The sequence below is a fragment of the Sphingomonas sp. SKA58 genome, from assembly GCF_000153545.1.
GTDB lineage: Bacteria > Pseudomonadota > Alphaproteobacteria > Sphingomonadales > Sphingomonadaceae > Sphingobium > Sphingobium soli.
This window is the reverse complement of sequence record NZ_CH959306.1, coordinates 242,250-298,411: the sequence shown is the minus strand read 5'-3', so window position 1 is coordinate 298,411 and position 56,162 is coordinate 242,250. Positions and strand designations below refer to the sequence as shown.

Genomic DNA, 56,162 nt, shown 5'->3' with positions numbered 1-56,162 from the left:
CAAATGCCGTTCGAGCCAGCGCACCGACTGTGCCGTGCGGCCCTTCGCGGTCTTAACGCGAACCTTGCCTGCGCCCGCGCCTCTCACATCGCCCTCCCGTCGCGATCCATCAGGCCGCGCAAAATGCCTTCGCGGATGCCGCGATCGGCTACGCCCAAGCGCTCCGCCGGCCAGATGTCGAGGATGGACTCCAATATCGCGCATCCCGCGACAACCAGATCGGCGCGCTCGGTGCCGATGCAAGGAAGCTGCTGCCGCTCCGCCAGGGCCATGCCGGAAAGCCGATCCGAAATCGCGCGCATCGCATCGCACGGCACGATCAGCCCGTCGATCACCTGCCGGTCGTAACGCGGCAGATTGAGGTGCAGGCTGGCGAGCGTCGTCACCGTTCCCGATGTGCCAAGCAGGCGGATGCCCTGCGCGTTGCGCGGCAAACGGCGCGCCAACGGCAGGAAGGCTTCAGACACGCGGGCGCTCATGCGGCCATAAGCGGCCAGCCGCTCGGCAGGATCATCATGATCGAACGCCTCGCTTTCGGTCAGCGAAACAACACCCCAGGGCGCGCTGACCCAATCGACTATGTGCGGCGCGCCGTCACCATGCGCATCAACCAGTACCAGTTCGGTGGAGCCTCCACCAATGTCGAAGATCAGCGCTGGCCCATCGCCCGGCTCCAGCAGTGCGTGACAGCCCAGCACCGCCAGCCGCGCTTCTTCCTGTGCGCTGATGATGTCGAGCGCGATGCCGGTTTCGCGATAGACTCGCTGGATGAATTCCGATCCGTTGGAAGCGCGCCGACAGGCTTCGGTGGCTACCGACCGGGCGAGCGTCACATGGCGGCGGCGCAGCTTGTCGGCGCAGACCGACAAGGCCGCGATCGCGCGGTCGATCGCTGCGTCGCTGATCCGACCCGACGACGCCAGCCCCTCGCCCAGCCGGACGATTCGGGAAAAGGCATCGACGACGATGAACCCGTCGGCCGAAGGCTTGGCAATCAACAGCCGGCAATTATTGGTGCCCAGATCAATGGCGGCATAGGATCGCCGGTCACGCGCGCCCGCGGACGAAAAGCCCCGCTGCTTTGCCGGGGGAGGAATGGCCGCAGCCTTGCTCCCATTGCCCGATCCGGAGCGGGCATGCTTGCCCACATAACCGCCGGACGGGCCGGAACTCTGCGGCGATGGGCGGCTCTGCTGCACCATGCCGTACTCGCTTCTTCTGCATCGCCAACCCCGCATGGGGCCGGAACTTGCCTTCATGCTTAAGCAGATAGTGCGCGATACGCAAGGCGCGACCATGGCAAGGGAACGGACCTGCAACGATCAACGAAAACCGCACTTCACCAAGACTGACCGTCCTTAATGCCAGAAAAAGCAAAGGGGCGATCAAAGCAGCCGGCGCGATCGCAAGTCGATCGAGAGGATAGTGACTATTTTACGACAGGCGTGAACTTTCTTTTCGCAGCCAATTGTCTTCGCCAATTCCGTTGGTTAGCCTCGATCTCGGTCTATGGGGAGTTTATCATGCGCATTCGTAAGAATGGGGCGGAAATGCTGGCGCGCGCCGGTCGTTCCAGCCTCCTTGCCTCCGTCGCTGCCGCGGCTTTGAGCATCGCACCAGCCGCACAGGCGGTCGTGCCTAACGACAATTTAAGCCCGGAGGACATTGTCGACGGCACCGACGTGAACGGCGTCGGCATCATGTATCGCGACGACGGCTTCGTATGCACGGGCACGCTGATCAATCCGCGCACCGTGATCTTCGCGGCGCACTGCGTGAACGACCTCAGCACGCCGGATTATAGTACGGTCAATGGCGGCGTGCCGGTGGCCTTCGCTTTTCAGAGCGACGCACGCCCGGGCCTGATCGACTGGATCTCGAACGGCTATCGCACCAATACGGCGCTTAGCGTCTACAACGTCAACAACATCGCCTATCACCCCGATTCGCTTGATCCGCCGGCGCTCAGCTTCCTCTATGGCGACGTGGCGATGGCGACGCTCGATACGCCCGCAGCCGATGTGCCAACCTGGACGATGCTGTTTTCCGCCCTGCCCGCGCCTGCGGCCATCAACGAAACCACAGGCACCGGCTATCATGTGACGGTCACCGGCTATGGCCGCACCGGCAGCGGCACCACCGGCAACAGCGTGGGCATCGATTTCCGCCGCAAGACGGCCGAAAATTTCCTCGGCATGCTGGGCTCGCTCGATGACATCGACAGCTTCCTGTTCGGCGCGCCCGGCGGCTACACGCAAAATCTCTACCAGACCGATTTTGACGATCCGGATCGGGAGAACCCCTTTGACTTCAACGCGTTCAAGGATGACGCCCTGCCCAACGAAGGCAATACCGCGGGCGGCGATTCGGGTGGTCCGCTGATCCTCGACCAAGCATTTAGCGAAAAGACGATCCTGGGCGTTCTTTCTGGTGGCAGCCGCTATTTCTTCGAGCAGCCCGAAAGCTCTTATGGCGGCACCTCCTTCTATCAGCCGCTCTACCTGTTCTGGGACTGGATCGCGCAGAACAACCCCTATCGCTATGCCACGACCAAGGCGGGTGACGGCAAGTGGAGCGATGCCGATCACTGGGTAACCGCGCTCGACCCCAATTATCGTATCATCGACAGCAACGGCTCGCTGGTGAATGGCGTTCCGACATCACCGGGAGCGGGTGCGTTCGGCCAGGACGACGCACAGAAATTCGGTCAGCTCTGCTACCAGCCCACCGATGGGTCGGACAATGTCTGCTATGACGTCGGCACCGACACGCTGATCGTCAATGGCGAACCGGCGACGGGCGAAACGCAGGCGGTCGCCAACGCCGGCGGCAAGACGGTGTCGAACAACAAGGGCAAGGTCGAGATCGCCGAGCGCAGCCCCACCGCCGCCAATGCTTCGCTGAATTCAACCGCGCAGCCGCAGGCGGAAGGCGATGTTTCGGCGACCGCCCTGCCCGACGCTACGCTGGCCAACGGGCTGCCCGGCGCGAGCGGTTTTGTCCCCGATAATATCGATCCGGTCGCATCCCAGGGCGTCATCGGGCGCTATTATGACGTGACGCTGAGCGCCGCGGGCACCACCACGCTCGACACCGATGTGACGATCGATCGCTTCACGATTTCCGGCGGGGAGTCGGCGCTCGACATCACCAGCGAAGGATCGCTGACCAGCGAGATGGACGTCGCCCATCTGGCAGGCCGCGTGAATGTCGACGGGTCGCTGACCAGCACGGGCGATTATTTCCTGCTGTCTGGTTTGCTGTCGGGTAGCGGCACTCTTCGCGCCCCCTTCCTCACCAGCGTCATGGGCACGATCGCGCCCGGCGGCGTCGGCACGGTCGGTACGTTGTCGGTCGAAGGCAATGCGATCCTGACCTCGGGCAGCACGCTGCACATCGACATCGGTCCCAATGGCGCGTCGGACGTGCTGGCAGTCAAGGCCAGCGACGCTGGCGATGATGGCGTCGCATCGGTCGGCGGCCGCGTGGTCGTTGGCGCGACCAGCGGCACCCGCCCGCGCTATGGCGACAGCTACACCTTGGTCACGGCCGAAGGCGGGGTCGAAGGCAGCTTCGAGCAGCCTGCGCAGCTGACCGCGATCCTCAAGCCTGTGCTGAGCTATAGCGACAATGCCGTTTCGATGCGCATTGACGCCGGGCTCTATGCCGATGTCGTCAATGGCGCGTCGGTAACGCAAACCAGCTTCGCGCAGTTGCTCGACCAGAACCGGTCGCTCTACGCCAATTATGCCAACCTCTATGGCGAAGCGGACCTTCTGAGCGTCGAGGGCATTCAGGCGACCCTGGAGGCGATGGCGCCGCGCACGGAGACGCTCAAGACGTCGATGAGCGAAGTGCTCAACGACAATATGGCGCGTTTCTATCGTGACCGGCTGACCAAGCTGGACGGCGGCGCAATGGGCGGCACGCTGACCATGACGGGTCAGCCGATGCAATTGGCGGCCGCGAGCCTCAACAATATCGACCTCGGCATGGATCAGGGCGGAAACGAAAGCGTGACGCGTGAAGGCGTTCTGCCCGACGATATGAGCGCGTTCCTGGCGGGCGGCTATATCGACGGCAAGGCGCAGCCCATGCGGTCGACCATGCCGATGGGCCGCGACACGTTCGATGGCTGGTATGTGGCGCTGGGCATCGAAAAAGCGTTTGGCGACAATGGCGTCGTCGGTCTTTCGGGCTCGTTCAGCGAACTCAAGGGCAATACGGCTGCCAGTGACTGGGGCCGGGCGCGCCTGTATCAGGGTACCGTCTATGGCGCGTTCGACCTTGGCGGGCTGAAGCTCGACGCGGTCGGCAGCGCGGGCACCATGGCAACCCGGTCGCGCCGCTCCTTCTCGGTCGGCACCACGCCCTACACCCTGTATGGCAGCGATCAGGAACTGGCGCTGTCGGGTGAAATCGGCCTCAGCAAGGCGCTGGGCAATGATGGCTTCAGCATCGTCCCGCGCGCGGCGCTTCGGGGTGCCTATATCAGTTCGGGCAACTTGGCCGAATATGGCGGGGATGCGGCACTGGTCATCCATCGCCAAGCGATCAAGAGCACCCAGGGTCGTCTGGGCGCAACCGCCAAGGCCGATCGCGGTGGCTTCCGCCCCTATCTTACGGCGAATTATGTCCATGAGTTCCAAGATCAACCCGCCTTTTTGCAGGCGAACCTGATCGGCGGTACCGGCCCGCTCGCGCCGTTCGCGCTGGGCGGCCAGGACAGGAACTGGGCCGAAATTGGCGGTGGCCTGACGGTTACGACCGGCAATGTCGACATCAGCCTGTCGGCCGACACGACCGCCTGGCGCAGCGACGTCGAATATCAGAGCTATCGCGCAAGCCTGAAATTCCGCTTCTAATCGACGCTTCAATCATGAAGAAGGGCCGCTTCCAACGCGGAGGCGGCCCTTTTTTTGCCAGCAAATGGGAGCATGGGTCCGTCGCCTCTGACGCGGGCGGGAAATATGCGTGTCAGCGCCGCTGTACGATCGTGAGAATGACTGATCGACCGAACCAAATCTGTTTCGCTTCGACTGAATGCCTCCCTAAGCCTTGAGCCGAATTAGGCAGAGCACCTTCCTTGCGTCAGCGCATCCAGCTCTCCGAAGTTTTTGGACAGAACACCCTCGTGGTCCGTCAACCGAGCCGGGCGAAGGGACGAGGATCGAGGGCAATGCCCTTATCATCGGCGTCTACCCGCCGAGTTCATCGGGTCAAGCATCTTGCCCCGCCATTTGGCTAGACGGGCCCCGTATCAGTGTGCCGTATGGCGACGAAGGCCATCAACCATAATTGCAAAACACGCCGCCAGCAGCACCGCATCCTTGACGAGAAACTGTCCGGTCGACCCCAGGAACGGCGCGCCATAGCCGGCTTCCCAAAAAGCTGGCGCTCCAAGTGCAAAACTAAGCGTCACACAGAAGGTGAATATGCCCATCAGTCCGCCAACAAAACTGGCCCGCGCGGAGAATGCGCCGACTGCGATCATCGCGCCAGTCAACAACTCGATGGTTCCGATCACATTGCTCGCTCCACTTTCGCCCCAGAGCGGATACATCCACGCGAAAAGCGGGTAATGGGCCGCGATCTTAGCCACGCCAGCCGCCTCATATTCAGCAAATTTGGCGAGGCCGAAAAGCATGAAAATGAGCACGATGGTCCACCGTAGGCCGGCCATCACCACAGCTTCACTGAAAACAAAGTTCTTCATGGTTCGCTCCCGTATCCAGCCCTAATACGCGGCGGCGCGAGACATGGTTACACAATGATCGGCAAAATCGCATGTGGCTGGCAGCGCCGCTGCGCTGGTCCGGTTCGGCAGCCGCTTTGGTACGCGGGAGTGCCGGACAATATTGCCCACACGGGGCTATCTGGAGCGATCGCCGGGTCACCTATGCCCGCATTGCCGCAGTCATCCGGGTGCCGCCTCGATCGCGACGATCAGGCCATCGCCGATCCAGCGGCCGAGCCATTCGCCCGCCCGAGCCGCGCCTTCGGCCGCTCCGTGTATATCCACGACGCCGTCGCACAGATCGCCAAATGCCATACCGCCCCGGATTTTCAGCAAAGCCTGATATTCAAAAGCCTCCAGGAGACGGATGCGATTTCGGTAATCCTGTCGCCACACCAGGGCGATACTGGTCAACGGCTCCGCAGCGGGAGGCGTTTCGTTTCCGACCAGGGCTGACCAGATTGCAAAAGCGTTGGTCGTGAGTTGCACGAAATCGATCGTCGGCGCGATGCGCAGAATCGCGCTATCCCACGTCACGTCATGAAGCTGCTCGACCGTCAGCGCTGAATGATCAGAGGCTACAAAGCATTCCCCAAGCGCGAGTTCGATACGGGCGATCTCCGCTATGTCCGCATCCTTCGGATAGAGCCAGGCGAGCGTTTCAGGAAAGTCACGCGCGTAAGCATCAAGCGTCCAACTGCTGGGCGGCACCCGGTCGATATGTTGCGCGGCCGCACGAAGAAATGCCTGGTCTCCAATCCAGGCATGCGTCTGTGCGAAGCTGCCTTCCAGCACTGTGACAAGCTGCGCGCGATAATTGTTCAAATAGACGCTCAGTCCGGGCCTGGCCGACGCACCCAGACGTGTAGCGGCAGTCTCGTCCTCGGCCAGGAGGAAGGCGCGCAAGTCGCGTTGCAGCGCTAGCAAGTTCATGGCGTCGTACCGACCCGCTCACGCGCGATCTCCCGCGCGGTCCCAAGTTCGCCCAGTAAATCATGCAGCGGCGGAATAGCGTCGTCGCGCTCGATCATCGTCGCCACCGGTCCAAGTCGCGGCAAGACGTGGGCATAGAGACTCCACACCGACGCCGGGACCTGCCGGTCATGCGTATCGACGAGCAACGTTTCGCCTCGGCTGTGGCCCGCCAGATGGATCTGGCGCACGCGTGCATGAGGCACCGCATCCAGACAAGCGAGGGGATCAAACCCATGATTGCTGGCGCTGACGAACAGGTTGTTAACGTCGAGCAACAGCTCGCAGCCCGTTCGAGCACACATCATGTCGATGAATTCCCATTCGCTCATGTCGGAGGATGCAAAGTCGATATAGGTTGAAGGGTTCTCGATCAGCATGATGCGGCCGAGCGCCTCCTGCGCGCGGTCGATATTGGCGCAGACGATGTCGAGTGCTTCCTGCGTATAAGGCAATGGCAGCAGGTCGTGCGCATTGAAGCCCTCCAGCCGGCTCCAGCTTAGATGATCGGAGATGAAAAGGGGCTCGACCTCATCGACCAACGCGCGCAGTCGCGCAAGATACGCGCCATCGACCCCATCTGCCGAACCAAGTGACATCGATACGCCGTGCAGCGCCACCGGGTAGCGCGCGCGGATATCGCGAAGAATCTGCCGGGGACGGCCGCCGTCGACCATGAAGTTCTCGGAAATCACCTCGAGAAAGTCGACAGCAATCCTATGTTCGAGAAAGTCGCCATAATGGGGCTTGCGCAGGCCAAGGCCAAATCCGGAAAAGGTCGGTGTCATCTGGTCGCTCCCTGCCGGGGATGATCGGCCCGGCGCGATGACACGCCGGGCCAATGGATATCATTTCGGCTCGGTGAGGCTACCGCCGGCCTTCGTACAGGCCTTGGCGGTCATCGCCTTAAAGCCTTGGCCCTTGCAGTTGTTCAGCCCCTTGCACTCGTTGCTCGCGGTCTTGCAGTCTGACGTGCCCTTGCAACTGTTGACGCCGTAGCAATGGACGGTCTGGCCTTTGGCGGCCGTGCTATCGTTGGCGAAGGCCACAGTCGGCGCAGCGGCGGCCGTGATTGCAATGGCGGCGGCGGCAGTCGCGACGCCGAAGCGGGAGTCGATCATGAGCATGGCACGTTCTCCAGAAAATATGTCTGCCGTGATGGCATCCACCATTCGGACCACGGGAGGCGCTGGTTACAGCCGCGCCTGTGAAATCCGATTATGCCGGACCTGACGCCGATCATCGCGCCGATAGCAGCAGACTCAAATCCAACGCCGGGAGCCATATACCCTGACCGGGTGAGTGCGTTGCGGGCCAGACCGGGTGAGTGCGTTGCGGGGCAGAAGTTTACCAGCGCAACAGGCGGGGGCCCAGCAAAGCGCCGAGTAGCGTCGCGAGCAGGATGCCAAGCGAATACCATGTCAGTACGAAGATTGCCGATACCTCCGGACAGTGAAGACAATAGACCGTCGCGGCGAACGCGCCTGCCGACAGGCCTGCGGCTGCCCCAGCGGCGCGCAGCCGGCTTGGCGCCAGTTTGCGGAATGACCACAATAACCCGGCAAAGATCGGCGCAGAAAGGGATAATACCCGCCAGGGACATGTTTTCCAGCTCTGTCCGAGCCACATGGTCAGCCAAGCCGACGGCGGTGTGCGGGCCAGTTCGAGAAATCCGAGACACGCCAGCAACATGACGGGCACCGCGATCAGCCACAGACCGCGCACGCGGCCGGCATCTGGCCGCGCAAGTTGCGCCGTCACAGCCAGCGCGACTGCGGATAGCGACAAGGTATAACCCCACTTTATCCAGAAGGCCGGGCCTTGCATGGCGACGCCGAGATCGGGGCGCATCCCCATACCGATCGCCGTCAATAACGCGGCCACCATGCCGCCGATCGCGACGCCGATCGCAATCCGCCGCCATACAGATCCTCTGCGTACCGGGCGCGTATCCCGAGCAAGTCTGAGAATAAGATCGTCGGTGTTCATCGCTCGGTCCTCTGCACCTTTGCGATCAGGGCCTTGAGCCCGCGATGAACCGAAACCTTCACATCGGATTGACCGATGCCCCCCGCAGCGGCCGCCTCTGCCGTCGTCAGGCCATCTATGTGGGTTGCGACAATCATGCGCGCCTGCTTGGGGGGAAGGCCTGCAAGCAGGTCGTCGATATCTAGCCGCGCGATCAGGCCGGCTTCGAAGTCTTCGACGACCAACGTCTCTTCCAGGTCTCCTATGGGACGCAACCGGCCGGCCCGTCGGAAATGATCGATCATCTTGTAACGCGCAATGGAAAACATCCACGCAGTGAATGGGCGATCGCGGTCATAGGTCCCGCGGCGTGTGTGAACGGCGATCAGGGTTTCCTGCACAAGATCCTCAACATCGTCATCGGCACCGCGAACTCGTCGCCGATAGAATCCTCGCAGCAGCGGAACGATCTGGCGCAGCAATGACGCGTGGGCGGCGGCATCGCCGCCAAGCCCGTCTATCATCAGTCCACGTAAGACTTCCTCGCCCGTCTGCATGCACTCTCCTCGCATGTAGGTTCGTCCTGGGCAGCCTAAAGGTTACACGGGGCGCAAATGATTTTTCTGGTCCCGGCTGTAACGCGGACTGATCCGACAGCGAATGACCTGTCGTGGCACGGGTCCCCCGCCTCCTTCCCGGTCACCGCGCGGCCCAGGCAATTCTGCCGGGCCGCGCGAAGAGGCGATATCTGGAAGGACTTAGATTATGCGCACCCATGCCACATTGGCGGCGAGTATCGCCATCATGACAGTAGGCCTCGCTGCGCCGGTCGGCGCGCAGACCAAACCCGCGATGGAAAAATGCTATGGCGTTTCGCTCGCAGGCAAGAATGACTGTGCTGCCGGGCCGGGCACGAGCTGTGCTGGAACGTCGAAGGTCGACTATCAGGGCAATGCCTGGAAACTAGTGAAGGCGGGCACCTGCACCAGCATCAAGACGCCCAAGGGCAACGGCTCGCTCGCACCGAAGAAGGCCTGACAGCGATCGGCCGGGCAGGCTCGCGCCATCCCGGCCGATTCATGCGAGGAGTTCATCCATGAACCTGTCACCGACATCCTATGACGGCATAACCGCGCGCTTCTCCGCGCTCCTGCCCGATGCTTTGCTGCTGCTCGTCGCCCGCCTGGGTAGTGCAGTCATCTTCTTCCTCTCGGGACGTACCAAGGTCGAAGGCGTCATCACCATCGCCGACAGCACCTACGAACTGTTCCGTACAGAATATGCGCTGCCGTTGATCTCTCCGGAACTCGCCGCGACGGTGGCGACCTGGTCGGAACATGTGTTCCCGTTACTGCTCATAGCCGGTCTGGGCACCCGTCTTTCGGCGCTCGCTTTGCTTGGAATGACGATCGTGATCCAGGTCTTCGTCTATCCCGACGCCTGGCCTACCCATCTAAGTTGGATCGCGATCCTGCTGCCGCTCGTCGCGCGCGGTGGCGGCGCATGGTCGGTGGATGCGCTGCTGCGACCGGGACTTTCCCCAAGACCCGGCGCGGCAATATGAGGGAGGAGCAAAAATGGTCGAACCATTCCTGGATAGCGCACTGCAATATGGGCAACGCGCTCACCTGAAGCGCAGGATACTCAAGCTCGCTGCGGGCGTGCGCTCGGCGGCGCCGGTGTCCTGAACATCCTCAGTGGCGATGGTCCTGAAGAGGCCACAGCACACCACCTCCCACTGGGTGCGGGATCAGAAGTCCTCGGTATCGATGGTCGCGCGCATGACGTCAGGATAGCGATGGCCGGACACGGTCTGCTGGTTCACGATGGCTCCCACCCTCTCCAGCACGGCGTCATCCAGCGCCAGGTCACGAGCCGCGATATTCTGCGCCAGATGGTCGCTGTTCACCGTACCGGGGATCGCGTGCACATGGTCGCCGCGAGAGAGAACCCATGCGAGCGACAGTTGCGCCGGAGTGATGCCCGCATCCTCTGCGACAGCGTTGAAGGCGCGGATCATGTCCATGTTGCGCGGCCAGTTCTCCCGGCTGAAGCGCGGATGCGTGGCGCGCAGATCCTTCTCCGCCAGCACGAGAGGATCGCCCAGCGCGCCAGCCAGTGCCCCGCGCGCGACGGGTGAAAAGGCGACGAGCGCAATGCCCAGTTCCCTCGTCGTCTCCAGCACGCCGAGTTCGACGTTCCGCGTCCAGGGCGAATATTCGGCCTGCACCGCCGCCATCGGATAGGCTTCATGCGCCTCGCGGATATGCGCGCTGCTCCATTCGGAAACGCCATAGGCGCCGATCTTGCCCGCGACGATCGCTTCGGCGAGCGCGCCGACGCTGTCCGCGATCGGAACCTTTGGATCGAAGCGATGCATGTAGAAGAGATCGATATGATCGGTCTTCAGCCGCTTCAGGCTTGCCTCGATCGAGGCCCTCATGGCCTCCGGGCTGCAATCGATGCCCCGGCGTGGGCCGTCGACGACGATGCCGGTCTTGGTCGCCAACAGGAATTCATCGCGCCGGTCCATGATGGCGTCGCCCAGAATCTCCTCGGACACGCCTTTGCCATAGATGTTGGCTGTGTCGAAGTGATCGTAGCCGAGGTCAAGCGCCTGGCGAAAGAGCCGCACCGCGTCCTCGCGCGGAGGCGGCGAGCCATAGGCCCAGGCCACGTTCATGCAGCCAAGGCCGACGGCGTTTACGCGGCGTCCGGCGAGGTCGCGCGTCATCAGGACCAGCCGTCCTGCGCTTCGAGGCTGGCGGCAAGCTCACCGATCACGCGGTAGCAATCGAGCACGCTCGAGACCGAGCTGTTGGGCGCGCGCCCCTCCCGGATGGCGGCGATGAACTCGCGGTCCTGAAGTTCGATCCCGTTCATGGACACATCGACCTGCGATACATCAATCGGCTCCTCATGCCCGGTGACGAGATCGTCGTAGCGCGCGATATAGGTACCGGTATCGCCGATATAACGGAAGAAGGTTCCGAGCGGGCCGTCATTGTTGAACGACAGGGCCAGCGTCAGGATCTGCCCCGCTTCGGTCTTCAGCTGGATCGACATGTCCATCGCAATCCCCAGATCGGGATGCCGTGGTCCCTGCAGCACATTGGCTGTGATCACCTTCGATCCGGTCATATACTGGAAGATGTCGATGCTGTGCGCGGAATGGTGCCACAGCAGATGATCCGTCCAGCTGCGGGGCTGGCCCTTCGCGTTCATGTTCTTGCGGCGGAAGAAGAAGGTTTCGACATCCATCGCCTGAATGTGGAACTCGCCTGATTCGATCCGCTTCTTCACCCATTGATGGCTGGGGTTGAACCGGCGGGTGTGGCCGACCATGCAGACAAGCACGGTTTCCCTGGCTTTTGCCTCGACCGCCTGTGCATCCTGCCAGCTGTCGGCGAGCGGAATTTCGACCTGCACATGCTTGCCCGCGTCCATGCAGGCAATGGCCTGCCCGGCATGCATCTGCGTTGGGGTGCACAGGATGACCGCATCCACTTCGGGCAAGGCCAACGCTTCGGCCAGATCGGTACCCGAATGCGGCGCGCCATATCGGGCGGCGACATCCGCGGCCTGCTCCGCTGACCGGGAGATGACCGAGGCGATCTCCACACCTTCGATATTCCTGAGGCCATCAAGGTGCTTTTCACCAAAGGCGCCCGCGCCGACGAGTGCGATCTTCATGTTTCGGTCTCCCGGATAAAATGGGGTTGTCAGGCGATCGGTGCCTGTGCGGTCGCGTCATTGCCTGCCGGTGTCGGGCCGGGTGGAATGGTGCCATCCACCGGTTCGAGCACCAAATGGCCGAGCGCCGTATTGCTGACAGGCACATGATAGTGGCGGTGAAGCGCCCTTGTGCGCGTCCCCAGCGCGCCGCGCATGATCAGCCACATGACCATCTCGATCCCCTCGCTGCCTGTCTCGCGCAGATATTCGATATGGGGGATATGGCGCAGCTCCTGCGTGTCGCCGGTCAGCCGGTCAAGGAAGCGGTTGTCCCATGCCCTGTTGATGAGGCCCGCGCGCGGCCCCTGGAGCTGGTGGCTCATGCCGCCTGTGCCCCAGACCTGCACTTTCAGATCCTCGGGGAAGCTTGTGACGGCGCGTGCAATCGCCTCGCCCAGCGCCCAGCAGCGATTGCCCGACGGCGGCGGATAGGTCACGACATTGACGGCGAGCGGGATCACCCTGACCGGCCATGTGTCGACATGGCCGTACATCATCGACAGCGGCACGGTCAGGCCGTGGTCCACCTCCATCTCGTTGATGATCGTCATGTCGAATTCGTCGAGGATCAGCGACTGCGCGATATGCCAGGCAAGGTCAGCGTGTCCCTCGACCGGCGGCGCCGGGCGCGCGCCGAATCCCTCATCCGCGGGGTGGTAGACGTCGCCGCAGCCAATGGCGAAGGTCGGGATGATCTTCATGTCGAACGCCGATGCGTGGTCGTTATAGACCAGCACGATCACATCGGGTTTTTCGTCCGCGAGGAAACGGCGGGTCCATTCGAAACCGTCGAAAGCGGGCTTGAAATACGCCTCGCCCTCCTTGCCATGATCAAACGCATAGCCCAGCACGGGGATATGGCTGCACGCTATGCCGTGGGTGATGCGCGCCATCAGTTCTTGTCCCTTATCGAACGGAAACCGTCCGGCGAGCACCCGCCAGCGTTCATCATGGCCTGATAATCCTCGACGCTCATGCCCGTCATCGTCGAGACGGCCTGAACAAAGGACAGGCCGTCACAGGAAATAATCTTGGTGAGGAAATAGATGTTCCCGCCAAGATCGAGCAGCCGGTTGTAATCCCGGTCGAGAATGGCCTGCTTCTGCTCGTCGGCTGCGCGCCATGGGTGAGCAGGTCTTGCTCGCCAGCGGCCATGAACCTCCGCGCGAACTGCTGCGTCGGTCGCTGGCCGAGGCGTTGCTGCGCATCGCGGCGGAGGAATGCGGCCAACCGGCGCGCCAGCATGGCGACCGCCTTGTCACGCGCTTCCAGGCGCTGGTCGAGGCGCATTGCCGTCGGGAGCGGCGGCTGGCTTTCTACGCGCAGGGGCTATGTTGTACCGAGCGTACCCTCACGCGGCGGGTCGGGGAGGCGCTGGGGGTAAGCCCGATGGACTATCTCCACCAACGCCTCGCGGTCGAGGCGACACGTCTGCTGCGCTTCACCAATGCAAGCTGCGCCGATGTCGCCGACGAGTTGTCGTTCGAGGACCCGTCCTATTTCTCCCGCTGGTATCGTCGCATGACCGGACGACGGCCCAGCACGATTTCGGGCAGGCAGCGGGCGGGCCGGGGGAGTAGCTGATCCACGACGAGCGCCACGCGTGCCCCATTGCTATTTTGGATGCGTTCAGAGGCCGAGGAGACGCGCAGACGAAACCGACCGCTTAAACCGACGCCATTGCCGCCGATTATATCCGTCATTCCCACTCGATTGTGCGCCCTCACCATAACCGTCTGATTCTGTCAGCTAAAATATTTTTCACGTTTCAAGATGCCGCTACGTGTGCCGTCAAAAAGTCGGGCTGTTGATTTCATTGCGCAATTTTTGCCTCCTTTAAAAATCCTCGTTTCGGGACCTATCGCTACCTTTCGCCCCGCTTAGCGATAATTTTACGGTCCTGCACCTCTCACGCGCAATCGAGACAGGGCCAAAAATACCGTCAAAACCTGACTGACGCTAGCTTGGGACTACCAACAAATACCGTCACTGCGTTTCAAGCCTTAGAATTATCGCGCATATGAGATGCGCGATGATCCATCGATTCAGGTAGATGCAACCACTGCAACAACTTAGCAGCACCGAGCCGATATCGTGCAACACCGCCCGCAAACACCACCGAGCCACGTCGCCGACGATGTCGAGGATGCCCTACCACGGTCGCGACACTGCCGGCTAGCGCGCCGTCAATCGCGAACCGATCAGTCCCGATCCCCCGCGTCGCCGCGCAGTGCGTCAAGCACCTGACAGTCTTCGACACTCGTCCGGCTGCAACCGTCAAGTGCGTCGACCAGAACCGTCTCGAGCACCTTCAGGTCGGCAATCTTGCCGCGCACTTCGGCGAGGTGCGATATCGCGATTTTGTCGACTTCGGCGCAGGAAGCGTCCTGCCGGCGTTCGGAAAGCATTAAAAGGCTGCGAATGGAATCCAGGGAGAAGCCGAGCTCGCGCCCCTTTCGGATAAAGCCCAGTCGGTCAAGATGCGCATGTCCGTAGACGCGGTGCCCGCCGGTCGTTCGCGCCGGCTCCGGCAACATGCCGATGCCCTCATAATAACGGATCGTCACGACACGGCAGCCAGTCTGGCGCCCGAGTTCGCCGATGGAAAAACTGTCGCGCATATTCCTCTTGAACCTATAGCTACTGTAGGTCCTATAGGGAGATTTTAGCCTCGCTGCCAATCAGATTGGAACGCCGATGAAGGAATGCTGTCCTGGTGTCGCCGACCACCAAAGCCAGCCCACTCCGGACACGGCTGGGGAGCCGGCGCCAATCGCCCCTTCTTCGCTTGCTCTCTCCCCGGGCGCACAAGCCGATTGCTTCGCTGCGAGGGGAGCACGTCCCGAAGTCGAGCGGCCGGTACCAAATTCCGCAATTGACGACTCCAGACATGTCGCAGGAGACGATTGCTGCTCCGCCAAGGAGCAGGAGATCGCCGCGCTTGGAGCGCATGCCGACGTGAAGCGAATTCTGCAGATCGTGCTCGCGATCAATCTCGCCATGTTCTTCGCCGAGTTTACCGCGGGCATTCTTGCCCGATCCTCCGCTCTGATGGCCGATTCGGTCGACATGCTCGGTGACGCGCTCGTCTATATTCTCAGCCTCTACGCGCTCAATCGAAGCCTGCGCTGGAGAGCCGGCGCTGCGGTCGTGAAAGGCGGGATCATCGCCGTCTTCGGGGTATGGGTGTTCGTCGAGGTCATCCTGAAACTGGCAGGCGGGACCGTTCCCGTCGCGCAGACGATGGGCATTTTCGGATTGATCGCGCTCGTCGCCAATCTGACCTGCCTCGCGCTTCTCTACCGCTTCCGAAATCGCGACGTGAACATGTCAAGCACGTTCGAATGTTCGCGCAACGACGTCATCGCGAACACCGGGGTGCTCGTCGCGGCGGCCGGCGTCTATGCGTTCCGCGCCAGCTGGCCGGATATCGTCGTCGGAAGCATCATCGCCTTGCTCTTCTTCCGTTCGGCGATCCGCGTGCTTCGCGAGGCTTGGCCGCAATTCAGGTCGGCCCGCCCGCAAACCGCGGTGCCCCTGGATTGATCGGAGCCCATTGTGACTTCTGTTCATCGCGCGGATCGAAACGCCTGGCTGATGCTCGCGGCCGCCTGGGTCGTCGCACTGCTCGCAAGCCTGGGCGCGTTGTTCGTCGGGGAGGTGATGGGTCAGGCACCTTGCGTGCTTTGCTGGTTTCAGCGCGCCTTCATGTTTCCGCTGGCGATCGTGCTGGCGGTCGCGGTTCATGTTTCGGACATGCGGGTGTGGCGTTATGCGCTTCCACTAGCGGGTCTCGGATGGGCCATCGCGCTGTATCATAGCCTGCTTTATCTGGGACAGATCGCGGAACCGGTCCGGCCATGTGGCGCCGGTCCCTCGTGCTCGAGCGCCCATATGGTCATTTTCGGGGCTGTGCCTCTTCCTCTCGTCTCGCTCGGTGCTTTCACTGCCGTCGCAGTCCTCCTTATCCTCTCTCGCAGGAGCGCTAACCTATGAACAGGAAGGTTCTGGTCCCCATGGTTCTCACCCTCGGCATAGCGGCCTTCGTGGCTGGCATCTTTCTCTTCAACGGCTCCGTCGGGAACGTCGGGGCCTCGAATGTGGTTGCGGGGAATGCCACCGCGCCCGGTGCTTCCGTCGCAACCTCGGGCCTGAAGGCTCAGGGCCTGCCGAGCGAAACGCTCGTGCGCGCCCATTCCCCTGTGATTGGCCCCCGCAACGCGCCGGTGACGATCGTCGAGTTCTTCGATCCGTCCTGTGAAGCCTGCCGCGCCTTCTACCCCGAAGTGAAGCAGATCATGGCACGATATCCGAGGGAGGTGCGGTTGGTCGTGCGCTACGCACCGAACCACCCCGGGTCCGAAGAGGCCGTGCGCATTCTGGAAGCGGCGCGTGCACAGAATGTGTATGTTCCGGTGCTTGAAGCCGTGCTCGCCCAGCAGCCGCAATGGCACGATGGCAACATGGAGAGCGCGTGGTCAGCCGCAGCTGCGGCCGGGCTGAACGTCGAGCGCGCCAGGGCCGCGCTGAACGCCCCTGCGGTGACGGCGAACATGCAGCAGGATATCGCGGACGGCCAAGCCCTCGGCGTCAAGGGAACGCCAACCTACTTCGTCAACGGCACGCCATTGACCGAGTTCGGGCTGCCGCAGCTTGAGGCGCTGATCCGCGCTGAAGTGGAAGCCCGCCGCCGATGATCGCGATCACCTGCGCCGTGTTCAACGGGTTCGGGCGATGAGCCGCCGAATGAAAGTGGGCATTGCGGCCCTCGCGTCTGTTCTTGTCCTGGCCGCGGCGACGGCTCTGACGATTGGCTGGAGCCCGATGGCGCCGCGGCCGGCCCCAACTGGTGCGCTCGAAGGAGCGGCAGTCGGCGGGCCGTTCAGGTTAATCGATCAGGACGGGCGGGTGGTTACCAGCGACAGCTTCCGCGGTCGCTACCGGCTCATGTATTTCGGCTTCACCTACTGCCCCGACATCTGCCCCACCGATGTCCAGAAGATGAGCCAGGCTCTGCGGCTGTTCGAGCAGCGCGATCCTGCACGCGCCGCACGCATCCAGCCAATTATGGTGACCATCGATCCGGAGCGCGACACGCCCAAGATCCTGAAGCAGTTCGTCAGTAACTTCCATCCGCGGCTCATCGGCCTGACCGGGCCCCCGGCCGCGATCACCGATACTCTACGGCGCTTCGGGGTCTATGCCAGTCGCCAGCAAGTGGGCGGAGCCAGCAGCTACCTCATGGACCACAGCGCGTTGATGTACTTGATGGGCCCGAAGGGCGATCCAATCACCTTCTTCGCCCGCGATGCGACACCCGATCAGATCGCGTCGGAGCTCGACACTTATGTCAGATGAGGCGAGGCGCTGGTTTCTGCATTGCAAATGCGCGCCACGTGAAGATGCACGGGCATGTCGGCCCATCGCAGCGCTGCGTCACATCGTCGAACCAAGCCCTTGAACCTATAGTTACTATAGACCCTATCTGTCTCGCCAGACACCGCCCGAGGGCGCAGATCGATGCAGGAGAAGAATGATGAGTTTGAGGCTTGGCGACATTGCTCCGGATTTCGAGGCGGACACCACAGAGGGTTCGTTTCATTTCCATGACTGGCTCGGCGGCAGTTGGGCCGTGCTGTTCTCCCACCCCAAGGACTTCACACCGGTCTGCACCACCGAGCTGGGGGAGTTTGCCCGCCTGAAGCCTGAGTTCGACAAGCGGGGCACCAAGCTGATCGGTCTCAGCGTCGACAAGGTCGGCGATCACCAGGGCTGGATGCAGGACATCAAGGATGTCAGCGGCCAGGACGTGAACTTCCCGATGATCGGGGATCACGACCTCAAGGTCTCCAAGCTCTACAACATGCTGCCGGCCGAGGAGGCCGAGACCGAGGGCCGCACCGCCGCCACCAACGCCACCGTCCGCACGGTCTACATCATCGGCCCGGACAGGAAGATCAAGGCGATGCTGATCTATCCGATGAGCTCGGGCCGCAACCTGGCGGAAATCCTGAGGCTGCTCGACTCCATCCAGCTGACGGCGAAGCACCCCGTCGCCACGCCGGTGAACTGGAACCCTGGCGGAGAGTGCATCATCGCCCCTTCGCTGGCGGATGAGCAGGCGAAGGAGAAATTTCCGAACGGTTGGAAGACGGTGAAGCCGTACCTGCGCACCATCCCGCAACCGGCGGATTGAAGGCCACCTTCGCTGGTAGGCAGGTCGGGGCGAAAGCCAGAGATGGAGTGGCACAGATGCTGAAGAATTTGATGATGCTGGCGGTCGGACCTGCGCTCCTGCTGGTGCCTGGCATGGGGACCGCCGCGGAAAGGCCCGCCGGCGTCATGTATAAAAATCCCGGATGCGAATGTTGCGACGGACATGCCGAGGCGCTTCGGCGGGCCGGCCTCGATCTCCGCGTAGTGGCGAGCGATAACCTCGCGGACCTCAAGACACGCGCCGGCGTTCCCGCCAGGCTTCAAGGTTGCCATACCATACTGATTGGCGGCCATGCGGTGGAAGGACATGTCCCGGTCGCCGCCATCCAGCGACTGCTCGCCCAGAAACGCGCCGTCCGAGGAATCGCCCTTCCAGGCATGCCGGCCGGATCGCCCGGCATGGGCGGCGCCAAGGCCGCCCCCTTCAAGGTGATGAGCTTCGGCGCGCAAGGCACGCAGATCTTTGCAGTAGAGTGATGGACGTGGACCACGTGATCGAACCCGGACCCGGTGAGGATCTGCGCTATCTCCAACGCCGAGCGGAGGAGGAACTGGAAATGGCGCAGCGGTCGATCGTGCCAGAAGCAACGGCCGCCCATTACCGGCTCGCCGAGGCTTATCTCGACCGGATCGAGGCCAACGAAGTTGCGGCAGCAAGCGGACAAAGCGCAGCCGAGCCGGCCGCCCAAGAGCTTGCCCCGCCCGCGACGCTTCGAACCGGAGAAGCCGGACCCTCTCGTACGGATCAGGCCGCGCGATGATCTTCAGGCAGCTTTTCGAACCTGAATCCTCGACGTACACCTATCTGGTCGCCTGCGGCGATACGAAACGGGCCGTGCTCATCGACCCCGTACTTGAAACGGTCGAACGGGACCTCGCGGTACTGGCGGAACTGGGCCTCGAGCTGGCGTTCAGCCTGGAAACGCACGTCCACGCCGACCATGTCACCGCCGCGTGCCGGTTGCGAAGCATGACCGGCTGCAAGGTCGCCTATCCGGAGACGGATGGCCTTGCCTGCGCGGACGTCCTCGTGAACGAGCTCAACCCGCTCCGGGTCGGCGCGCTCCTTCTCCAGCCGCTGTTCACACCGGGGCATACCGACGCGCATCATTCCTATCTTCTAGAGCATCCCGGCGCGCTGCGGGTTTTCACCGGCGATGCATTGTTGATCGACGGTTGCGGACGCACGGACTTTCAGAACGGCGACGCCCCGGCGCTCTATCGTTCGGTCCACGAAAAGCTGTTCTCGCTCCCGGAGGACGCGCTCGTCTATCCGGCGCACGATTACGAACATCGCCATGTCAGCACCGTAGCTCAGGAACGCGATCGCAATCCCAGGCTTGGCGGCGGAAAGACGCTAAACGAGTTCGTCGAGATCATGGCCAACCTCGATCTCCCCTACCCCAAGCGGATCGACGTCGCCGTGCCTGCCAATCTTGTTTGCGGCGCCTGCCCAGGGGAAGATCAGGCGATCGCTGCCAAGCTGCCGGGGCCGTCGCGCCAGGGTTGATCAGAACCGCTTGCCGCTGCGCGGGCCGAAAAGGATGCCACTGTTGACCATTCACAACAACATACTCGATGCGATCGGCAACACGCCGCTGATCAGGCTCCGCCGCGCGTCGGAGGCGACCGGGTGCGACATTCTCGGCAAGGCCGAATTCATGAATCCGGGTCAGTCGGTGAAGGACAGGGCCGCGCTCTTCATCGTGCGAGCCGCCGAGCGCAGCGGCATGCTTCGGCCCGGCGGCGTAATCGTCGAAGGGACGGCCGGAAACACCGGCATCGGCCTTGCGCTGGTCGCCAACGCGCTCGGCTACCGCACCGTCGTCGTTATTCCGGACACGCAGGCGAAAGAGAAGAAGGACATGCTTCGGCTCGCCGGTGCCGAGCTCATCGAGGTGCCGGCGGTACCCTATGCCGACCCCGACAATTATGTGAAACTGTCCGGTCGGCTCGCCCAGGCACTGGCGGAAGTCGAGCCGAACGGCGCCGTGTGGGCAAATCAATTCGACAATGTCGCCAACCGGCAAGCGCATGTCGAAACAACAGGTCCGGAAATCTGGGCACAGACCGAAGGACGGGTAGATGGCTTCGTCTGCGCGGTAGGCACCGGCGGCACCCTGGCCGGCGTCAGCATCGCGCTCAAGGAACGGAACCCCCAAGTCGCTATAGCGCTCGCCGATCCGCCTGGGGCCGCTTTGTTCAGCTACTACACGAGCGGCGAGCTTCGCGCCGAGGGCACCTCGATCACCGAGGGCATCGGCCAAGGACGGATCACCGGCAACCTCGAGGGCTTCACCCCGGACTTCTCGTACCTGGTCCCGGACGCCGAGGCGCTCCGGACAGTCTTCGATCTGCTGGAGCACGAAGGTCTTTGTCTCGGGCCGTCCTCCGGGGTGAACGTCGCCGGGGCGGTCCGTCTGGCACAGCAGCTCGGTCCCGGCCACCGTATCGTGACGGTGCTATGCGACTATGGCACGCGGTACCAGTCGAAGCTCTTCAACGCCGATTTCCTCCGCTCCATGAATCTCCCGACGCCAGGCTGGATCGCGCAGGGCAGTCCGATCGTGCAGGAGGCTTTGAAGCGATGCCGGCCAGAAGGGACCGGGCGATGAAGCCGGTAATGACGAGAGGCTGCGCCGAGAGCGGTTCGTGGAACTGGTTCGGGCAAGACAGGCCTGCGCAGCTCGCATCCTGTAACACTGCGCTCATCGACGACCCGGGGCTCGAGGGGCATGGTTCGACCGCCGATAAGAAGCTCTTGCTCGCCCGGGCAAACCAAGGGGAGTTCGGCTGGGACATGACTTTAATGCCGCGCGGTTTGCCCAAAATAGGGATGGCTGCCGCCAAGCCCCGGCGATTCAATGTAATAGCGCTCCGCCCGGCCGGTCGGCGCGTCCATCACGATCCGGTGAAAGAGGCATGATGTCCGAGCAGTGCGACGTTCTGATCGTAGGCGGCGGACCTGCCGGCCTGACCGCAGCCATTTACCTCTCCCGCTATCATCGCCGCGTGATCGTGGTCGATGCTGGTCACAGCCGCGCAAAGTGGATTCCGCTCTCTCACAACCATGCCGGGTTTCCGCACGGGATTAACGGTGAAGAACTGCTAGGCCGGATGCGCGAGCAGGCCGAGCGTTACGGCGCAACGATCGTCACGGGCCTTATCGAGGAACTCCAAGGCGAGGTCGACGCCTTCGAGGCGCGCGGCGCGGGCATGGCTTTTACCGCTCGCGCCGTCGTGCTGGCGACAGGCGTGGAGAATCGACGCCCTCCGATGGATGGGGCGACGCACCGCGACGCCCTCGACCGGGGGTTGCTGCGCTACTGCCCTGTATGTGACGGCTACGAGGCAACTGGACAGGCTATCGGCGTGATCGGTGCCGACCGTCACGGTGTTGCGGAAGCGCTGTTTTTGCGGACCTTCTCGGACAACGTGACGCTCCTGACCCACCAGTCGGTCGAGCTTTCCCAGACCGATCGCGCCAGCCTGTCGAGCGCCGGCATCAAAGTACAGGAGAGTCCAATCGACGCGCTCGAGTTCACGGACGCGGCAGTGGTTCGGTTACGCGACGGCAGCCTGTGCCGATTCAACACCATCTATCCCGCACTTGGTTCAGACAGCAACAGCGCGCTCGCGAAAGCGTTCGGCCTTAAGCTGAGCGACGATCGCTGCATCGTGGTCGATTCCAAGCAGCGGTCCAGCACCGCAGGAATCTATGCAGCAGGCGACATCGTCATGTCGCTCGACCAGATCAGCGTCGCGATGGGCCATGCGGCGATCGCAGCGACGACGCTTCACAACGATCTGCGCCAACGCGAGGGTACAACCGCCTCGGGAGATTAAGAAGGTCGTTGAACTAATTCGATACGCTGATGCTTATTTGAATACGCAATAAATATAATATCATCTCTTGTTAGTGAACATGAGCTGTCGATCGCATTCCGCCTGCATTCAATATCGCGGTCCTATCTACTAGACGTGACATTCGGTCACGCTTGATGGAGGTAGTCATGAGAGGATCCTTGATTTTTGCCGCAGCCGCGCTGGCGTTTGCTGCTCCGGCTGCGGTGGCCCAGTCCCATGGTGGTTACAGCGGATATAATAGCGGTCCGTCCTACGCCAATCAGGTCCGAGGACACGGCGGATATGGTGATCGTTATCGTGATCGCGACGATGGTTACCGGCAATCATGGCGCGGCAATGGTGGCGGCTACTACCAGGGTGGTTACAGCTACAACAATCGCCACGATCGCCGCGAGGAACGTCGTGAACGCCGGCATGAGCGCCAGGAGCGCAATCAGCGCTACGGGGGTTATGGCTATTAAGATGAAAGCAGCGCTTCCTGGGCAGACCGCCCCAGCGGTGCCGACCAAAGAGAGGAATGCACCATGACGGATGCCGCAACAATACCCGGCACCACCCGGATGCAGGGCATGCTCTGCCCCGTGTGCCGGGTCGACCTCGTGCTCGCCGACAGACAGGGGGTCGAGATCGACTATTGCCCGCAATGCCGGGGCATCTGGCTGGACCGCGGCGAACTCGACAAGATCATCGAGAAGAACGCTTCGTACGAGGCGACGTCGAAACCGGCACCCGATTACCCGCCACAACCGACGGCGCCTGGATATGCTCAGCCCGCTCCTTGGGGCGGGTACAACGAAGGATCTCACGGCGGTGGACGTCATGGCGGCGGGCATGACCGTGGTGGGCACGGCGGCTATCGTCCCGGCGGCTTTCTTGGCGGTCTGTTCCGGCATTGATCCGCAATTGGCCGGCGTTCTGAACAGGCAGCCGCTTCATGGTTGTCGGTGCATGGAGGGAGAAATAGCGTGACCAGAAGATGCGGGCTGACACTTGGGATCATGATCCTTATCCTTTTCGGCTTGGCGGCAGCGCCGGCCGGCGCGCAGGTCTTGTCCCATGGCGCCGGCGTCAACTGGAGCGGTACGCATGGCGGGGTCAACTGGGATGGTGGGCATGCCTATGAGGGCGGAAGCTACGGCGGTTACCCTGCCTCTTCCGCACCCCGTCCCGCGTACCAGATGCCGCAGCCTACGCCTTATCCCATGCATGAACCTCGCACGCCATACGCCCAAAATGACAGCAGCGATCACGCCGTCCGGCATGACGATCGTCGTTCATCACCACCGGCGGTTCGGAGTCTTGACCGCAGGTGAGCCATCCCGGGGCCATCGGGCAACTCGATGGACGCAGGCTGTGATCAGACGGCCATGCTCATGACGTCCTTGTAGGCCGAAAGAACCTTGTTCCGGACCTGCAAGGTGGCTTCGAACGAAACCGAGGCGCGTTGCTGTATCAGCGCCACGGTCGCGATATCGGTCGTCTCACCGCGTTCGTAGGTTTCGGTCGCGACATCCTCCTGTTCCTGGAGCGCATTAACCTTTTGAAGCGCGGTCTGCATCGTCGCGGCAAAGCTCGTCGATGGGGCAGTGCCATCCGGTCCTCGCAGTGCATTTGGCGACGAAGCCGAGCCGACATCCCTCAGCGCGGCATTGCGTTGAAGCACCGCGTTGCGCATCGCCATGACGTCGGCCACGCCGTTCACATTCATGCCTGTCGACCTCTTGCCCCAACGATGGAAAGCGCATCTTCGCGCAAGAACGATTAGAAACCGTTAAGGATGTTTGTTCGGGACTGGCCCCCCGGTCCTCCTGATCCGGGCGATACGCGTCACGGCTGACGGCGGTGTCGGTGCCGCAAGTGAAAGAGCAGACCGCGGCGTCGCGAAAACGGCTCGAACATCTCGTCGGGCCCCTCGGGGTCGAGCAGCTTGCTGTCGGCCAGCCATTTTTCCATCGAAGACAGTTCGGGCAGCTCGTACTCGCGTAGCGAGCGACCCGGTGCCTGCAACGCCGCGATCGTTGCGAGCAACGAGCCGGTTTCGGCGAACTTCGCGATGACCGCGTCCTTGTGGGCGCCGAGGTGCTCGGCGAGCAGACCGGCGCGGATGTCGGCTATCGTTCTATGCCCATCGGCGTCGGATGCCCCGCTCGTGTCGATCGTCACGTCGCATTCGCTGTCGAGGCGCAGCGACCGGTTGTTGAAGTTGGAGGATCCCACCCGCAGCACGACGTCGTCGACGATCATGACCTTGGCATGGACATAGATCGGTGCGCCCGCGGCGGTGAACGGGTGATAAATCCGGAAGCGGTCGTGCACGTCGCGCGTCCTGAGTTCGGCAACCAGCCGGGCACGGGCCGTATCCATCGCGATCGGTTCGAGCCAGCCGTTCGCGGTCGTCGGATTGACGACGACGATTTCCGGACCATCGGCCTCGTCGAGCCGTCTGGCGATCGCCTCGGCGACCCGCCGGGACGCGAAATACTGGCTTTCGGCATAGATCAGCCGCCGCGCCCGCGCGATGAGCGCGACATACAGCGCCTCGATCTCGTGAACCGGTTCCTGGTCGGCGAGCTTTGGCAGCGTGCGCGAGATCCCGACGGGCACGTCCCTGAAGTCCGCCTCGAGCCCGTCAGGCCAGCAATCCGCGCCATCGGTCACGGGCTCGATCGAATACCCGCCGGCGGCATGCCACCGCTCCCGACAGGCGTCGCCGAGGGCGCGTGCCACCGGGCCCTCCAGCGCCATCGCCGCGTCATGCCACGGCCCGTGCGGCGTGCCGTCCGGTCGGATGCGGCGCGGTTCCTCGTCCCGGTGGTCTCGCGTGTCCCACCGTTCGCGGGTCATGTCGATGCCGCCGCAAAAGGCCATGCAGTCGTCGATTACCACGATCTTCTGGTGATGCGATCCTGCGACCGGATGATGCCCGTCGAGTTTGAGGTGGATCTGCCGGTCGCGCATCCAGCGCAGGATCGTGAACAGGGTGCGGCCATGAAACAATGTCTTGAGCGCACCGGTATCCCAGCGGAGTATGTGGATATCGAGCAGGGGACTGCGCTTGACCAGCCAGCTGATGAACGCCCCGACCGTTGGCGGACCCTCGTCCTGACCCTCCCCGGCAAACTGGATCCGGGCGTCGAAGTCCCAGCCGATCAGCACGATGCGCCGCTTGGCCTTGAGCATCGCCGAGCGGGCCGCCCTGAAATAGTCATCGGCGTCGACGATGACGGCCGCACGGCTTGCCGTGGCGGTCCGCCAGAACGCGCGCCGCATGGTGGCGTCGCTCATGGGCTTTGGCACCTCAACGCCCATGACGACGCCCCCACGTCGCTACCCGCCAAGCGTACCAGAGCACGAGCGCGATGATGATCGCCGTCGAGACCGGACCCACATAGCGCTCGACCGCCCCATAGCGCTGCCCCAGCAGATAGCCCGCGGCGGCCAGAGTCGCGGTCCAGGCGGTCGTGCCGATCGTCGACCACAGGAGGAACGGTCCCAGGGGCATCCGCACGAGCCCGGCCGGGATCGATACGACCGATCGCACCGTAGGGACGATCCGCCCGATGCAGACGAACGGGCCACCGTGGCCGCGGAACCAGGTCTTCGCGCGCTCGACCTCCTGCCATTCGAGCGTCAGCCATCGGCCGTGCCGATCGACCAGGCCATGCAGCCGGTCGATGCCGAGCATCCGCGCGACGGCGTACCAGCACAGATTGCCCGCCATCGCGCCCGCCGCTCCGGCGGCGATCACGCCCGGCAGCGACAATGCGCCGCGCGAGGCGCGCAGGCCGGCAAGCGGCATGATGACTTCCGAGGGCAGCGGCGGGAACACGGTTTCGGCGAACATCAGCACCGCGACGCCAAGATAGCCGAGCTGATCCACGAGCTGCTGGATCCACTGGCCCAAACTGCTTCTCCTTATCTTATGTGGGTCGAAACCATTTGTCGTCGCGTATCGCCCGACCTTAATCCGATCCGCGCAGCAATCGACTATCCTGAATCCGGTTCCGGTCGGGCGTTGGCCCCGCCTGGTAGTGCCGGTGCGCTATCCACGTTGTCGCCCTGTTCGCCCGCGGTTTGCTTGAGTGGACGTGAAAGTCGGAGAGTCAGGAAGGTTACAGCGCTGATGATGACGGCGATATCGTACAGCGAATATCCGACCGCGGCACCAACGGCCCCTGTCGCCCACAGGCTCGCCGCCGTGGCCGTCCCTGATGTTCGACTCCCTTGCTTCAGGATCGCTCCGCCGCCGATGAAGCCGACACCGGTGATCAGGCCCTCCAGGATACGTGCCTGGCCGAGCGACGCCCGACCGAGTACCGCAATCGCGATCAGCACGAAACCGCAGCTGGCGATTGCGACGAGCGGAAAAGTGCGCACGCCCGCGCTGCGCTCTTCCTTCTCCCGATCCCAACCGATCGGAAGAGCCAGAGCATAGGCGGCCGCAAGGCTGACCATATGCCAAAGGGTTTCCGACAAGCTACCAGCTAGCAAAGGCAACGGAACTTGCCTCTCGAAAGACTTGGGGATTGCATGGCGGGATCAATGACGGCCACCACCATGTCCGCTGCCGTGGCTACCTCCAAAATGCCCACCTCCAAAATGTCCGCCACCAAGATAACCGCCCCGATAGTGGCCGCCACCGATGCCAATCCCGATTCCGAGCGATCCATAGAAGGGGGAGCCGTAGTAGCCGTAAAGGCTTCCATAGCGGTAGAGATAGCCGCCCCCATAGTAGCCGGCGCCGCGCGAACCACGCCCGCGGTCGGCGACGGCGATCAGACACTCGCTTCTGTCTGCCTGAACCGCACTGCCCGGGGCAGAGGGGACGGCCGTTTGCGGCGTGGCGGGTGCCGGCGGAGCAGCGGATGTTGCCCCGGGCATTCCATTCGGACGGGAGATCGGCACCGCACGGATCGCGCCGGGCGTGTCACAGGGCACGGAGAAGTAAGAATAGGAAAAGGGCCGCGGCGCATAGGTGGCGCAACCGCCTAGCAAGATCGCGCTAGCAAGTGAGCCGATGGAAAACTTTCGGATGTTCGTCATAATAGTTTCATTCCTGTCATGAACGACGCGGCGTCGCTGAGAGGAGGAATGAATCCGGTTTCAGGGGACCATATTGCGGCGGCTTGCTTCTGTGGCTGGGAGGCAGCTGGTACTGCTCTGGACGGATCCGCGTAGGGCAGTGGCTGTTCAGATATTGATTGTGGTTCCGGTTCCGCCTCGCGATTGCCTTCGTCTTCACCGGCGGCTGGAGAACGCATAACTTTAGCTGCGTCGACCGCCCTCAGTGCGTCAATTTCTTCAAAATATGCGTCAGCCATTTTGTAGTGTGCCGCAACTATCTTGGAACTGGTTGCAAGTTGCACCAGCTCAATTTCAGTCTCAGCTCGGTGCTGAAAATACACTATATCATCGTCTATCATTAGGATCCCTCGACCTACGAATGGGCGATTGAAGATTTGGCCGCCCCGCTTCGCTCCATGCAGAGGCCTTGGAATCTTCAAAGACGTGTGCGGATGCGAGTGACACGCTCACCTCATCGGAGAACCTGTCAGTGCATGATTACCGAATTTAAGCGAGTCGAGGGGGTCGTTCCAAGTCAAATGGCGGTGAACTGACAATCGAATTTTCTTTAGTAGATACAAAGACAGGTCGGTTCAGAATAAATAGTGTGGAATGTACGCTCGATCCTACAAAACCTGTTTGCACATCCCTGCAGTGTGAATGCTGACAAGTGACGGCATGGCGAGGAAGGTCTGTTTGATCATTGTCAGATTGTAGTGCCTTTAGTGTAAGATCCGTTCTTGAAACTACTGCCGTTTTAAGCCCATTGTCGGCTGACCAACTCGCGGCGGCTCTGACGCACGCTGCTTCGCCCAGCGAAGGCAGCACCAGGGCCATCAGCGTTGCCAATGCAATCAGGATGGGCAAACGCCGCCATCGCAAAGCTCCGGACGTGGGAAGCCGAAAATCACCGCCATGCAAGCGGTCGAACCGCATGTATGATGCGATTTTAGCGAAGCCCACGTTCAATCACGCAAGTGATGGTACGAGATTTGGTCGAATCAGCCTTCGCCGGAGACGATCCCGATTCCACGCCATTTGACGGGACGGGTTCCTCGCGCCGCGCGCCGGGAGTGTTGCAAGGGACGTGATCGTAGACAGGCGCGGCTGACGCGCGGGGTCGGGCAAGGGGGCCGGTGCATGCGGTGAGCGCGAACATTGCAAAAGCCAATGTTGACCTAGCTGGGAGGCGCATCCTGACCCTTCCTGTTTCTCGTATTCGCCTTACAGTAGCGGTTGCACGCCGGAATCATAGCAAATCCGTTCGATGTTACCTTTGCCTCTGCCGTGTTCCGGACCTGTGCTGAAAACAGTGGAACGGTAGCGCAACAGGCACGATCGAGGCGGGGTACCGCGATGGCCGCGGCATCGGCCTATCGCATCAAGCAGAGAGAGACCCGATGGGAGGAACTGACATGAAACACCGAATGGTTGGTCTGGCTGTCCTCCTGGTGACGGTCCTTCCTGGCGTTGCATCGGCCGCCGCTGATATTGCCATGCACCGCGACCCGGGTTGCGGCTGCTGTGAGAAATGGGCGGTCCAGGTCCACCATCAGTTCGGGCGCAAGGTACAGATCTCGGACGATGCGAACCGGGCGGCATTTCAGCGCCGTATAGGTGTGCCGGCGCAGTTCGCATCCTGCCACACCGCCATCATCGATGGCATGGCATTCGAGGGACATGTGCCGATCGCCGACATGAAACGCGTGCTCGCGCAACATCCAAAGGGCGTCCGCGGCCTGGCCGTGGCAGGAATGCCGCTCGGTTCGCCGGGAATGGAGATGCCGGGTGCGAAGGCGCAGCCCTTCGACGTCATCGCATTCGCCCCAGCTGGCCAGCGCGTTTATGCCCGCCACGGAGGCTAGGAGTTAAGGCCAGGAGGCTTCTTACAGTTGCGCATGATGCTGTACGACAAGCATCACCCGGATATCCATGGTGAAGATATCAATTCTTCGGAGACTGAAATATTAGCATTGAGCAGAACGTGACATTAGACAATACATTATATCTGCAAGACTACCGCAACTTATAGAGGTACTATACCTACGGTAATTGAGCTGGTCATTCCATTACAGCAAGAAGGTCATCAATCGACACGGTGGCAAACCCGGTGAAGCTGTCGGCGACGGCGTATGGAAGGAGTAGGTCGCGTCCCACTGAGAGCGCACCGCAGCTATAAACCACGTTGGGGACATATCCGTCACGTTCCTTTGGACTGGGTGCCAAGACCGGACGCGGCGTGCGTGCCAACAGCTTCGACGGATCGTTCTTGTCTAGCAGGCACGCCCCAATACAGTAATTGCGAACAGTTCCGACGCCGTGAGTGAGGACCAGCCAGCCCTCGTCCAGCTCGATCGGCGACCCGCAATTGCCCATTTGGACGAACTCCCAGGGATAGCGCGGCTCGACTAGCTTTGAGCCACCATTCCAAGCGAGGATGTCGTCCGACGTCAGCAGCCAAATGTTCTTGTTGTCTTGGCGGCCGAGCATCGCGAAGCGACCATCGATCAGGCGTGGGAAAAGCGCCATTCCCTTGCCGCCGGCAGCGTCGCCAGTCAGCGCACGCATCTCGAAGGCGCTGAAATCGGTGGTGGTCAGCAACTCCGAGCGCGCAGCCGCACCACTAAATGCAGTATAGGTGCCATGGTAGGCGAAGACGCCGTCGCCCTCATCGAAACGAACGAGGCGCAGATCCTCGACGCCTTGGCGTTGGCTCGGCATTACCGGGAACAGCACCGTTTCCGAGATGGTCCGGCTTTCGCCCGAATAGAGTCGCACAGAAGCATTGCCCGTATCGGTCTGATCAATGACGGGGGGCACCGACACGGACCCCGGATCGTCGATGCTCAGCGTGCCGCCGGGTGTCCACCGACCCGTACGGAACGTTATGGAAGACAGGTGGCCTTCGCCGATCCCGCGCAGCGACAGAACGAAGCGGACCTCGCCATCCGCAACGTCGACCTGGTGCGGATGGAGCACCGCACTCGGGTTGAACAGTGCCGCCGCCTCATAGGCATATTCCTGGCTGAAGTACGCTCCAATCAACCTGCGTTGCGCGTCGTTGCATCGATCGGCACCGTCGAAGCGATCGGCCATTTCGTCAAAGCGTCGCCGAAGGGTCGCATCAACTCCGCGGTGGTTTTGGTCGAGCGAGGCCGTGACGCCCTCCAACTGCCTGATCAGCTCCGCCTCGTCGAGCGCGAGAATGAAATCGACCGTCTCCTGCGTGCGCGTCTTGCCGCCATCAAAGCCACGTGGGTAGCCGGGCTCGAACGGCCTTACCACCGTGCGGGACGGGTCGGGGCGCAGCAGGATGTCGTGAAAACGAAGTTTCGCGCGTTCGACCATGGTAGACCTTCATGTGTCTTGAGTTCTAAGCCACCGTTTATGGCAGTCAGACACCGTGCGGTAAGCGGGTCGGGGCAGCCAAAGGTATTCTGCCTCACATATGAATTGGTTTGCCCGTCACCGCCATCGCCGCTTCCTTGACCGCCTCCGAATGCGTCGGATGAGCATGGCAGGTGTAGGCGATATCCTCGCTGGTCGCGCCAAATTCCATCGCCTGGGCGGCCTGAGCGATCATCGTCCCGGCAAGCGTGGAGATGATATGAACCCCGAGTACGCGGTCGGTCTCGGCGTCGGCAATGACCTTGACGAAGCCGTCGGTGTTACGTTTCGTCTTGGCGCGGCTGTTGGCCGCGAAGGGGAATTTGCCGACCTTGATTTCCCCGCGGGTTTTCGCCTCCTCCTCGGTCAGGCCGACGCCAGCGATCTCGGGATGAGTGTAGACGACGGACGGGATCACCGCATGATTTACGATGCCGATTTGCCCCGCGATATTTTCAGCGACCGCAATTCCCTCGTCCATCGCTTTGTGCGCGAGCATAAGGCCAGGCACGACGTCGCCGATCGCCCAGACGCCGGGAACAGCGGTTGCAAAGCGGTGGTCCACTTCGATCTGCCCCTTCTTGTTCAAGCCAAGCCCGGTCTTGTCGAGTCCCAGGCCTTCGGTGTTCGGTCGCCGCCCGATCGCGACCAGCACCGCGTCAGCCTCGATGGTTTCAGCTTCGCCACCCGCAGAGGGCTCAACCGTAATGGTTGCGATCGAGCCGTTGCGTGCGACTGCCGTGACCTTGGTGCCGAGCTTGAACGCGAACCCCTGTTTGGCGAAGATGTTGCGCGCTTCCTTGCGCACTTCGCCGTCGAGGCCAGGGAGGATTTCGTCGAGATATTCGATCACGGTCACCTCGGCGCCAAGCCGCTTCCAAACTGAGCCGAGTTCAACCCCGATCACGCCGGCACCGATGACGACGAGATGTTCGGGGACCTTGGAGAACGCCAGCGCCCCCGTGGAGTCCACAACCACTTCGCCGTCCACCTCGACACCCGGAAGCGGTGTCACCGACGAACCGGTAGCGATCAAGACATTCTTCGCGCGAACTATTTTACCCGCGACTTCGACGCTGTCCTTGCCGGTGAAAGTAGCGAGGCCCTTAAGCCACTCGACCTTGTTTTTCTTGAACAGGAAGGCGATGCCGCCTGTCAGCTCGCCAACGGCCTTGCTCTTCTCGGAATGCATCTGCGTCAGGTTCAGGCAAGCGCTTTCGATTTCCACCCCAAACTTCGCAAGAGTGCCCGACTTGGCTTCCTCGTACAGCTCGGACGCGTGGAGCAGTGCTTTCGACGGGATGCAGCCAACGTTGAGACACGTTCCGCCCAAGGTCTCGCGCGCCTCTGCGCAAGCTGTCTTCAGCCCGAGCTGGGCCGCGCGAATGGCCGCCACATAGCCCCCGGGGCCGGCGCCGATGACAAGAACGTCGTAGTCGTAATCAGCCATTTTGAACTCCGTTCGCCCGCAACATTGCATTCTGCTCACGCGACGAAGACCGACATCCGACAATGAGCGATGCTGAATGAACGAAGACGCGGCTTGCCAGGGCAACCTGCCGTCCTCCGCGTCCGTTAACCTCGCAATCTTAAAACAAAGGCCGAGGTTTCAGCTCCGGCCCTCCAAGTATAACTACCCGTAGCGATCATGCATCGCTTGGCGCAACTGTTCTGGCGCATGACGGCGAGCTACGGCTTTGGGGGAGCGCTCGTGTCGCGGTGACCATGCTGATCGAGGTCGCGCAGCTGATGTCCGGGATGGTCATGATGTTGGCCTGGCTGCTCGGTCACGCTTGTGTCGCGATGCCCGTGCTCATCGAGGTCGCTGGGCGTATGGCCGGGATGGGCATGATGCTCGCCGGGAACCTCGCCGCCCGCCGTGTCGCGGTGACCATGCTAATCGAGGTCGCCCGGCTTATGCCCGGAATGATCGTGATGCTGTTCGTCGTTATGATCGGTCATGGGCGAAGTCCTTGATAAGACGCGCGGTCAGTCCGCATGACTGGCATTCTTGACCCGTCCGACAAATGACGCAAGCCGCCGCTAGTTGAAGGTATAATCTACGTTGGTTGGTGTCAAAACCCGTTGAGACTGTTGAAAAACGTGTGCTTGCGACGGCGATGGAGGCGTGATTCACTCCTGGCGGACGGTAAGGGACCACGGGAATGATGGGACGGCAGGTGGCGCAAGGCGCGCTGTTTTACGGTTTCCGGCTCGACGATCATGTGCCGGCTGACCACCTGCTCCGGCGTATCAACGATTTGCTCGACTTCGGCTTTGTGCGTGAGGCGCTGGCGGCGAGCTATAGCGCGAGCGGGCGACCTTCGATCGCTCCGGAGTTGATGCTCAGGATGCTGCTGGTCGGCTACTTGTTCGGCATTTGCTCGGAACGGCGTTTATGGGCGTGTCACTCTCATGCCCGAGCAGCGCCTGCGCTTTGCGCGGAGCCTCTACGGCCATGCTAATCTCTACGGGGTGTTCACCGACATCGCCGTGCGCTGGACCAAGAAGGGCGGTACGATCGCCTATCTCACCCCCACCAGCTTCCTCTTTGGGCACTACTATTCCGCGTTGCGCACGCTGATCGCCAAGGAGGCCCCCCCGGTCGCGATCGACTTCGTGCACGCGCGCCGCGATGTGTTCGAGGACGTGCTGCAGGAGACGTTGCTCGCCGCCTATAAGCGTGGCGCCAAGCCCGGCCGCGCCCAGGTCCACTATGTCGAGGTGACGAACGAGCATGAGGCGCGTGTCATCCGCAATGGCACGATTGGCCTCCCCTCACCCGCCTTGCACTGTTGATTTCCACTGAGAAGTGACCCGGGTAGGGCGTAAATTTCCACTGAGAATTGACCCATGTTGAACTCGTCCCTGGCTTTGACAAGCGAGGGTATATGGAGTGTTGGACATGGCGTTATTGAGCGTTATCCGGCGCTGGCATTTTCGCGATCATCTACCGATCCGGGAGATAACGCGGCGCACCGGACTATCACGCAACACGATCCGCAAATATTTGCGGTCCGAGACGATCGATCCGCGGTTCAAGGTGCCTGATCGACCAAGCAAACTGGACCCATTTGCTGAGCATCTGGCGGCCTGGCTGCGGCGCGATATGGGCCGATCGCGCAAGCAGAAGCGCACGATCAAGCAGTTTCACGCCGATTTGGTGAGCCTGGGTTATGAAGGATCCTACAACCGGGTTGCCGCTTTTGCTCGGGACTGGCGCGAAGATTATCGGCGCCAGCAACAGATTGGCGGGCGTGGGACATTCGTGCCCCTGTCGTTCGCGCCGGGGGAAGCTTTCCAGTTTGATTGGAGTGAGGACTGGGCAATCATCGCCGGGGTTCGGACCAAGCTGCAGGTCGCGCATTTCAAGCTCAGTTACAGCCGGGCATTCATCGTGCGCGCCTACCTGCTGCAAACCCATGAGATGCTGTTCGACGCCCATAATCACGCCTTCCGCGTGCTGGGCGGCGTGCCGCGCCGGGGTATCTATGACAATATGCGCACGGCCGTCGACAAGGTCGGGCGTGGCAAGGAACGCACCGTCAACGCACGCTTCCTGACGATGGTCAGCCACTATCTGTTCGAAGCTGAGTTCTGTAACCCGGCTGCGGGATGGGAAAAGGGGCAGGTCGAGAAGAATGTCCAGGATGCGCGGCACCGTCTGTGGCAACCCACGCCGCACGTCGAAAGCCTTGATGCGCTGAACCTGTGGCTGGAGGAGCGCTGCAAGGCGTTATGGGAGGACATCCCTCACGGGATCGAACCCGGATCGGTTGCCAATGCCTGGGCCGATGAATCTGAGTGTCTGATGGTTGCGGGCAGGCCCTTCGATGGTTTTGTGGAATATCGCAAACGGGTATCGCCGACGTGCCTCATCCACTTTGAGCGCAATCGCTACAGCGTACCGGCCTCTTTCGCCAATCGCACTGTCAGCCTGCGCGTCTATCCTGATCGCTTCCAGGTCGTCGCCGAGGGGCAGCCAATCTGCGCACATCAGCGCATCATCAACCGCTCTCACGACGGTCCAGGTCATACGGTTTATGACTGGCGCCATTATCTGGCGGTCGTGCAGCGCAAGCCCGGCGCCCTGCGCAACGGTGCGCCCTTCCTTGAGCTACCCGATGCGTTCCAGCGTCTGCAGCGACATCTGTTGCGCAATCCCGGCGGCGACAGGGAAATGGTCGAAATACTGGCGCTGGTTCTTCATCATGATGAGCAACTGGTGCTGACGGCGGTCACCATGGCGCTGGAGGCTGGCGTTCCGACCAAGACCCATATCCTCAATCTGCTCTATAGGCTGGTCGACGGAAAACCGATCTCCACGCCGCCGGTGACGGCGCCCCAGGCGCTCAAGCTGGTCAGCGAACCGATGGCCAATGTCGAACGCTATGATGATCTGCGCAAGGAGAAGCGTCATGCGTCATGACCTGCCAGCGGCGCCATCGTCGTCATGCTCCGCAGCCTCAAGATGCATGGCATGGCGCAGGCCGTCACCGATCTCATGGAACAGGGATCTCCAGCGTTCGAAGCCGCCATCCCGATCCTCTCCCAGTTACTCAAAGCCGAGACAGCAGAACGGGAGGTTCGGTCTGTGGCCTATCAGCTCAAGATCGCGCGCTTCCCTGTCTATCGCGATCTGGCCGGCTTCGACTTTACCAGTAGCGAGGTCAATGAAGCTCTGGTGCGTCAGTTGCATCGCTGCGACTTCATCGACATCGCCGACAATATCGTGCTGGTCGGCGGTCCTGGCACCGGCAAGAGCCATGTGGCAACGGCGCTGGGCATCCAGGCCATCGAACATCATCGAAAGCGCGTCCGCTTCTTCTCGACGGTCGAACTGGTCAATGCGCTCGAGCAGGAAAAAGCACAGGGCAAGGCCGGTCAGATCGCCAATCGCCTCCTGCACTCCGATCTCGTTATCCTGGATGAGCTTGGATATCTGCCGTTCAGTGCTTCAGGTGGCGCGCTGCTCTTCCACCTGCTGAGCAAACTCTACGAGCGCACCAGCGTCATCATCACCACAAACCTGAGCTTCAGCGAATGGGCCACCGTGTTCGGCGACGCCAAAATGACCACGGCGCTCCTCGATCGGCTTACCCATCACTGCCACATCCTGGAGACCGGCAACGATAGCTTCCGCTTCAAAAACAGCTCTGCCAAGCAGGCCAGAACCCAAAAGAGAAAACCACGGGTTGACCCACCCGTGACACCCGAAACATAATCCGCAGACGGGTCACTTCTCGATGGAAAACCCGGGTCACTTCTCAGTGGAAATCAACAGGCTTGCGCCAAGCCGCGACGAAAGCGCCGATGGACCGGTTTTGACCCCGGAAGCGGTAGAAATCTGGGCAGCGTCGGAGGCCGGTCAGCCCGATGACGAGGCGGTGCGCCCCAATGTTCAGGGCGGTCGCGAAAGGGGCCTGATCCTGCACAAGCTGCTGGAAGAGGTCCTGACCGGCGAGACGCCGGACGATGCCGGAGCCCTCAGCGAACGCGCACGAGCGCTCATCGGGGAGATCGGCAGGCCCGTTATGGCAGACCCTTCTCAGGGCCTTTCTCCAGACGAGCTTGCCGGTTGCGTAGTCCGCACATTGGCGCTCCCCGAGATCGCGGAGTTGCGTCCTACGTTAGTGCCCGAGCTGGCGGTCTATGCAGCGGTGGACGTTGACGGCGTGGAACAGGCGACTGTGGGAATCGCTGACGCCACCAGCTTCGACAACGCGGGTAGGCCAACCGTTGTGATCGACTGGAAAAGCGATGTGGAGCCGACAGCCGAAACCCTCAATCTCTATCGCGCGCAGGTGCTTGCCTATCTCGACATGACGGGGACTGACCGCGGCCTGATTGTCTTCGTCACGACAGGGCAGGTCATCGCCGTCACGCCCACACCCGCGCCCATGGCCGTCTAAAGAGAAGGGAACGGATGCCATGTTGCCGCGAGCGACGGCCAAGGGTTGCATCTTCTCGCCGACGGTAAGACCTATCTACTAGAAACTCGTGCGATGAACCGTCGCATCATCGGCGGTGCTTAACTCTTTTCTTCGATAGCCAATGACTTCCCATCCGCCCCCGGCAACTGCCGAAGGCCCATTGCGGACAAATCAAGGACCAACGGGTGCAGCAGCGCCCGAGTGGCGGCACCCCCGCGAGACAAGATTTCGAGGAAATCCTCCTGGTTGGGCTGCCCCAGAGCTAAGCGGTAGATCATGCGCTGCTCCTTGAGCTGCGCGAAACGTGCGATGTCGCGCCCAAAGGGTCGCTCGAATACGTGGCGGGTTATATCGGCCCCTTCCAAGACCCACCAGGGCTGCATTCCGCTGACATCGCTTTGGCTGTCCGCGAACTTGGCGAGCCGAATCCAAGGCGACCCATCCGCTTTGTCCGGATCGCTCCAGATGTCGCTCGTTAGATTCTTCGCCAATCGTCGGCGCACTGCCAATCCAGCAAAACGCTGAACACGCCCCTCGCGCTGCTCGAGATCGAGCGGATTTGACGACAAATCCCAGTGCAAAACCCGCGAGCACCATGGATGGAAGTCCAGCCCTTCCTGCCCTACCGACGTCGTCGCCAGGACATGCGGCCAGAACGGCGTATTGAAGCTGCGCCGAATTTCATCCGGGCGGGCTGCTGTGGATGGTGTCGAGTCGCCACCCTCCTTGATCTTGACGGCGGGCTCAGCCTCCGCGTCACCAAATGGAACAGCCGCGTGGCATCGAACCTGAATCTTATGATGCTTTCCGCCGACGCTATGAAAATTGAAACTACCAGCACGAAGATTCAGCGCCGCTTGAAGATCCTTCGCCAGCCCTGCCGCGCCCTCCTGGAGATTTTGTGCGCGAAGCCAGAAATGCTCGTCCAGCGCACTTTCCAAGCCGCCATCGACAACAGCGCGCATGACCTGATCGACGGCAGTCTTGCCATCCAGCGCAGACAATAGGACTGGATTGTCCAGGTAGGCGCGCAGTCCCTGCCAGCTCAAACGCACCAACTCCGGAAAACGCTTGGTCCCCAGGATGCTCGGGTCATGGCGCGACAGCGCGCGCCCCAGCGCGACGCCCGGCGCCCCCAATGCGTAGTCCACGAGATCCGACAGTTCGGCCGGGGATATGGACTCTATCGCACCTGCCTGACGCCAACGATTGACCGCGGCCTTGGCCGCGACGTCGTCGCCTACAGCGCTCTTCCAGCCGTCCGCGGACTGGTCGGCAGTTCCGGCAAACTGCTCGATCGACGAGATAACCTTCGCGATCGACCGATGCCGACGGCGCGCCTTCAATGTGTCCTTCTCAACAATGCCTTTCGGCAGGGCATTCAGAATCTGCCGACGAACGATCTTCTTAATCGTGGCCAACGATCCTCCCGCCGCCGCGAGGGGGTTGGTATTTTGGATCAGCCATGGTGACGGATGAAATGCCGCCATCACCGGTCCCGGTATCGCTGACAACTTGAACCTTCGCCGACGATAGGCCTTTTCGTACCCGCCCCGCTTCTTGTGCAAGCACTGAGCCTCAACGCCAAAGCTGAGGAGCGCAGCAACACTCGGTGGGGTCGCGCGAAAGCGACTAAACATCAGGAGTTTCGGATCGCCATCGGTTGACGACCAATGGGCAGATAACGGCCACCACGGAAGCGATGGCGCCACCCATGGAACGGCCAGACGTCTGGGCGAGGCGATCTTGGTCAGGGCACGCAGCTTCGCATCTGGCCAAGCCGGCGGAGGACTGAGCTGATCGCGGCGTGTCATCGTCATCCGGACGAGCTTACCGTCGGCTTTAATGCGATCTCGCTTCCAGGCCGCGTATCGCGGACCAAGCGACTGCGCTGGTAGCGGGACAGAGGACCAATACGGCAATGCCTCGTGGCGGTTTCTGTCATCGAAACTTTCGACGAGATGCCGATAGGTTTGAAAATCTTCCGGAAGCGGCTCAGCGTCCAGAAAACGCGTTCCCGCGAGCGGGTCGATCTTCCCTACGCTGTCGCGTTCTGTTCGAGACATCACCGGGGTCAACAGTGCCCGAAGCTCGTCCCGCAGGCTTGCCGCTTCCCTCACCTCCGCGGCAAGATCGGGATGGCCGGTGTCAGTATGCGCAACGATATCACGCAATCGGTCTCCGAAATCCGCAAAGAGTTGCTTAGCCCGCTCCCTAGCAGATGCCCCGGCAAGGAATTCGACCAGCTCGAGTAGCTCCCGCTGGGCCAGAGCTCCGCGTGCTTCATCCCAGCGCGTGCTCAAGAGACGATAGGGCGTGGCGCTCAGCAGCAAAACAGCAGGCCCGGTTGCTGCCCCATCCGACCCGAGGAGCGCCTTCAGAAGGGGGTCTTGATCCTTCTCGTCGAGAATCTGCCGATAGCGCTGGAACTCGTCCAAAATCACAAGGTCGGGTGTCTGATGTCGTAAGGTCGCCAACGCCAAGGCGCGACGTAAGCGGCCGACGAAGGCCGTTGCTTTACCCCCGGCTGCTAACTCAAGCTGAGCACGTACAGGCTCACCGAATTCCAACGCCAGCGCCTCGCGGAACCGACGCCCGAGGTTTGGAGGGGACTTCGCCAGCTTGCGTTCGCTGTCTTCAAGCACCCAATCCCATGATCCCCGCGCGCCAAGGCGCAGAATGGCGGGATCCAGCTCGCGAGCAAACGCCGGATACGTTCTCTCCAAAAGCACTTTCAGGAAGGCTCGCTCTTCCTTTCGACCACCGGTCAAGCGCGCGCGCGCACCTGGGAAAGATGTCCCCGGCGTTAACGCATAGATGACGACAGAACTCGTTGGAATCTTGGATACGGCGATCAAAGACAACCGATCAGGTGTACCCGTAGCGGCTTCGCGGTCCTCATCACCAAGGAAACCGACCACACGATCCTTGTTCTGATTAGAAACAGAATGACCGTTGGCGATGTAGTAGACGATCAATGGCCGCCTGCCATCTTCCGACATTCGGCGCGCAATTTCCTTCGCCACGACGGTTTTTCCGAGGCCCACTTCGTCGGCAACGAGAAACCGGCGGCGGCCGCCGCCTCCACCCGTAAAGGCTCTCAACGCGGCGTCTACCGCAGCTTCTTGAAAAGGTTTGGGCCGACTCAACGACCGCGCCTCCGGCCGCTCGTGTGGCCCAAACCGGCCTGCACCGTTCGCCAAAGATCGCTGAAAACCCTTATCTGCTTAGCCGCCTTTGGGTCTTCACGTTCGACCTGTTCCAAAACTGCCGGGAGATATGTCGATACGCGTCGATCGATCTCTGCGAATTTCTGCGGGTTTCTAGCCCATGCGGACAGCATTTCCTCGAGCGTGGGCAGGTCCGGATCGATGGCCAGGTTGATATCGGATCGCGCATTCTCAGCGCGGTCGTCCTGAGTCCAATCACTGTCTCCATCCGCGGAGCTATCGGACAACAGGCTTGCAAGCCACAGGAGGAAACCTCGCGCGCCAAGGAAGCGTGCAAACGCGGCTCGGTCACGCTCCTCGCCGAAAGGCGGCTGCGCGGGGGCTCTCTGAAGCCACGACAACCCCTTGTCCGCACGACTGACACGCAGACGCACAAACTCGCTGCGCTCGTCCCGCAGGACATCTCCGAGGCTCACGCTGCGTTCATCACGCGGCCAAGGCAAAAGCGGTCCGTTGAGCGCACCCACCTCAAGGAGGATGTCAGCATCGTCCGGATGTGGCCCAGAAAATGCCGAGCCCAAGAGATGCATCAACCGGAGGCCGTTGCTTTCGACCGTTAGCTCGCCAGCCCATCGTGCCGCGACCTGCGAACGAGCCCGCTCCAAGGCTTCCTCTTCCAACGCAGAGACGTCGGGCTCATATTCATCGATCGGCGCCGGGATGAGCCGCGCCGCATCGAGAAGCGAAAAGAGCCCCTTTTCGACCGCCTCGCTGATAAGCAACTCGGCCATGATCTCGACATTGCGTCCGGTCCAGGCGCGCATCGTTGCATTCGCACTGCCGAGCCACAGCCGGCGCTTTTGGCCCGTTCGTGTGTAGAGCAGCTTTGCGTGAAGTCCGCGTCCGATCTCCTCTTCTTCATTGGGGATCTGGCTCACCTCGCCCGGAGTATGCTCGTTCGTGTCGGCCGATGGGTCGGGGGCCGGGTAGTCGGGCGCATCCAAAGCTAAAAGATCATCAAAACCTGACAACGCAGGCCCTACGCGCTCAATCTCGCGCATGGTGGTCAAGAGGATGCGCCGAGCCCCGCCACTTTCATGAGCCCTCTGGCGACCGAGGAACGTCTTGTCGATGAACGGACTGACGATCACCACAGTATCAGTCCCGGGGGGTGGAACGGGAACCGCGAAGTCACCGGTCCCTGTCGTCCATCGGATGCGCTGAACCTTCACCCCTAAAGGTGACCGCCACGACAGCGAGCGCATTTCAGAAGCAAGGGCTAGCGCGCGCACTCCCTTCAGTGCGGCCTTTTCGGCCAGAGCGCGCGCAACGTCCTCAACACCCTCGACTTTAGAACCGCCTTTCGCCGCAGAAACCAACAGCAAACCAATGTCGCGGTTAACGCATTCGGTGAGATTGCGGCTACCAATCCAGAGCCGCCAGGTTGCTGTGCCGTCCCCCGCACGCAGCTTGATCAATGCGGCTTTCGGATGCCAACTGCCGGTCGCTTCGTCGATATCGACCTCGCGCACGAATTGGTCCAGCACCGCGGCGACCTTTGGCGTTCGTCGCATTTTCGCCAATCGACCGCGTTGAATCACGATCCTGGCCTTGCCCCGAAGCTTCTCGACCGCATCGGCAAAGTCCGACGGGCCACCTCGCCCCGCATCGTTGTCTTTGCCAGCCAGCGCCAACAGCGCCGCTCCGATTGAACCCAAATCTGCGGAGTAGGCGGCAAGAAATGCAAGCTCGACCGTTTCCTCCGGACCTGGTCGTAATCCTTCAAGAAAGGACAGCGCGGGCCAGCTATCGATCGCCGCGCTCACTGTGCTGCCGCCAGATCGTTCAGCAGAGTTCCAACCTGCTCCCAACGATAATGCAGCGGGGTAGCGAGCCCGTGCTCATCACCCGACCACTCTAATCGACGAGTTCGCCCGTTCGGCGTCCGTGCAAGCCGAGCGCGCGTGCCTTTTCTCGCCTCCGCTGCCTCATATGGGTCGAATAGCCCGTCCGCATTTCGGGATCCATCCTCTAACCACGTCTTCGTCGCAGACAGGACTGCTCTCAGCTTGGAAGGCAGGCTGCCGATGTCCGCTTCGAGCGCGTCGACATCGAGCTTCCTGGCGGTCGCACCGTGCATGTCCACGATATTGACGAGATGCTCGCGATGGCGCGACGATATCGGGCGCTTGTCCTCCCGTTCGAACATGGATTCCAACAGCGCGTCGTATATCGCACGACCGATACCTGCCAAACTAGCCGCCTGCTCGGCCCGAATGAGCGCCGGACGATCCGGTCCCGCAATCGCCCTGACTTCCGCCGACCACATTCTGTTTGGGGCGGCAACACCAGTTCGCACCAGCCGCGCCAGCAAAGACAACTCATGATCATTCGGGCGTCGCAACGCAGACAGTTTTTCCTGGAGGAATTCCGCCTCCTTACGTTCAAGGTCAGGCGTGATATGGCCCTCACGCCAGTTATCCGGACGCGATGGTAAGCCGACAAATGGCGGATCGAAGCCGAACAAGGGCTGGCCATCGTCGTCAGTCGTTGTGCCGATGGGACGAAGCAAACGGTGCGCTTGGCTCCGCGTGATGGTCTTCCCGTTCAACCTAGGTCTGAGCACGCCCCACACAGCTAAAGCATTCCAGTAGACCGTTGATGGTGGCTGGCTTGATGGCTTGGGAAAAACGCGTCTGCCTATCACGCCTGCACCAGCTAGGCGCCCAGCGAGTTCGCACTCGCGATCGCGAAGTGCGCGTGTTGCCGCCGGTCCCGTCAGACCTGCCAAATCTTCGAATAGCCAAGGAACAATAAGCGCGTAACGCGCTCTCGTATGCAGCACCGATGTGCCGGGGAAAAACCGGTCTGCATAACTCTGGTGGATTGTCAGAAAGCCGATTTCATCTCTGACGCCTGTCGACTCTTCATCCATCTGCGCCTTCGCGCGCGCCAAGGCATCGCGCGAAAGATACGACCACCCCAGCGATGGCTCCACGCCTTGTGGGCGCCTCACGCGTTCACCCCGCTGAGGCCAGCGCATCGCTCAACGGTGATGGCGGTTACTTTATCATGCGCGAACCTAGCAGCTTCAGCCTCACCGGCGAACGCGGGCAGGCACAGCGTTTTGGCGCGCCCGGACAATCGCCCGGCAAGTTCGCTCATAGCCACCTCGGCGTCACCGACCGTCAGACCAATCGTCCGCGCCAGCGCCAGGAAATCCTGCCGCGTCAGCCGATCATCCTTGCCGTTTAACTTCAACGCCATCCGGTCACCGCCAAGTCCCGGAAAGACACGCGTGGTGACGGCGTCATAGAGCGGCGCGAAACGCACACTCGTAAAGGCCTTAGCACCTGGGGCAGCCGTCTTGAGCATCGCGAGGTTCTTCAAGTGCATATCGCCGTCGGCAATTAGCCAGGCGAAGACCGCACGGCGGAACAGGATGTCTAGGTCGGCGACCGGATCGGTCGAAAGCGGGCGCAGACCCCGAGCCATGCGCTCAATCGTGCCATCATATTTCGCCGCAGCCGGTAAGTCCAAAATGGAGCAAAAGTCCTCCAGCGCCAGACGTCGCTGATCCGTTGGCCCGCGACGAATATCGAACCGCTCGACGACTAGTGCAGGCGACATGCCGTCGGGCATTTCCAGCAGCGCGGCATCGGGTACGTCGAACCCGGCCGAGCGGCCGAGCTCCAGGCAAAGCCACTCGACGACCGGTAACGTCTCGAAGCCCGCCGTGCCGGCGGGCTTGAGGATATGGGTGAACGGCTGATCAATGGCCGGAATGAGGGCGCCATCAGGCATCAGGCTCATTGGCGCCTTGATCTGGACGCCTGACAGGCGCGGTGTTTCCGCGCGCGCGAAGATGCGCGCCAGGTTCTGCTCGAAGGTCTCCTCAATCTCACCCCGCGCCGGACCGGCGTAGCGGCCGGTGAAGCGACCGGCGTCGACGTATCCAGCCAGTGTTGTCGTGAGAATGTCGGCAGGCAGCGCTGCCAGTTCCTCTCGACCCTCGACGATGACAATGTTCGACATATATCGCCGTCCGCGCCGGAGCGCCTCGCGTTCATCGCGTTCGTGGAGAACCTGCGCCAGCCAGCCCTCGGGCAGCAGCGATTCAATGAAGGCCGGCAGCTTGCCCGGCGTGGTTTCGCGCACGAGAGCCGGTCCCGCTCGACGCCCCGGTTTCCAGCGCCATTCGAATCCATCGTGGGTCAGCCGACCGAGCGGTTCACCGTGCCAGGCGACGAGAAGATCGAGCGCCGCCTTGTTGACCGGGGCCTTGGCAACGCCCGACTGTGCCAACAGGAAGCGTTCGGCGCCTTCGCCTTCGCGATACCATTCATTCTCACGCGCCAGCACCCAGACGGCGTCGGCTGCGGCTTGGGGCGTCCCATGCTCCTCCACCAGACGCGCTGCCATCTGCGCGCGCATGTCGGCGGTAACGGCGCTCGCATGTTCGCTGCGCAGGCGGAACGCTTCGAGAAAACGCTGGCGCGGCGATGAGGCATCGATGCGCAATTCGCCCAGGTCGTCGCCGATAACCGCGATCGCCGTCGATGGATGCTTCGGTGCTTCGTTCTGGATGATCTCGAGCGTCCGCAGCCGCGTGCGCTGGTTACGGCGGCCGCTGATGAAGAGGCGTCCGTCCGGCGTGGGTGCAAGCAGTGCTGCGCTTGCCGACGATAGATAGGCGTTGGGATAGAGATAGTGCGCAATACGGACCGCGTGGCCGAGGATCGTCGCCTCGATATCCCCTTGGTCATCGACGTAAACACCGCGTACGAGCTGGACTAACTCACCGACCTGCGCGCGTTGATGCGCACGTTTGGCGTCGATCGTCTCACCGACCAAATGAAGAGCCATAGGATTATCTCGCATCTCAGATGCGCGTTAATCCCACGATCCGGCTTCGCGTGCAAGAATTATCGCGCATCTGAGATGCGAGATAATCCCGGCCCGTGGACCAATTGGAGCGCGCCAACCTTGAATGATCGGCGCGCTCCAGAACAATCATGCCGCGAACGGCACGCAGCCAGCCCTATGGCGACTGGCCTAGCGGGCTCCGAGCGGGTTCGCCGCCATCCCCGCCACCGCCCTTGATCCGCCCCTCGCGGCGGCTTCTCCGACGGTCCCGGCGCTTCTGGGTCCCGGTCCCCAATCTTGAACGGTCAGGGCGTCGTCGATTGATCGAGCGAGGTGGCCTGCACGATGGCGCGGAAATTCTCCAGAAACTCAGGGTGCCGCCCCGCGAGAAATCCCTCGATCTCGGGCTTCGCCAGCAGGCGCTCGATAAAGCCGGAAGCCACGACCAGGACCAGCATGTCGTCGCCATAGGAGACCTCAAGCTCCTTATAGTCCTCGCTCACCGACGCCATCTCCCGTTCGAGACGCCCCATCTGCTCGGCCGACAACCCCGTCGCCTTCTTGAGTTCGTCAGGCTTGTGCAGATCCGATGGCTTCGAGGTCGCCAGGAGCGCCTTGGCATAACTGACCGTATAATTGTTCGCCGACACCATCAGTTCGGCCACCTCGAGCTGACGGATCGGCTTCATCTTGCGCAGCTTCTGGAAGGCGTGGTGCCCAACCGGCTTGTCCTTCAGCAGCTCGGCGACATCCCCGCTGATCCCTGCCAGCAAATGCCGGCGCTGGCGGATCACCTTCACGTCGACATTGAGCGCGCGCGCCAGCTTTTCCTCCGATACCCCACGATCGAGCGCGCGCACAATCATGTAGTGTTCCTGGATCGTCGCCAGCCGGTTGACCCGCTTGTTGTAGGTGAAGGACTCGTCGTCGTCGGCGACAACGCAAGGGGCCTCGGTCGCACCAAGAAACCGCAGGGCATCCAGCCGCATGTGTCCGTCGAGGAGAAGGTAGCTGCCACCTTTCTGGCGCGCGATCGACAGCGGCTCGATCAGCCCGACTTCCGCAACAGATGCCGCGATCCGGCGATATTTGACGGACTCACGCACCCCTGCCGGCAGCGCCTTGGTCGCCAAGAGCTCACCGATTGGGAGGGCTAGGATCTTGCGCTCGAAGGCGATTTTGACCGTATCGGACATGCTACGCCTTCGTCGGTCCAATCCGCTCGGCCAGTGCGCGCGGCAAGGTGCTCAGCCCCTCCGCTCGCAGCAGCGTCACGAAATGATCGTCGGCCAGCAGACGCCGCATGGCGTTGGCGACGAACAGCAACCGGCTGCGCGCCAAGGAGGCGCGCTTGATCAGCAGCTTTTGCCGTTCCGTTTCGCGTTGATAGGCGCGGATCAGGCTCTCCGATGTGACAGGCTTTTGGGTGCGACCAACCCGCGATCCGCGCTTGTGAAGCTGCTTGCCGCTGGTGTTGCGCTGTTCGATGATCTGCCGGATCGCGAGTACCTGATTGCCCGGGATCGACTTTTCCTCATAGGCCTGCGCCAACGCCTGCTGAACCTCGCCCTCCTTGGCGCGGGCGATCTCCATGGCGATCGAATGCGGGATGACGCCGCGCTCGACCGCCGCGATCAGCTTCTCCTCGCCATTGTCGAGCAACAGGCAGATCGCGCTGACATACTCGACCGAGAAATCGACCTTGGCGGCGATCTCCGGGTGCGAATAGCCCCGGGCGCTCAGCGCGCCGATGGCGTGAACCAGTTCCAATGGGCTGTGCTGGCGCCGCGCAAGGTTCTCGACCAAGCTCATCACGTAACAATCTTCCTCGGCCGCATCGATCACGATAGCCGGGATTTCGGTCTGGCCGAGCGCGATGAAGGCCTCGAGGCGACCCTGACCGCACACGAGGTCAAACCGCGTCTTTCCGGGTCGCTGGCTGACCGTGATCGGCTTCTTCAGCCCGAGATGGGCAATGCTATTCACCAGCTCCTGGAAGATCCGCTTGTTGCGAACCCGCGGGTTGAGAATGGTGATCAGATCGACCGGCACCGAGCGGATTTCGGGGGGCGGCGCGCTCATGCGGCAACCTTCAGCGGCACGCGGCGCGTCAGATCGAAAAACGCCTCCAGCGTATCGAAGCGGTAGGCATCGAGCAGGATGCCGTTCTCTGGTGCGAGCCGCAGATTCGGCGTGGCGCCGACGTCCAGCCATGGCAGCAAGTAGTAGTCGTGAATGGCGGCGTTATCTTCCTGCATCCGCGCCACGATGGTGATGCTGGGCCTCAACCCGCTGTCAAAGCGCACCTTCCAGCGCAGCCCGCCGGCGGGGCTGATGTGGCACCGAGAGATCACCAGCGAGGCCGTGAACTCGTCGTTGATATGCAGGAGGTCGGTGACCGGGTCGCGGCGCACGGTGCCGCCGGCCGCGCCGATATCGGCGATGACCTGCGCCACGACATCGGGATGCAGTGTCCGCAGCGTTCGATTGGTCTCGATATAGCGATAGTCCCGCGACGGGGCGTAGCCGACAAGCTGATAGGCGCGCACCAGGCTTCCGAAGCGATGTCGGAAGGTCGAACTGGATGGCATGTCCTCGACCTCGTCGATCACGAGGCCCGACAACCAACCCTTCGCAACGAGCAAGGCTGACAGCCGACCAAGAAGCTCCTCGTCAGTGAAGCGGCGACTGCGCTCTTGAATAATCCGCTGGGCCGCTTCGAAGAAATCACGCTCGACGATCGCCTCGAAAGCCCCATCGCCCCGGACCCACATATCGGGCGTGTTCACCACCCGCTTGGCTTTCAGCTTGAAGGACGCCCGATTGTAGACGTTATTGCCGATGTACTTTTCATTGGTCAGCACCTGATGAACGGTTCCGCGTGTCCATGGCCGACCGAGATCGGTGAGGATGCCCTCATCATTGAGGGCTGCGGCGATCTCCGTTTCGGTGCGGCGCTGGACGACGAACATCCGGTAGAGACGCCGGACCACCTCGATCTCTTCAGGTGGCCCCGGCCTGAGCACGACCCGGTCCGTTTGCAGGCTCTTCTGCTCTCCATGATTGAGGACCGCTTTGGGCTGGCGATGCTCATCGACGAGATAGCGGCGTAGGCCAAAGCCCGCTGCGCCGCCTTGGCGGAAACCGAGGCGGATCAACCGGCACTGGCCAGTAAAAACCTTCACCGACAGCTCACGGCTATATTCGCCAGCCATCGCCCGCTTCATGCTCTTGATGATCGTCGCGCTCAGGCTGCCATCATTCTCGAACTGCTCAGCACAGTATTGAACGGCGATACCCGCTTCCCGGCAGATGAACTCGTAATAGGCGCTCTCATCAGCGTCCTGAAACCTGCCCCAGCGGCTCACGTCATAGACCAGGATCGCCTTGAAGTCGGTCTGACCGCCTCGCACGTCGGCGATGAGCTGCTGAAGCGATAGCCGACCATCGAGCCGAAGGCCGCTCTTGCCCGAGTCCTCGTAGGTCTTCACGATCTCGAAGCCACGCCGAGCGGCGTATTGGGCGATGATTTCGGCCTGGTTCTCGGTCGAATATTTCTGATGCTCCGTCGACATGCGGACATACTGCGCAGCGCGCACCGGAGGTCGCGGCGATGCTTCAGCAGTGACCGACTCCGATAGGTTCATCACACCGGCTGCTTTCGTTTAGGCTCCGAGCGGACAGGTTCGACTTCCCACCAAATCTATTGGGAGTCAGAACGAATGTCGTTCTCCGAGAAAGACCGAAAACTTCAGTCGAAAACTGGAAATTCTTTTCCGTCGCCCCAACCTAACGAGCCCCTTGCCGCCGCGATCGCCGCAGCGCTGAAGGCGGAATTTGGCAACACGCCCTCTGCCCACAAGACAGTGGCGCAGCTCACGCGCTCAAACGAGCGCGCGGTTCGGAACTGGTTCGAGGGCAAAAACAGCCCCAGCGGGGAGAACCTGGTAATCCTGATGCGTCACTCTGATCTCGTCCTCCGCACGATGCTCAGCTTGGCGGATCGGCAAGACTTGGTTTTGGCGATCGGTCTGGCGAGCCTGCGACGACAGCTTGTTGACGCCGTCGCGGCGATCGACGGACTGCCCCTCGCGCCTGACTAAGGGCTACGGGACGACAAGAACGACCCCGCCGATTTGTACGCCATTGCCGCCGCGAGCCCTACGCCGGTGCGTTCGCTCTTTTCATGTCGGGTCTATCGGCTCCAATCGGCATCAGACGCCAATCTCGTTGGAGTAGAGTTATGTCGACGAAATCTGAGGCCCTCAAAAAGCGGATGATCCGCCGCCATGAGCTTCGGCAGATCGTACCGCTGGCCGACACCACCATCTATGAGATGGAACAGCGCGGCGAATTCCCTCGTCGCTTTGCGCTCACCCCACGCTGTGTGGTGTGGGATCTGGCCGAGGTCGAAGCCTGGCTGACCGATCGCCTGGCGACAGCCCGGCGATCGCCAATCGACCGGGCGCCGCATCCCGATGTGCGCAAGCGTAAGGCACGTCCTGTCAAAGCGCCGGATCAGGCGCGAGCATAGGCATCGAGGGCGGAATTAGGACCGGCACGCGCTTCTGCCCTGCCACCCAGGCGTCGATGATATCAGACCATTCCTGCATCATATGCCGCCGCTGGTGCTCGTACTCCGCCTTGTTGTAGACGCCGCGCGAGGACCGCCCATCTTCATGGGCCAGGCACTTTTCGATCCAGTCACTGTTGAACCCCAGTTCGTTGAGCAGGGTCGATCCAGTCCGGCGCAAGTCATGTACCGTGAACGGCTCCAGCGGTAAGCCTTCCTTCTGCGCGCGCTCCACGACGGCGTAGGTGACGCGATTGAAGGTCGCCCGGGACATCGGCGCATCCGCATCATACCGAGACGGCAGAAGGTAGCGCGAGTTGCCCGCGCAAGTCTTCAACGCGATCATAATGTCGAGGCATTGCTGCGAGAGATAGACGTTATGCGCCTTGGATCGCTTCATGCGCTCTTTGGGGATCGTCCACACGGCGTTCTCGAAGTCCACCTCGTCCCAGACCGCATCCTGCAGCTCGCTCTTGCGCACCATTGTCAGCAGGAAGAGGCGCATCCCGAGTCGGATCGTTGGCAGCGTCGCCACATGGTCGAGCTGCTTGAGCATCACGCGAATTTCCGTCGGCGACAGCGACCGGTCCTTTGGAACGAACGTCGCGATCGAGGCGGGGCCGACATCGTCGGCCGGATTGGCAACCTTCTCGCCGTGCAAGATCGCAAACCCGTAGATCTGCTTGAGGATGTCGCGGACATGGATCGCAGTCGCCGGTGCGCCGCGATCAACGATCTTGCCGCAGTGGGCGCGCAGGTCATCCGGCGTGATTTCTGTCAACAGCCGGTTCTTCCAGACTGGCAGAAGCTCTCGTTCGAAGATCGAACGCCGCATCGCGCGGGTGCTGTCGGCCATCGGCGCCTTCACCAACCAGCGCTCTCCAAACTCACCGAAGCTCTTGGCCTCCTTGATCCGGCGTTTGTCGCGTTGTTTTTCCTGGGCCGGAGACCTGCCTTCGAAGACTGCACGTTTAGCGTCGATCGTCGCTTCACGGGCTCGAGCAAGGGACAAACCGGAGGGACCGTATTTCCCAAGCGTTAGCGTCTCGCGCCGCCCATGCAGCCGGTAGTCCAGCCGAAACGTCAGCGTCCCGGAGGTTGAGACCTGGACATAAAGGCCGTCACGGTCCGTGACTTTGTAGGCTTTCTCGCGTGGTTTCAGGTTCTTAAGGGCAACATCGGTGAGCATACCGACCTCCTCTACGCAAAATACCGTCAGGCGATTTTCGGCCATTTTCGCCGACATTATCGCTTGATTTACAATGGTTTAGTGCGGAAAAAATACCGTCACTGGCTTCAATACCTCTGACGGTATCGCTGGATTGGGCCAAGTGCAAGTTTGCCGGATACCGTCACGCATGACGCCAGAGCCAACCGCTGCTCAGCGATTGATCCCGATAGATAACGTGAGATAATCTTTTTATTTCAATGTGTTGATGGTTAAACACCGATTGATCGCGATAGCCAAAAATGGCCCCGAATCATTCCCACTCGATTGTGCCGGGGGGCTTGCTGGTATAGTCGTAGACGACGCGGTTGATGCCCTTCACTTCGTTGATGATACGGGTGGCGACGCGGCTCAAGAACGCGGCGTCGAAGGGGTAGATGTCGGCGGTCATGCCGTCGGTCGAGGTGACGGCGCGCACGGCGCAGACGCTGTCATAGGTGCGATGGTCGCCCATCACGCCCACGGTGCGGACGGGAAGCAGCACCGCAAACGCCTGCCAGATCGCATCATAGAGGCCGGCTGACCGGATCTCCTCCAGATAGATGGCGTCGGCCTTGCGCAATATGTCGCAGCGTTCCTTGGTCACTTCGCCGGGGATGCGGATGGCAAGGCCGGGGCCGGGGAAGGGATGGCGACCAACGAAAATGTCGGGCAGGCCGAGTTCCTTGCCCAGCACGCGCACTTCGTCCTTGAACAGTTCGCGCAGGGGTTCGACCAGCTTCATGTTCATTCGTTCGGGCAAGCCGCCGACATTATGGTGCGACTTGATCGTGACCGATGGACCGCCGGTGAAGGACACGGATTCGATGACGTCAGGGTAAAGCGTGCCTTGCGCCAGGAAGTCGGCGCCGCCGATCTTCGCCGCTTCCTCCTCGAAGACGGCGATGAATTCGCCGCCGATGAACTTGCGCTTCTTTTCCGGGTCGGTGAGGCCGGCAAGCCCGCCTAGGAAGCGGTCCTCCGCATTCACATGCACAAGCTTGATGCCATAATGTTCACGGAACAGGCTCACCACCTGTTCCGCTTCGCCCAGACGCATCAGGCCATGGTCGACGAAGACGCAGGTGAGCTGATCGCCGATCGCTTCATGGATGAGCACCGCCGCCACCGCGCTGTCGACGCCGCCCGACAGGCCGCAGATGACCCGGCCGTCGCCAACTTGGCTACGGATTTCGGCGATCTTGACCTGGCGGAACTCGGCCATGGTCCAATCGCCCGCGAGGCCGCAGACATGGCGGACGAAATTGGCGATCAGCTTTCCGCCGTCCGGCGTGTGGACGACTTCGGGGTGGAATTGCGTGCCATAGAATTTGCGGTCTTCGTCGGCGATGACGGCGAAGGGCGCGCCGTCCGACACGGCGACGATCCTGAAGCCCGGCGCGAATTGCGTGACCTTGTCGCCATGGCTCATCCACACCTGATGCCGCTCGCCCACCTCCCACAGACCGTCGAACAGGGCGCAGGGTTCGGTGACGGTGAGGAACGCGCGGCCAAATTCCCCGCCCTCGCCGGTTTCATGGCCGGGGCGGACTTCGCCGCCCAATTGATGGCTCATCACCTGCTGGCCGTAGCAGATGCCCAGAATCGGTACGCCTGCATCGAACAGGGCCTGCGGCGCGCGCGGGCTGCCTTCATCGGGAACGCCGGCGGGAGAGCCGGACAGAATGATGCCCTTGGGCTTTAAACGCTCGAAAGCCTCGGCGGCGGCGGTGAAGGGGGCGATTTCGGAATAGACCCCGGCTTCGCGCACACGCCGGGCGATAAGCTGAGTCACCTGGCTGCCGAAATCCACGATGAGGATCGTATCCTGAAGGGGCAGCGTCATCGAATCGCCTTTATGTCGAGTGGTGGCAGGGATTCGCGCCCGGTTAGTCGCCCCTTGGCGCAATGTCCAGTTGAGCGGGCCATGCCGGCTGCGCAAGGGGTTCGCGCCGTAGCCGGAGCGGCGGCGATGGCCGTGCGATGGGCCGCGGATATGGCGCCGCCGATGGCAAAAACGACAGGGGCGAAGTTCACAGTGTCACCGGGTTTTTCCGGCCCGAAGCGACCAGGAAGCGACCACAAGGCGACCACGAAGCGACACCGACGCGACACTGCATCGGCGGCGCGTGATCGTACAGATGGGCGTTGCCGAGGCGGCGTGGCGCGTGACGGATGAAGGAAGGCGTAAGCCGGCATCTGGCAGGATAGATCAGCTATTTTCCAACATTGGAAGGGTGTTGGAAGCGGACTGCGAATGGCAGCGGCTTCATGCCGACATGACGTATGCGCCGCGCTGAAAGACGGATCGTCTCAGGCCGCCAGATGCAGTCTGTTCCTTCCTGCGCGTTTGGCGGAATATAGGGCTCGGTCGGCACGGCGCAGGAGGGCGTCGGCGGTTTCTCCCTGCGCCAGCTCCGCTACGCCTATGCTGATCGTGACGGGGGGACCGCTGTTGGCTGCCTCGATCGTTTCCCTGATCCTTTCCCCCACGCGCAAGGCGGTTTCCTGGGTGGCATCCGGCAGGACGATGACGAATTCCTCCCCACCATATCTGCCAACGAGATCGCCGCTGCGCAGCTGAGCCGCCGCGTCCTGGGCGACGCGCTTGATCACCTCATCGCCGGTATGATGGCCGTAGCTGTCATTGATTCGCTTGAAATGGTCGATATCGAAAATGGCGATGGAAACGGACTTGCCGGACTGTTCCGCCGCGCCAATCGCCTGATCCAGAACAAATTCTGTTCGGCGGCGGTTGGCGATCCCGGTCAGCTGGTCCGTCTGTGCCATGATAAGCGCACGCTGCGCCGCGTCTTCGGCGCTCCGCCGAGCCTGTTCCATGCTTTCTTCATGCGCGACCTGCGCGGAAATATCCTGGATGATGCCGAACAGACCATAGGCTCCGTTCGATTCACCCTGATCCATCTCTCCCTTCGAAAAGACGTGCCGCACCTCACCGTTCGGGCGGACGATTCGCGCCTTGAATTCAAAGCTGGTGTGATGTTGCAGCGTTTGTTCGATATGCGCGCGTACCATGGGCCTGTCATCGGGATGATAGGCGTCAATCGCTTTGTCGAGCGCCGGCGGAACGGCGCCTGCCAATCCGTGAATGTGAAACACTTCCCGCGACCAGCTGATCGTCTGCGATTCCATGTCGAGCCGCCAATGCCCGATCTGCCCAGCCGATTCCGCGAGTTCGAGCAACCGCATTTTGCTGGCAAGCAGGCTGTTCAGCCGCTCTCTTGCCACCAGAAGGGTTGCGATCGGAAGCGCACCGGCAAAAAGCGCGAGCAGATAAATTTGCAGAAAGAGTCCGCGTGCGAAAGGGCCGCCATCCATCAATGCCAGGGGGCCATGGTCGAACACGGTCGCAACCGAACTGAACCCTGCGACGATGAGGACGCCGCCCGCCGCCCCTAGCGGTCCGAGGCGATACACCGCCATGAGGACGGCCAGCATGGGGAGGAACAGGAGCGGATAGCGCGATTGCCAGAAGCACAGTCCCGTTACTACCGCGACGGCCATAAATATCTTGATAGCCAAGAGTGCGGACGCCCACGATGCTTTTGACCGGCGGGCGAACACGCCCCTTCCCACGATCAACAGCAGTGGCGAGACGATGAGGATACCCAGAAGGTCCGTGGCGAACCAAGAGAGAAAAAAGTCGGCCGAGATCGTGGGACCTGTGATTGTTGCTATGGCTGCGCTCAGCAGCGTCGCGATGGCGGCTACTTTTGTGAAGCAGATGAGATCGCTCGGCTCGACGAAAGACACATGACAGCTGGTGCGATAGCGCAGCAGCCATAAGGCAATGACCGCCTCACTGATATTCGCAACGGTAAACATCGCGGATATCTGAAACGTGTTTCCCGCCAGCATATTGGCGAGAAGACTGGCGATGGCGGCTGCGGCGATATGCCATTTGAGACGCGATCTGGGCGTGGTCAGCACCACCGCCAGCATGATCCCGCTCGCTGGCCATAGTGCGGCAATGCCATCGCCGCTTCGGGTCAATTCCAGTGACCCAAATGCGGCCGCGAAATAGGACAAACCGGTCAGGACAGGCAGGGCTGTCCGATGCACCAAGCTGTTGATAAGGCGGACTTGCTGGCTCATTCAGCCATGGTGGCGTCGATTGGTTAACAGCTTGCTCAAAAATGGCTGAAACCGACGCATTTTAGCTCGGAAACTACGTGCGGGTGCTTATTCGGTTAAGCAAAAGCACAACCGGTCGGGTGTCAGCGCGAAACCAAGTCGCGGCTGAGATAGACCTGCGCCACGCGGCCGTCGCGGTCTATCGCGCAGGTGAAGCGGCGGGTCTGGCCGGTGGGGGCGCGGGTGCTGGCGCGCTGTTCAACCTGGCCGTCGATATTATAGCCGCCATTGGCTGCGGCGACCGGGCTGGCCATGGTGCGCACCTCGGCAAAGCCGCCGTCGCGCTCGGCTTCGTCGCGGGCGGCGCGGGCGCAGCTGTCGGCGAGCGCATCGTCCTGCGCGGCTATGTCGGAGAAATCGGCTTCGTCGACAGGCGGTGGCGGCGCGTCGCTGCCCAGATCATCGCCATAATCAGTGCCGGCGCGGGGCGGTGGCGCGTCATATTCGCCGCCGGTGATGGGATCGCGGACCTTGCGATCCTTCGACATCGAATTGGCGACGATCGCGACGGCGCCCACCAGAGCGGCCACGCCAATGGCGTCGCCCAGGCCAAAGCCGTCGCCGCGATGGCGGTGATGCCTGTCCCAGCCGCGATCCCAGCCCCGGTCCCAGCGCGGACGGGCTTCCGCCGCGCTGACGCTGCCCAGCAGCAGGCCCACGCTCACCAGCGCTCCGGTCATCCAGCGTGCCTTGGTCCCGATCATGCTCATTGGCCTCCTGCGACTATGGGAGCCATAACGTGCGCCGGCTGTCCAGCGGCTGAACGGGGCGCGGCGGCGGGGCGCGGGGCGATCGCAAGGCCGGTGAAATGGGCGGCGAAGGCGTAGCTGTCGGCATATTCGTCGATCAGCTTGTCGACCGGTTTGCCTGCGCCATGACCGGCGCGGCTTTCGACCCGCAGCAGGCGCGGTCGCGCGCCAAGGTCAGCGGCCTGGAGCGCGGCGGCATATTTGAAGCTGTGGGCGGGAACGACGCGGTCGTCGGTGTCGGCGGTACTGACGAGGATGGCGGGATAGTCCGATCCGCCCGCGATATTATGATAGGGCGAATAGCCGTAGAGCAGCGGAAAGGCGCGCCTGTCGGCGGGCGATCCATAATCGTCGGTCCAGTAGCGGCCGGCGGTAAAGCGATCAAAGCGCAGCATGTCCATGACGCCCACGGCCGGCAGCGCGGCGGCGAACAGATCGGGCCGCTGGTTCACCACCGCGCCGACCAGCAGGCCGCCATTGGACCGCCCCTCGATCGCAAGGCCATCAGGCGGCGTGAAGCCATTGGCTTTGAGATACTCCGCCGCGGCGATGAAATCGTCGAA

General features: G+C 61.9%; 55 protein-coding genes and 2 pseudogenes (2 of these 57 cut by a window edge). 25 read left to right on the top strand and 32 right to left on the bottom strand.

Annotated features, from left to right (window positions below; genetic code table 11):
* On the bottom strand, positions 1–87 hold the start of the coding sequence (locus SKA58_RS01775) for an RlmE family RNA methyltransferase (protein ID WP_009820623.1). The gene continues 588 nt to the left of window position 1, outside the view; 87 of the gene's 675 nt are visible here — the first part of the coding sequence; the start codon lies at positions 85–87; its stop codon lies off the left edge, out of view.
* Entirely contained in the window at positions 84–1,202 is a 1,119-nt protein-coding gene (locus SKA58_RS01770) for a Ppx/GppA phosphatase family protein (RefSeq protein WP_009820622.1), read from the bottom strand. Before SKA58_RS01770 ends, SKA58_RS01775 begins: the two co-directional genes overlap by 4 nt.
* Before the next feature lie 321 nt (positions 1,203–1,523).
* On the opposite strand from SKA58_RS01770, the gene SKA58_RS01765 reads away from it, so the two are divergent.
* The gene (locus SKA58_RS01765; protein WP_009820621.1) at positions 1,524–4,865 is read left to right on the top strand and encodes an autotransporter domain-containing protein; all 3,342 of its coding nucleotides are present in this window, start codon (positions 1,524–1,526) and stop codon (positions 4,863–4,865) included.
* Between the two features lie 395 nt (positions 4,866–5,260).
* Here the strand turns inward: SKA58_RS01765 and SKA58_RS01760 are convergent, their stop codons facing one another.
* From SKA58_RS01760 to SKA58_RS01735, 6 genes are all read right to left on the bottom strand, one after another.
* Positions 5,261–5,716, bottom strand: coding sequence for a DUF417 family protein (locus SKA58_RS01760; RefSeq protein WP_037542009.1), 456 nt, complete (start codon positions 5,714–5,716; stop codon positions 5,261–5,263).
* 201 nt (positions 5,717–5,917) lie between these two features.
* A complete protein-coding gene (locus tag SKA58_RS01755; RefSeq protein WP_009820619.1) occupies positions 5,918–6,670 on the bottom strand; it encodes an HvfC/BufC N-terminal domain-containing protein in 753 nt (250 codons plus the stop codon).
* Complete coding sequence (bufB, locus tag SKA58_RS01750) at positions 6,667–7,497, bottom strand: MNIO family bufferin maturase (protein WP_009820618.1); 831 nt, start codon at positions 7,495–7,497, stop codon at positions 6,667–6,669. The genes SKA58_RS01755 and bufB overlap by 4 nt, the downstream gene beginning before the upstream one ends.
* Positions 7,498–7,557: 60 nt before the next feature.
* Positions 7,558–7,836 carry a BufA2 family periplasmic bufferin-type metallophore gene (bufA2, locus tag SKA58_RS01745; RefSeq protein WP_037542008.1) on the bottom strand — a complete coding sequence of 93 codons (279 nt, stop codon included), beginning with the start codon at positions 7,834–7,836 and terminating at the stop codon, positions 7,558–7,560.
* 220 nt (positions 7,837–8,056) lie between these two features.
* On the bottom strand, positions 8,057–8,698 hold the full coding sequence (locus SKA58_RS01740) for a DUF1109 domain-containing protein (RefSeq protein ID WP_009820616.1): 642 nt from the start codon (positions 8,696–8,698) through the stop codon (positions 8,057–8,059).
* Positions 8,695–9,234, bottom strand: coding sequence for a sigma-70 family RNA polymerase sigma factor (locus SKA58_RS01735; protein WP_009820615.1), 540 nt, complete (start codon positions 9,232–9,234; stop codon positions 8,695–8,697). Before SKA58_RS01735 ends, SKA58_RS01740 begins: the two co-directional genes overlap by 4 nt.
* 208 nt (positions 9,235–9,442) lie before the next feature.
* Between SKA58_RS01735 and SKA58_RS01730 the strand changes: the two genes are divergently transcribed.
* Together SKA58_RS01730 and SKA58_RS01725 are read left to right on the top strand one after the other, a co-directional pair.
* Entirely contained in the window at positions 9,443–9,715 is a 273-nt protein-coding gene (locus tag SKA58_RS01730) for a BufA1 family periplasmic bufferin-type metallophore (RefSeq protein ID WP_009820614.1), read from the top strand.
* Between the two features lie 58 nt (positions 9,716–9,773).
* Entirely contained in the window at positions 9,774–10,241 is a 468-nt protein-coding gene (locus tag SKA58_RS01725) for a DoxX family protein (RefSeq protein WP_009820613.1), read from the top strand.
* 186 nt (positions 10,242–10,427) lie between these two features.
* Here SKA58_RS01725 and SKA58_RS01720 read toward each other — a convergent pair whose 3' ends face one another.
* The 4 genes and pseudogenes from SKA58_RS01720 to SKA58_RS19295 form a co-directional block, all read right to left on the bottom strand.
* Positions 10,428–11,411 carry an aldo/keto reductase gene (locus tag SKA58_RS01720; protein WP_009820612.1) on the bottom strand — a complete coding sequence of 328 codons (984 nt, stop codon included), beginning with the start codon at positions 11,409–11,411 and terminating at the stop codon, positions 10,428–10,430.
* Positions 11,411–12,370: a Gfo/Idh/MocA family oxidoreductase gene (locus tag SKA58_RS01715; protein ID WP_009820611.1), complete on the bottom strand. Its 960-nt coding sequence runs from the start codon at positions 12,368–12,370 to the stop codon at positions 11,411–11,413. Before SKA58_RS01715 ends, SKA58_RS01720 begins: the two co-directional genes overlap by 1 nt.
* Positions 12,371–12,399: 29 nt before the next feature.
* Positions 12,400–13,305: a class III extradiol dioxygenase subunit beta gene (locus tag SKA58_RS01710; protein WP_009820610.1), complete on the bottom strand. Its 906-nt coding sequence runs from the start codon at positions 13,303–13,305 to the stop codon at positions 12,400–12,402.
* Positions 13,305–13,535 (bottom strand): annotated as a pseudogene (locus tag SKA58_RS19295) (protocatechuate 4,5-dioxygenase subunit alpha); the annotation flags it as partial. The gene SKA58_RS01710 and the pseudogene SKA58_RS19295, both read right to left, overlap by 1 nt.
* Between SKA58_RS19295 and SKA58_RS01705 the strand changes: the two are divergent.
* Positions 13,535–13,996, top strand: a complete 462-nt coding sequence (locus SKA58_RS01705) for a helix-turn-helix domain-containing protein (RefSeq protein WP_009820608.1) — start codon at positions 13,535–13,537, stop codon at positions 13,994–13,996. The pseudogene SKA58_RS19295 and the gene SKA58_RS01705 sit on opposite strands and share 1 nt — an antisense overlap.
* A 617-nt stretch (positions 13,997–14,613) precedes the next feature.
* Here SKA58_RS01705 and SKA58_RS01700 read toward each other — a convergent pair.
* Complete coding sequence (locus SKA58_RS01700) at positions 14,614–15,033, bottom strand: MerR family transcriptional regulator (protein ID WP_009820607.1); 420 nt, start codon at positions 15,031–15,033, stop codon at positions 14,614–14,616.
* Positions 15,034–15,109: 76 nt separating this feature from the next.
* On the opposite strand from SKA58_RS01700, the gene SKA58_RS01695 reads away from it, so the two are divergent.
* From SKA58_RS01695 to SKA58_RS19290, 12 genes are all read left to right on the top strand, one after another.
* Positions 15,110–15,958, top strand: coding sequence for a cation transporter (locus tag SKA58_RS01695; RefSeq protein ID WP_083784836.1), 849 nt, complete (start codon positions 15,110–15,112; stop codon positions 15,956–15,958).
* A 51-nt stretch (positions 15,959–16,009) separates the two neighbouring features.
* Complete coding sequence (locus SKA58_RS01690; RefSeq protein WP_009820605.1) at positions 16,010–16,408, top strand: disulfide bond formation protein B; 399 nt, start codon at positions 16,010–16,012, stop codon at positions 16,406–16,408.
* Entirely contained in the window at positions 16,405–17,109 is a 705-nt protein-coding gene (locus SKA58_RS01685; protein ID WP_009820604.1) for a DsbA family protein, read from the top strand. The genes SKA58_RS01690 and SKA58_RS01685 overlap by 4 nt, the downstream gene beginning before the upstream one ends.
* A gap of 49 nt (positions 17,110–17,158) precedes the next feature.
* Entirely contained in the window at positions 17,159–17,770 is a 612-nt protein-coding gene (locus tag SKA58_RS01680; RefSeq protein WP_009820603.1) for an SCO family protein, read from the top strand.
* A gap of 178 nt (positions 17,771–17,948) precedes the next feature.
* Positions 17,949–18,608 carry a peroxiredoxin gene (locus tag SKA58_RS01675; protein ID WP_037542441.1) on the top strand — a complete coding sequence of 220 codons (660 nt, stop codon included), beginning with the start codon at positions 17,949–17,951 and terminating at the stop codon, positions 18,606–18,608.
* Positions 18,609–18,664: 56 nt separating this feature from the next.
* Positions 18,665–19,105, top strand: a complete 441-nt coding sequence (locus SKA58_RS01670; RefSeq protein WP_009820601.1) for a DUF411 domain-containing protein — start codon at positions 18,665–18,667, stop codon at positions 19,103–19,105.
* Positions 19,105–19,389: a hypothetical protein gene (locus SKA58_RS01665; RefSeq protein WP_009820600.1), complete on the top strand. Its 285-nt coding sequence runs from the start codon at positions 19,105–19,107 to the stop codon at positions 19,387–19,389. The genes SKA58_RS01670 and SKA58_RS01665 overlap by 1 nt, the downstream gene beginning before the upstream one ends.
* Positions 19,386–20,138 (top strand): MBL fold metallo-hydrolase, encoded by a 753-nt coding sequence (locus SKA58_RS01660; protein WP_009820599.1) that lies wholly within the window; start codon positions 19,386–19,388, stop codon positions 20,136–20,138. Before SKA58_RS01665 ends, SKA58_RS01660 begins: the two co-directional genes overlap by 4 nt.
* A 43-nt stretch (positions 20,139–20,181) precedes the next feature.
* Entirely contained in the window at positions 20,182–21,243 is a 1,062-nt protein-coding gene (locus tag SKA58_RS01655; protein ID WP_037542439.1) for a cysteine synthase A, read from the top strand.
* 307 nt (positions 21,244–21,550) lie between these two features.
* On the top strand, positions 21,551–22,474 hold the full coding sequence (locus tag SKA58_RS01645; protein ID WP_009820596.1) for an NAD(P)/FAD-dependent oxidoreductase: 924 nt from the start codon (positions 21,551–21,553) through the stop codon (positions 22,472–22,474).
* 167 nt (positions 22,475–22,641) lie between these two features.
* Positions 22,642–22,956 carry a hypothetical protein gene (locus SKA58_RS01640; RefSeq protein ID WP_156784125.1) on the top strand — a complete coding sequence of 105 codons (315 nt, stop codon included), beginning with the start codon at positions 22,642–22,644 and terminating at the stop codon, positions 22,954–22,956.
* Positions 22,957–23,064: 108 nt separating this feature from the next.
* On the top strand, positions 23,065–23,391 hold the full coding sequence (locus SKA58_RS19290) for a TFIIB-type zinc ribbon-containing protein (protein WP_009820594.1): 327 nt from the start codon (positions 23,065–23,067) through the stop codon (positions 23,389–23,391).
* A 461-nt stretch (positions 23,392–23,852) separates the two neighbouring features.
* On the opposite strand, the gene fliE is transcribed toward SKA58_RS19290, so the two are convergent.
* The 5 genes from fliE to SKA58_RS01605 form a co-directional block, all read right to left on the bottom strand.
* Positions 23,853–24,203: a flagellar hook-basal body complex protein FliE gene (gene fliE / locus SKA58_RS01630; RefSeq protein WP_009820593.1), complete on the bottom strand. Its 351-nt coding sequence runs from the start codon at positions 24,201–24,203 to the stop codon at positions 23,853–23,855.
* A 119-nt stretch (positions 24,204–24,322) separates the two neighbouring features.
* Positions 24,323–25,780, bottom strand: coding sequence for a phospholipase D-like domain-containing protein (locus tag SKA58_RS01625; protein WP_037542435.1), 1,458 nt, complete (start codon positions 25,778–25,780; stop codon positions 24,323–24,325).
* 13 nt (positions 25,781–25,793) lie between these two features.
* A complete protein-coding gene (locus tag SKA58_RS01620) occupies positions 25,794–26,399 on the bottom strand; it encodes a DedA family protein (protein WP_009820591.1) in 606 nt (201 codons plus the stop codon).
* An 83-nt stretch (positions 26,400–26,482) separates the two neighbouring features.
* The gene (locus tag SKA58_RS01615; protein ID WP_009820590.1) at positions 26,483–26,950 is read right to left on the bottom strand and encodes an MgtC/SapB family protein; all 468 of its coding nucleotides are present in this window, start codon (positions 26,948–26,950) and stop codon (positions 26,483–26,485) included.
* Between the two features lie 584 nt (positions 26,951–27,534).
* Positions 27,535–27,918 (bottom strand): hypothetical protein, encoded by a 384-nt coding sequence (locus tag SKA58_RS01605; RefSeq protein WP_037542004.1) that lies wholly within the window; start codon positions 27,916–27,918, stop codon positions 27,535–27,537.
* Between the two features lie 1,056 nt (positions 27,919–28,974).
* On the opposite strand from SKA58_RS01605, the gene SKA58_RS01600 reads away from it, so the two are divergent.
* Positions 28,975–29,424 (top strand): DUF411 domain-containing protein, encoded by a 450-nt coding sequence (locus SKA58_RS01600; RefSeq protein ID WP_009820588.1) that lies wholly within the window; start codon positions 28,975–28,977, stop codon positions 29,422–29,424.
* A gap of 196 nt (positions 29,425–29,620) precedes the next feature.
* Here SKA58_RS01600 and SKA58_RS01595 read toward each other — a convergent pair whose 3' ends face one another.
* The gene (locus tag SKA58_RS01595) at positions 29,621–30,907 is read right to left on the bottom strand and encodes a glycoside hydrolase family 130 protein (RefSeq protein ID WP_009820587.1); all 1,287 of its coding nucleotides are present in this window, start codon (positions 30,905–30,907) and stop codon (positions 29,621–29,623) included.
* Positions 30,908–31,001: 94 nt separating this feature from the next.
* Complete coding sequence (lpdA, locus tag SKA58_RS01590; RefSeq protein ID WP_009820586.1) at positions 31,002–32,396, bottom strand: dihydrolipoyl dehydrogenase; 1,395 nt, start codon at positions 32,394–32,396, stop codon at positions 31,002–31,004.
* A 269-nt stretch (positions 32,397–32,665) separates the two neighbouring features.
* Between lpdA and SKA58_RS01585 the strand changes: the two genes are divergently transcribed.
* From SKA58_RS01585 to SKA58_RS01565, 6 genes and pseudogenes are all read left to right on the top strand, one after another.
* Positions 32,666–32,923, top strand: a complete 258-nt coding sequence (locus tag SKA58_RS01585) for a hypothetical protein (RefSeq protein WP_156784124.1) — start codon at positions 32,666–32,668, stop codon at positions 32,921–32,923.
* Positions 32,924–33,111: 188 nt separating this feature from the next.
* Positions 33,112–33,345, top strand: a pseudogene (locus tag SKA58_RS19285) (transposase); the annotation flags it as partial.
* Positions 33,346–33,421: 76 nt separating this feature from the next.
* Entirely contained in the window at positions 33,422–33,745 is a 324-nt protein-coding gene (locus SKA58_RS01580; protein ID WP_232209347.1) for a hypothetical protein, read from the top strand.
* Between the two features lie 106 nt (positions 33,746–33,851).
* Positions 33,852–35,375: an IS21 family transposase gene (istA, locus tag SKA58_RS01575; RefSeq protein WP_009820583.1), complete on the top strand. Its 1,524-nt coding sequence runs from the start codon at positions 33,852–33,854 to the stop codon at positions 35,373–35,375.
* Between the two features lie 24 nt (positions 35,376–35,399).
* On the top strand, positions 35,400–36,170 hold the full coding sequence (istB, locus tag SKA58_RS01570; RefSeq protein WP_009820582.1) for an IS21-like element helper ATPase IstB: 771 nt from the start codon (positions 35,400–35,402) through the stop codon (positions 36,168–36,170).
* A gap of 22 nt (positions 36,171–36,192) precedes the next feature.
* Positions 36,193–36,858, top strand: coding sequence for a PD-(D/E)XK nuclease family protein (locus SKA58_RS01565; RefSeq protein WP_198005918.1), 666 nt, complete (start codon positions 36,193–36,195; stop codon positions 36,856–36,858).
* A gap of 119 nt (positions 36,859–36,977) precedes the next feature.
* Here the strand turns inward: SKA58_RS01565 and SKA58_RS01560 are convergent, their stop codons facing one another.
* From SKA58_RS01560 to SKA58_RS01530, 7 genes are all read right to left on the bottom strand, one after another.
* Positions 36,978–40,028 carry a helicase-related protein gene (locus tag SKA58_RS01560; RefSeq protein WP_037542434.1) on the bottom strand — a complete coding sequence of 1,017 codons (3,051 nt, stop codon included), beginning with the start codon at positions 40,026–40,028 and terminating at the stop codon, positions 36,978–36,980.
* Positions 40,025–41,875 carry a phospholipase D family protein gene (locus SKA58_RS01555; RefSeq protein WP_009820579.1) on the bottom strand — a complete coding sequence of 617 codons (1,851 nt, stop codon included), beginning with the start codon at positions 41,873–41,875 and terminating at the stop codon, positions 40,025–40,027. Before SKA58_RS01555 ends, SKA58_RS01560 begins: the two co-directional genes overlap by 4 nt.
* Positions 41,872–43,092 carry a DUF6361 family protein gene (locus tag SKA58_RS01550; protein WP_050762988.1) on the bottom strand — a complete coding sequence of 407 codons (1,221 nt, stop codon included), beginning with the start codon at positions 43,090–43,092 and terminating at the stop codon, positions 41,872–41,874. The genes SKA58_RS01555 and SKA58_RS01550 overlap by 4 nt, the downstream gene beginning before the upstream one ends.
* Positions 43,062–44,915, bottom strand: a complete 1,854-nt coding sequence (locus SKA58_RS01545) for a type II toxin-antitoxin system HipA family toxin (protein WP_009820576.1) — start codon at positions 44,913–44,915, stop codon at positions 43,062–43,064. Before SKA58_RS01545 ends, SKA58_RS01550 begins: the two co-directional genes overlap by 31 nt.
* 305 nt (positions 44,916–45,220) lie before the next feature.
* The gene (locus tag SKA58_RS01540) at positions 45,221–46,111 is read right to left on the bottom strand and encodes a plasmid partitioning protein RepB C-terminal domain-containing protein (protein WP_009820575.1); all 891 of its coding nucleotides are present in this window, start codon (positions 46,109–46,111) and stop codon (positions 45,221–45,223) included.
* 1 nt (position 46,112) lies between these two features.
* Positions 46,113–46,997 (bottom strand): plasmid partitioning protein RepB C-terminal domain-containing protein, encoded by an 885-nt coding sequence (locus SKA58_RS01535; protein ID WP_009820574.1) that lies wholly within the window; start codon positions 46,995–46,997, stop codon positions 46,113–46,115.
* Positions 46,994–48,562 carry a recombinase family protein gene (locus SKA58_RS01530; RefSeq protein ID WP_037542002.1) on the bottom strand — a complete coding sequence of 523 codons (1,569 nt, stop codon included), beginning with the start codon at positions 48,560–48,562 and terminating at the stop codon, positions 46,994–46,996. The genes SKA58_RS01535 and SKA58_RS01530 overlap by 4 nt, the downstream gene beginning before the upstream one ends.
* A 75-nt stretch (positions 48,563–48,637) precedes the next feature.
* Here SKA58_RS01530 and SKA58_RS01525 point away from each other — a divergent pair, with 75 nt between their 5' ends.
* Positions 48,638–49,018, top strand: a complete 381-nt coding sequence (locus SKA58_RS01525; protein ID WP_009820572.1) for a hypothetical protein — start codon at positions 48,638–48,640, stop codon at positions 49,016–49,018.
* Positions 49,019–49,158: 140 nt separating this feature from the next.
* Positions 49,159–49,449 (top strand): helix-turn-helix transcriptional regulator, encoded by a 291-nt coding sequence (locus SKA58_RS01520; RefSeq protein WP_009820571.1) that lies wholly within the window; start codon positions 49,159–49,161, stop codon positions 49,447–49,449.
* Here SKA58_RS01520 and SKA58_RS01515 read toward each other — a convergent pair.
* The 5 genes from SKA58_RS01515 to SKA58_RS01495 form a co-directional block, all read right to left on the bottom strand.
* A complete protein-coding gene (locus tag SKA58_RS01515) occupies positions 49,421–50,734 on the bottom strand; it encodes a tyrosine-type recombinase/integrase (RefSeq protein ID WP_009820570.1) in 1,314 nt (437 codons plus the stop codon). The genes SKA58_RS01520 and SKA58_RS01515 overlap by 29 nt on opposite strands.
* A 235-nt stretch (positions 50,735–50,969) precedes the next feature.
* The gene (gene guaA, locus SKA58_RS01510) at positions 50,970–52,541 is read right to left on the bottom strand and encodes a glutamine-hydrolyzing GMP synthase (protein WP_009820569.1); all 1,572 of its coding nucleotides are present in this window, start codon (positions 52,539–52,541) and stop codon (positions 50,970–50,972) included.
* 467 nt (positions 52,542–53,008) lie between these two features.
* Positions 53,009–54,811 carry a sensor domain-containing diguanylate cyclase gene (locus SKA58_RS01505; protein ID WP_009820568.1) on the bottom strand — a complete coding sequence of 601 codons (1,803 nt, stop codon included), beginning with the start codon at positions 54,809–54,811 and terminating at the stop codon, positions 53,009–53,011.
* A gap of 122 nt (positions 54,812–54,933) precedes the next feature.
* Positions 54,934–55,554 (bottom strand): hypothetical protein, encoded by a 621-nt coding sequence (locus tag SKA58_RS01500; RefSeq protein WP_198005916.1) that lies wholly within the window; start codon positions 55,552–55,554, stop codon positions 54,934–54,936.
* Between the two features lie 2 nt (positions 55,555–55,556).
* Positions 55,557–56,162: the 3' portion of a prolyl oligopeptidase family serine peptidase gene (locus tag SKA58_RS01495; protein ID WP_009820566.1), read on the bottom strand. It continues 1,635 nt past the right edge of the window; 606 of the gene's 2,241 nt are visible here — the last part of the coding sequence; its start codon lies beyond the right edge, outside the window; the stop codon is at positions 55,557–55,559.

Excerpts from the sequence above, each read along its gene's own strand:
- SKA58_RS01770 (WP_009820622.1), bottom strand. The coding sequence starts at position 1,202 with ATGGTGCAGCAGAGCCGCCCATCGCCGCAGAGTTCCGGCCCGTCCGGC.
- SKA58_RS01765 (WP_009820621.1), top strand. The coding sequence starts at position 1,524 with ATGCGCATTCGTAAGAATGGGGCGGAAATGCTGGCGCGCGCCGGTCGT.
- SKA58_RS01760 (WP_037542009.1), bottom strand. The coding sequence starts at position 5,716 with ATGAAGAACTTTGTTTTCAGTGAAGCTGTGGTGATGGCCGGCCTACGG.
- SKA58_RS01755 (WP_009820619.1), bottom strand. The coding sequence starts at position 6,670 with ATGAACTTGCTAGCGCTGCAACGCGACTTGCGCGCCTTCCTCCTGGCC.
- bufB (WP_009820618.1), bottom strand. The coding sequence starts at position 7,497 with ATGACACCGACCTTTTCCGGATTTGGCCTTGGCCTGCGCAAGCCCCAT.
- bufA2 (WP_037542008.1), bottom strand. The coding sequence starts at position 7,836 with ATGCTCATGATCGACTCCCGCTTCGGCGTCGCGACTGCCGCCGCCGCC.
- SKA58_RS01740 (WP_009820616.1), bottom strand. The coding sequence starts at position 8,698 with ATGAACACCGACGATCTTATTCTCAGACTTGCTCGGGATACGCGCCCG.
- SKA58_RS01735 (WP_009820615.1), bottom strand. The coding sequence starts at position 9,234 with ATGCAGACGGGCGAGGAAGTCTTACGTGGACTGATGATAGACGGGCTT.
- SKA58_RS01730 (WP_009820614.1), top strand. The coding sequence starts at position 9,443 with ATGCGCACCCATGCCACATTGGCGGCGAGTATCGCCATCATGACAGTA.
- SKA58_RS01725 (WP_009820613.1), top strand. The coding sequence starts at position 9,774 with ATGAACCTGTCACCGACATCCTATGACGGCATAACCGCGCGCTTCTCC.
- SKA58_RS01720 (WP_009820612.1), bottom strand. The coding sequence starts at position 11,411 with ATGACGCGCGACCTCGCCGGACGCCGCGTAAACGCCGTCGGCCTTGGC.
- SKA58_RS01715 (WP_009820611.1), bottom strand. The coding sequence starts at position 12,370 with ATGAAGATCGCACTCGTCGGCGCGGGCGCCTTTGGTGAAAAGCACCTT.
- SKA58_RS01710 (WP_009820610.1), bottom strand. The coding sequence starts at position 13,305 with ATGGCGCGCATCACCCACGGCATAGCGTGCAGCCATATCCCCGTGCTG.
- SKA58_RS01705 (WP_009820608.1), top strand. The coding sequence starts at position 13,535 with ATGGGTGAGCAGGTCTTGCTCGCCAGCGGCCATGAACCTCCGCGCGAA.
- SKA58_RS01700 (WP_009820607.1), bottom strand. The coding sequence starts at position 15,033 with ATGCGCGACAGTTTTTCCATCGGCGAACTCGGGCGCCAGACTGGCTGC.
- SKA58_RS01695 (WP_083784836.1), top strand. The coding sequence starts at position 15,110 with ATGAAGGAATGCTGTCCTGGTGTCGCCGACCACCAAAGCCAGCCCACT.
- SKA58_RS01690 (WP_009820605.1), top strand. The coding sequence starts at position 16,010 with ATGCTCGCGGCCGCCTGGGTCGTCGCACTGCTCGCAAGCCTGGGCGCG.
- SKA58_RS01685 (WP_009820604.1), top strand. The coding sequence starts at position 16,405 with ATGAACAGGAAGGTTCTGGTCCCCATGGTTCTCACCCTCGGCATAGCG.
- SKA58_RS01680 (WP_009820603.1), top strand. The coding sequence starts at position 17,159 with ATGAAAGTGGGCATTGCGGCCCTCGCGTCTGTTCTTGTCCTGGCCGCG.
- SKA58_RS01675 (WP_037542441.1), top strand. The coding sequence starts at position 17,949 with ATGAGTTTGAGGCTTGGCGACATTGCTCCGGATTTCGAGGCGGACACC.
- SKA58_RS01670 (WP_009820601.1), top strand. The coding sequence starts at position 18,665 with ATGCTGAAGAATTTGATGATGCTGGCGGTCGGACCTGCGCTCCTGCTG.
- SKA58_RS01665 (WP_009820600.1), top strand. The coding sequence starts at position 19,105 with ATGGACGTGGACCACGTGATCGAACCCGGACCCGGTGAGGATCTGCGC.
- SKA58_RS01660 (WP_009820599.1), top strand. The coding sequence starts at position 19,386 with ATGATCTTCAGGCAGCTTTTCGAACCTGAATCCTCGACGTACACCTAT.
- SKA58_RS01645 (WP_009820596.1), top strand. The coding sequence starts at position 21,551 with ATGATGTCCGAGCAGTGCGACGTTCTGATCGTAGGCGGCGGACCTGCC.
- SKA58_RS01640 (WP_156784125.1), top strand. The coding sequence starts at position 22,642 with ATGAGAGGATCCTTGATTTTTGCCGCAGCCGCGCTGGCGTTTGCTGCT.
- SKA58_RS19290 (WP_009820594.1), top strand. The coding sequence starts at position 23,065 with ATGCTCTGCCCCGTGTGCCGGGTCGACCTCGTGCTCGCCGACAGACAG.
- fliE (WP_009820593.1), bottom strand. The coding sequence starts at position 24,203 with ATGAATGTGAACGGCGTGGCCGACGTCATGGCGATGCGCAACGCGGTG.
- SKA58_RS01625 (WP_037542435.1), bottom strand. The coding sequence starts at position 25,780 with ATGAGCGACGCCACCATGCGGCGCGCGTTCTGGCGGACCGCCACGGCA.
- SKA58_RS01615 (WP_009820590.1), bottom strand. The coding sequence starts at position 26,950 with ATGGTCAGCCTTGCGGCCGCCTATGCTCTGGCTCTTCCGATCGGTTGG.
- SKA58_RS01605 (WP_037542004.1), bottom strand. The coding sequence starts at position 27,918 with ATGATAGACGATGATATAGTGTATTTTCAGCACCGAGCTGAGACTGAA.
- SKA58_RS01600 (WP_009820588.1), top strand. The coding sequence starts at position 28,975 with ATGAAACACCGAATGGTTGGTCTGGCTGTCCTCCTGGTGACGGTCCTT.
- SKA58_RS01595 (WP_009820587.1), bottom strand. The coding sequence starts at position 30,907 with ATGGTCGAACGCGCGAAACTTCGTTTTCACGACATCCTGCTGCGCCCC.
- lpdA (WP_009820586.1), bottom strand. The coding sequence starts at position 32,396 with ATGGCTGATTACGACTACGACGTTCTTGTCATCGGCGCCGGCCCCGGG.
- istA (WP_009820583.1), top strand. The coding sequence starts at position 33,852 with ATGGCGTTATTGAGCGTTATCCGGCGCTGGCATTTTCGCGATCATCTA.
- istB (WP_009820582.1), top strand. The coding sequence starts at position 35,400 with ATGCTCCGCAGCCTCAAGATGCATGGCATGGCGCAGGCCGTCACCGAT.
- SKA58_RS01565 (WP_198005918.1), top strand. The coding sequence starts at position 36,193 with ATGGAAAACCCGGGTCACTTCTCAGTGGAAATCAACAGGCTTGCGCCA.
- SKA58_RS01550 (WP_050762988.1), bottom strand. The coding sequence starts at position 43,092 with ATGCGCTGGCCTCAGCGGGGTGAACGCGTGAGGCGCCCACAAGGCGTG.
- SKA58_RS01545 (WP_009820576.1), bottom strand. The coding sequence starts at position 44,915 with ATGGCTCTTCATTTGGTCGGTGAGACGATCGACGCCAAACGTGCGCAT.
- SKA58_RS01540 (WP_009820575.1), bottom strand. The coding sequence starts at position 46,111 with ATGTCCGATACGGTCAAAATCGCCTTCGAGCGCAAGATCCTAGCCCTC.
- SKA58_RS01535 (WP_009820574.1), bottom strand. The coding sequence starts at position 46,997 with ATGAGCGCGCCGCCCCCCGAAATCCGCTCGGTGCCGGTCGATCTGATC.
- SKA58_RS01530 (WP_037542002.1), bottom strand. The coding sequence starts at position 48,562 with ATGAACCTATCGGAGTCGGTCACTGCTGAAGCATCGCCGCGACCTCCG.
- SKA58_RS01525 (WP_009820572.1), top strand. The coding sequence starts at position 48,638 with ATGTCGTTCTCCGAGAAAGACCGAAAACTTCAGTCGAAAACTGGAAAT.
- SKA58_RS01520 (WP_009820571.1), top strand. The coding sequence starts at position 49,159 with ATGTCGACGAAATCTGAGGCCCTCAAAAAGCGGATGATCCGCCGCCAT.
- SKA58_RS01515 (WP_009820570.1), bottom strand. The coding sequence starts at position 50,734 with ATGTCGGCGAAAATGGCCGAAAATCGCCTGACGGTATTTTGCGTAGAG.
- guaA (WP_009820569.1), bottom strand. The coding sequence starts at position 52,541 with ATGACGCTGCCCCTTCAGGATACGATCCTCATCGTGGATTTCGGCAGC.
- SKA58_RS01505 (WP_009820568.1), bottom strand. The coding sequence starts at position 54,811 with ATGAGCCAGCAAGTCCGCCTTATCAACAGCTTGGTGCATCGGACAGCC.
- SKA58_RS01500 (WP_198005916.1), bottom strand. The coding sequence starts at position 55,554 with ATGATCGGGACCAAGGCACGCTGGATGACCGGAGCGCTGGTGAGCGTG.